This window comes from Bowdeniella massiliensis (assembly GCF_023634005.1).
Classification (GTDB): domain Bacteria; phylum Actinomycetota; class Actinomycetes; order Actinomycetales; family Actinomycetaceae; genus Bowdeniella; species Bowdeniella massiliensis.
Map to the genome: position 1 here is coordinate 1 of NZ_JALIQR010000011.1, position 57,671 is coordinate 57,671.

At 65.7% G+C, this 57,671-nt stretch carries 44 protein-coding genes, 1 tRNA gene and 2 pseudogenes (1 of these 47 running past the window's edge); 22 read left to right on the plus strand and 25 right to left on the minus strand.

The annotated features are described in order from the left end of the window. Positions 1 to 123 precede the first annotated feature (123 nt). Positions 124 to 995, minus strand: a pseudogene (locus tag MUN85_RS08530) (IS3 family transposase); the annotation flags it as partial. A 13-nt stretch (positions 996 to 1,008) separates the two neighbouring features. Then, positions 1,009 to 2,163 carry a hypothetical protein gene (locus MUN85_RS08535; protein ID WP_250506323.1) on the minus strand — a complete coding sequence of 385 codons (1,155 nt, stop codon included), beginning with the start codon at positions 2,161 to 2,163 and terminating at the stop codon, positions 1,009 to 1,011. A gap of 242 nt (positions 2,164 to 2,405) precedes the next feature. Between MUN85_RS08535 and MUN85_RS08540 the strand changes: the two genes are divergently transcribed. From MUN85_RS08540 to MUN85_RS08555, 4 genes are all read left to right on the plus strand, one after another. After that, positions 2,406 to 3,311 carry an ABC transporter ATP-binding protein gene (locus tag MUN85_RS08540; protein ID WP_250506324.1) on the plus strand — a complete coding sequence of 302 codons (906 nt, stop codon included), beginning with the start codon at positions 2,406 to 2,408 and terminating at the stop codon, positions 3,309 to 3,311. 45 nt (positions 3,312 to 3,356) lie between these two features. Further along, positions 3,357 to 4,166 carry an ABC transporter permease gene (locus MUN85_RS08545; protein ID WP_250506325.1) on the plus strand — a complete coding sequence of 270 codons (810 nt, stop codon included), beginning with the start codon at positions 3,357 to 3,359 and terminating at the stop codon, positions 4,164 to 4,166. A gap of 127 nt (positions 4,167 to 4,293) precedes the next feature. Next, the gene (locus tag MUN85_RS12935) at positions 4,294 to 5,460 is read left to right on the plus strand and encodes a sensor histidine kinase (protein ID WP_250506326.1); all 1,167 of its coding nucleotides are present in this window, start codon (positions 4,294 to 4,296) and stop codon (positions 5,458 to 5,460) included. Continuing rightward, positions 5,457 to 6,077, plus strand: a complete 621-nt coding sequence (locus MUN85_RS08555) for a response regulator transcription factor (protein ID WP_250506327.1) — start codon at positions 5,457 to 5,459, stop codon at positions 6,075 to 6,077. Before MUN85_RS12935 ends, MUN85_RS08555 begins: the two co-directional genes overlap by 4 nt. A gap of 72 nt (positions 6,078 to 6,149) precedes the next feature. On the opposite strand, the gene MUN85_RS08560 is transcribed toward MUN85_RS08555, so the two are convergent. The 5 genes from MUN85_RS08560 to MUN85_RS08580 form a co-directional block, all read right to left on the minus strand. Continuing rightward, positions 6,150 to 6,887: a DUF1287 domain-containing protein gene (locus MUN85_RS08560; RefSeq protein ID WP_250506328.1), complete on the minus strand. Its 738-nt coding sequence runs from the start codon at positions 6,885 to 6,887 to the stop codon at positions 6,150 to 6,152. A gap of 10 nt (positions 6,888 to 6,897) precedes the next feature. After that, positions 6,898 to 7,479 carry a GNAT family N-acetyltransferase gene (locus tag MUN85_RS12940; RefSeq protein ID WP_250506329.1) on the minus strand — a complete coding sequence of 194 codons (582 nt, stop codon included), beginning with the start codon at positions 7,477 to 7,479 and terminating at the stop codon, positions 6,898 to 6,900. A gap of 177 nt (positions 7,480 to 7,656) precedes the next feature. Then, a tRNA-Met gene (locus MUN85_RS08570) sits at positions 7,657 to 7,733 on the minus strand. Between the two features lie 70 nt (positions 7,734 to 7,803). Beyond that, entirely contained in the window at positions 7,804 to 9,042 is a 1,239-nt protein-coding gene (locus tag MUN85_RS08575; protein ID WP_250506330.1) for a TIGR04053 family radical SAM/SPASM domain-containing protein, read from the minus strand. An 82-nt stretch (positions 9,043 to 9,124) separates the two neighbouring features. Continuing rightward, positions 9,125 to 12,415 (minus strand): UPF0182 family membrane protein, encoded by a 3,291-nt coding sequence (locus MUN85_RS08580; RefSeq protein WP_250506331.1) that lies wholly within the window; start codon positions 12,413 to 12,415, stop codon positions 9,125 to 9,127. Positions 12,416 to 12,564: 149 nt separating this feature from the next. On the opposite strand from MUN85_RS08580, the gene MUN85_RS08585 reads away from it, so the two are divergent. Genes MUN85_RS08585 through MUN85_RS08600 form a run of 4 tightly spaced genes read left to right on the plus strand, consistent with a single transcriptional unit; the run spans position 12,565 to position 17,561 of the window. Beyond that, the gene (locus tag MUN85_RS08585) at positions 12,565 to 13,239 is read left to right on the plus strand and encodes a helix-turn-helix transcriptional regulator (RefSeq protein ID WP_250506332.1); all 675 of its coding nucleotides are present in this window, start codon (positions 12,565 to 12,567) and stop codon (positions 13,237 to 13,239) included. Positions 13,240 to 13,258: 19 nt separating this feature from the next. Next, positions 13,259 to 14,359 carry a DUF8744 domain-containing protein gene (locus tag MUN85_RS08590; RefSeq protein WP_250506333.1) on the plus strand — a complete coding sequence of 367 codons (1,101 nt, stop codon included), beginning with the start codon at positions 13,259 to 13,261 and terminating at the stop codon, positions 14,357 to 14,359. After that, positions 14,356 to 17,001, plus strand: coding sequence for a multicopper oxidase domain-containing protein (locus MUN85_RS08595; RefSeq protein WP_250506334.1), 2,646 nt, complete (start codon positions 14,356 to 14,358; stop codon positions 16,999 to 17,001). Before MUN85_RS08590 ends, MUN85_RS08595 begins: the two co-directional genes overlap by 4 nt. Before the next feature lie 14 nt (positions 17,002 to 17,015). Continuing rightward, positions 17,016 to 17,561 (plus strand): PPA1309 family protein, encoded by a 546-nt coding sequence (locus tag MUN85_RS08600; protein ID WP_250506335.1) that lies wholly within the window; start codon positions 17,016 to 17,018, stop codon positions 17,559 to 17,561. Here the strand turns inward: MUN85_RS08600 and MUN85_RS08605 are convergent. Beyond that, positions 17,558 to 18,754, minus strand: a complete 1,197-nt coding sequence (locus tag MUN85_RS08605; RefSeq protein WP_250506336.1) for a YlbL family protein — start codon at positions 18,752 to 18,754, stop codon at positions 17,558 to 17,560. The two genes, MUN85_RS08600 and MUN85_RS08605, sit on opposite strands and share 4 nt — an antisense overlap. Before the next feature lie 130 nt (positions 18,755 to 18,884). On the opposite strand from MUN85_RS08605, the gene MUN85_RS08610 reads away from it, so the two are divergent. Both MUN85_RS08610 and MUN85_RS08615 read left to right on the plus strand, forming a co-directional pair. Then, on the plus strand, positions 18,885 to 20,348 hold the full coding sequence (locus MUN85_RS08610; protein ID WP_250506337.1) for a zinc-dependent metalloprotease: 1,464 nt from the start codon (positions 18,885 to 18,887) through the stop codon (positions 20,346 to 20,348). Between the two features lie 90 nt (positions 20,349 to 20,438). Next, complete coding sequence (locus MUN85_RS08615; protein WP_250506338.1) at positions 20,439 to 21,269, plus strand: hypothetical protein; 831 nt, start codon at positions 20,439 to 20,441, stop codon at positions 21,267 to 21,269. On the opposite strand, the gene MUN85_RS08620 is transcribed toward MUN85_RS08615, so the two are convergent. From MUN85_RS08620 to MUN85_RS08660, 9 genes are all read right to left on the minus strand, one after another. Beyond that, a complete protein-coding gene (locus MUN85_RS08620) occupies positions 21,266 to 21,562 on the minus strand; it encodes a WhiB family transcriptional regulator (RefSeq protein WP_284501064.1) in 297 nt (98 codons plus the stop codon). The two genes, MUN85_RS08615 and MUN85_RS08620, sit on opposite strands and share 4 nt — an antisense overlap. 309 nt (positions 21,563 to 21,871) lie before the next feature. Next, positions 21,872 to 23,533, minus strand: coding sequence for an AbgT family transporter (locus tag MUN85_RS08625; RefSeq protein WP_250506339.1), 1,662 nt, complete (start codon positions 23,531 to 23,533; stop codon positions 21,872 to 21,874). Beyond that, positions 23,530 to 24,897, minus strand: a complete 1,368-nt coding sequence (locus MUN85_RS08630) for a M20 family metallopeptidase (protein ID WP_250506340.1) — start codon at positions 24,895 to 24,897, stop codon at positions 23,530 to 23,532. Before MUN85_RS08630 ends, MUN85_RS08625 begins: the two co-directional genes overlap by 4 nt. A gap of 55 nt (positions 24,898 to 24,952) precedes the next feature. Beyond that, positions 24,953 to 26,935 (minus strand): ATP-dependent helicase, encoded by a 1,983-nt coding sequence (locus MUN85_RS08635; RefSeq protein ID WP_250506341.1) that lies wholly within the window; start codon positions 26,933 to 26,935, stop codon positions 24,953 to 24,955. 94 nt (positions 26,936 to 27,029) lie between these two features. Then, positions 27,030 to 27,866 (minus strand): NAD(+) diphosphatase, encoded by an 837-nt coding sequence (gene nudC / locus MUN85_RS08640; protein ID WP_250506342.1) that lies wholly within the window; start codon positions 27,864 to 27,866, stop codon positions 27,030 to 27,032. Then, on the minus strand, positions 27,863 to 28,951 hold the full coding sequence (gene mnmA / locus MUN85_RS08645) for a tRNA 2-thiouridine(34) synthase MnmA (RefSeq protein ID WP_250506343.1): 1,089 nt from the start codon (positions 28,949 to 28,951) through the stop codon (positions 27,863 to 27,865). Before mnmA ends, nudC begins: the two co-directional genes overlap by 4 nt. Then, entirely contained in the window at positions 28,948 to 30,102 is a 1,155-nt protein-coding gene (locus MUN85_RS08650) for a cysteine desulfurase family protein (protein ID WP_250506344.1), read from the minus strand. Before MUN85_RS08650 ends, mnmA begins: the two co-directional genes overlap by 4 nt. Before the next feature lie 8 nt (positions 30,103 to 30,110). Next, positions 30,111 to 31,040 (minus strand): electron transfer flavoprotein subunit alpha/FixB family protein, encoded by a 930-nt coding sequence (locus tag MUN85_RS08655; protein WP_250506345.1) that lies wholly within the window; start codon positions 31,038 to 31,040, stop codon positions 30,111 to 30,113. Then, on the minus strand, positions 31,037 to 31,828 hold the full coding sequence (locus tag MUN85_RS08660; RefSeq protein WP_250506346.1) for an electron transfer flavoprotein subunit beta/FixA family protein: 792 nt from the start codon (positions 31,826 to 31,828) through the stop codon (positions 31,037 to 31,039). Before MUN85_RS08660 ends, MUN85_RS08655 begins: the two co-directional genes overlap by 4 nt. A 123-nt stretch (positions 31,829 to 31,951) precedes the next feature. On the opposite strand from MUN85_RS08660, the gene glgX reads away from it, so the two are divergent. Both glgX and trpS read left to right on the plus strand, forming a co-directional pair. Next, positions 31,952 to 34,177, plus strand: a complete 2,226-nt coding sequence (gene glgX / locus MUN85_RS08665; protein WP_250506347.1) for a glycogen debranching protein GlgX — start codon at positions 31,952 to 31,954, stop codon at positions 34,175 to 34,177. Next, complete coding sequence (trpS, locus tag MUN85_RS08670; RefSeq protein ID WP_250506348.1) at positions 34,174 to 35,277, plus strand: tryptophan--tRNA ligase; 1,104 nt, start codon at positions 34,174 to 34,176, stop codon at positions 35,275 to 35,277. The genes glgX and trpS overlap by 4 nt, the downstream gene beginning before the upstream one ends. A 15-nt stretch (positions 35,278 to 35,292) precedes the next feature. Here trpS and MUN85_RS08675 read toward each other — a convergent pair whose 3' ends face one another. Genes MUN85_RS08675 through MUN85_RS08685 form a run of 3 tightly spaced genes read right to left on the minus strand, consistent with a single transcriptional unit; the run spans position 35,293 to position 38,579 of the window. Beyond that, positions 35,293 to 36,486 (minus strand): MFS transporter, encoded by a 1,194-nt coding sequence (locus MUN85_RS08675; protein ID WP_250506349.1) that lies wholly within the window; start codon positions 36,484 to 36,486, stop codon positions 35,293 to 35,295. After that, entirely contained in the window at positions 36,487 to 37,167 is a 681-nt protein-coding gene (locus MUN85_RS08680; protein WP_250506350.1) for a potassium channel family protein, read from the minus strand. A gap of 14 nt (positions 37,168 to 37,181) precedes the next feature. Further along, positions 37,182 to 38,579: a TrkH family potassium uptake protein gene (locus tag MUN85_RS08685; protein ID WP_250506351.1), complete on the minus strand. Its 1,398-nt coding sequence runs from the start codon at positions 38,577 to 38,579 to the stop codon at positions 37,182 to 37,184. Between the two features lie 66 nt (positions 38,580 to 38,645). Here MUN85_RS08685 and MUN85_RS08690 point away from each other — a divergent pair, with 66 nt between their 5' ends. From MUN85_RS08690 to glgB, 4 genes and pseudogenes are all read left to right on the plus strand, one after another. Next, positions 38,646 to 40,751, plus strand: a complete 2,106-nt coding sequence (locus MUN85_RS08690; protein ID WP_250506352.1) for an alpha-1,4-glucan--maltose-1-phosphate maltosyltransferase — start codon at positions 38,646 to 38,648, stop codon at positions 40,749 to 40,751. 65 nt (positions 40,752 to 40,816) lie between these two features. Next, entirely contained in the window at positions 40,817 to 42,484 is a 1,668-nt protein-coding gene (treS, locus tag MUN85_RS08695; protein WP_250506412.1) for a maltose alpha-D-glucosyltransferase, read from the plus strand. Next, positions 42,481 to 42,768: pseudogene (locus tag MUN85_RS08700) on the plus strand (maltokinase N-terminal cap-like domain-containing protein); the annotation flags it as partial. The gene treS and the pseudogene MUN85_RS08700, both read left to right, overlap by 4 nt. 1,062 nt (positions 42,769 to 43,830) lie before the next feature. Further along, on the plus strand, positions 43,831 to 46,011 hold the full coding sequence (glgB, locus tag MUN85_RS08705) for a 1,4-alpha-glucan branching protein GlgB (protein WP_250506413.1): 2,181 nt from the start codon (positions 43,831 to 43,833) through the stop codon (positions 46,009 to 46,011). Between the two features lie 205 nt (positions 46,012 to 46,216). On the opposite strand, the gene MUN85_RS08710 is transcribed toward glgB, so the two are convergent. From MUN85_RS08710 to MUN85_RS08720, 3 genes are read right to left on the minus strand one after another with little or no spacing between them, the layout of a single operon-like run. Further along, positions 46,217 to 47,143: a tetratricopeptide repeat protein gene (locus MUN85_RS08710; protein WP_250506353.1), complete on the minus strand. Its 927-nt coding sequence runs from the start codon at positions 47,141 to 47,143 to the stop codon at positions 46,217 to 46,219. Between the two features lie 11 nt (positions 47,144 to 47,154). Then, positions 47,155 to 48,153 (minus strand): DUF8094 domain-containing protein, encoded by a 999-nt coding sequence (locus MUN85_RS08715; protein ID WP_250506354.1) that lies wholly within the window; start codon positions 48,151 to 48,153, stop codon positions 47,155 to 47,157. Next, entirely contained in the window at positions 48,150 to 49,361 is a 1,212-nt protein-coding gene (locus tag MUN85_RS08720) for a hypothetical protein (RefSeq protein ID WP_250506355.1), read from the minus strand. The genes MUN85_RS08715 and MUN85_RS08720 overlap by 4 nt, the downstream gene beginning before the upstream one ends. Before the next feature lie 166 nt (positions 49,362 to 49,527). On the opposite strand from MUN85_RS08720, the gene MUN85_RS08725 reads away from it, so the two are divergent. After that, the gene (locus MUN85_RS08725; RefSeq protein ID WP_092561102.1) at positions 49,528 to 50,607 is read left to right on the plus strand and encodes a coiled-coil domain-containing protein; all 1,080 of its coding nucleotides are present in this window, start codon (positions 49,528 to 49,530) and stop codon (positions 50,605 to 50,607) included. Continuing rightward, the gene (locus MUN85_RS08730) at positions 50,604 to 51,008 is read left to right on the plus strand and encodes a hypothetical protein (protein ID WP_092561100.1); all 405 of its coding nucleotides are present in this window, start codon (positions 50,604 to 50,606) and stop codon (positions 51,006 to 51,008) included. Before MUN85_RS08725 ends, MUN85_RS08730 begins: the two co-directional genes overlap by 4 nt. Here MUN85_RS08730 and MUN85_RS08735 read toward each other — a convergent pair. Continuing rightward, positions 51,005 to 51,973: a sugar-binding transcriptional regulator gene (locus MUN85_RS08735; RefSeq protein WP_176780642.1), complete on the minus strand. Its 969-nt coding sequence runs from the start codon at positions 51,971 to 51,973 to the stop codon at positions 51,005 to 51,007. The genes MUN85_RS08730 and MUN85_RS08735 overlap by 4 nt on opposite strands. A gap of 95 nt (positions 51,974 to 52,068) precedes the next feature. Between MUN85_RS08735 and MUN85_RS08740 the strand changes: the two genes are divergently transcribed. The 3 genes from MUN85_RS08740 to glpK all read left to right on the plus strand — a co-directional run bounded on the left by MUN85_RS08740 (position 52,069) and on the right by glpK (position 56,209). Next, the gene (locus MUN85_RS08740; protein ID WP_431603555.1) at positions 52,069 to 53,817 is read left to right on the plus strand and encodes a glycerol-3-phosphate dehydrogenase/oxidase; all 1,749 of its coding nucleotides are present in this window, start codon (positions 52,069 to 52,071) and stop codon (positions 53,815 to 53,817) included. A gap of 68 nt (positions 53,818 to 53,885) precedes the next feature. After that, entirely contained in the window at positions 53,886 to 54,650 is a 765-nt protein-coding gene (locus tag MUN85_RS08745) for an MIP/aquaporin family protein (RefSeq protein WP_250506356.1), read from the plus strand. 38 nt (positions 54,651 to 54,688) lie between these two features. Further along, positions 54,689 to 56,209: a glycerol kinase GlpK gene (gene glpK, locus MUN85_RS08750; protein ID WP_092561094.1), complete on the plus strand. Its 1,521-nt coding sequence runs from the start codon at positions 54,689 to 54,691 to the stop codon at positions 56,207 to 56,209. Here the strand turns inward: glpK and MUN85_RS08755 are convergent. After that, complete coding sequence (locus MUN85_RS08755; protein ID WP_250506357.1) at positions 56,169 to 57,281, minus strand: carbohydrate kinase family protein; 1,113 nt, start codon at positions 57,279 to 57,281, stop codon at positions 56,169 to 56,171. The genes glpK and MUN85_RS08755 overlap by 41 nt on opposite strands. Positions 57,282 to 57,309: 28 nt before the next feature. Between MUN85_RS08755 and MUN85_RS08760 the strand changes: the two genes are divergently transcribed. Beyond that, a protein-coding gene (locus MUN85_RS08760) for a family 4 glycosyl hydrolase (protein ID WP_250506358.1) crosses the window boundary here: on the plus strand, positions 57,310 to 57,671 show its 5' end (the start). The gene runs 1,021 nt beyond the window's last position; the window shows 362 of its 1,383 coding nt (coding positions 1-362); the start codon lies at positions 57,310 to 57,312; the stop codon falls past the right edge of the window.

Genomic DNA, 57,671 nt, shown 5'->3' on the forward strand with positions numbered 1-57,671 from the left:
GCTGGTCGATCAGAATGTGAGTCAGAACCTTTCGGAAGCACTCACGGCACCTGACCGGCTGTTCTGGGTCGATCGCTGTGTGGGTCAAACCATTCAAGAAGACCAGGCACCTCTATTCTTACTGTCGGAATGCACGATGACGCCTGTCGGGTAGCCGCGCTGCATCAGCGCGTTCTCGAGCGCCCTCACTGCAAGTGACGCTTTCATGCGCTTATCGATGGCGTACCCCACGATCCGGTTCGAACACACATCTTTGAACGCACACACGTACAGGCGACCTTCACCCGTCCAATGCTCCGTGATGTCCACCAACCATTTCTGATCGAGCCGTTCAGCAGTGAACTCGCGCTTGAGGAGATCATCACCCACGGGTGCCCCAGCGCGTCGGTATCGGCGCTTGCGCTTGGCAATCACCGACTGGAGGCCAGCGATCTTGCACAGCCGCCACACCCGCCGCTCCGAGACCTGGTAGCCAAGATCATGCAAATCGTCAGCAAGAACCCGATATCCGCCCTCGGGATCTTCCTCGTGTAGGTCACGCAGCAACCCGATCAAATGCCGCTCTTCCACTTCACGAGCCGACATGGGCTGTTTCAACCATTGGTAGTACGCCTGCTCACTGAAGCCGAGCACCCTGCACGCCACTGCGACAGGCACCCGAACCCGGGCGCCTGTCGCAGCCATCTCACGGACGAGAGGGTAAATCATTTTGGGGGCGTGATGTGCACCTGTGAGAGATACGCTGCCGCACGCCTGAGGACCTCGTTTTCCATCTCGAGCTCACGAATTCGTTTGAGCGCTTGGCGCATCTCCCGCTGCTCGTCAGGGTCTTTTGACGGGGTCATCCCATACGACGTGAACCTCGCATCTTGAATCCACGAGGCGAGAGCTGACTTCGAGATACCGAGATCTTTACACACGGTTTTCTGCGTGAGGCCGGACTCCACGAGCGCGACAGCATCTCGCTTGAACTCTTCACTGTACTTCGATGGCATGCTCATCATCCTTTCAGTATCGATCTTCAGATCGAGACAGTCTTGGACTCAAGCAAACCGACAGCAGACCCTGGGCTCCATGACTTCCATTGCCACCAGGGTTGCTCGGGCTCGGGTTCCCACCGCCATTAGCGGATGGGCCGTCACTGTCATCGCCCGAGGGGTCGTTGTCATCGTGCGGGTCCTGGTTGCCGTAGGGGCCGGGGCCATCGAACGGGTCCTGACCGTCGAAGGGGTCTTCGTCGTTGAAGGGGGATTGTTCCGGGTTGGTGGCCTCCCGCCCGGTGTCGTTTCCGGTGAGGTGGGTGAGGTCGTCTGGCTCGGGTGGGTAGTGCCCGGTCATGGTGGTGAACAAGGCATCCAGCAAGCGGGTTTTACGGTCGGCGGCTTTGCGGGTTTTGCTGTGGCGTTGGGCTCTGGCGATGGCTTCGGCCTTCTTCTCCAACGCTGGCATCAAGATGCGCAAATATTCGGCGGGGATGTGGGCGAACAGGTTCGCGCCGAACTCACCGTCCTGAATGAGCGTGATCGCGAGCCCACGATCATCAAAGGACTGCTTCCTACGTTTCGCGGTCGCGGCGTTATTGGCCTTACGTAAGGCTTCGTCGAGCATCTCTAAGGTGGTGCGGCATTTCTTACGGAACTCACCCGGCACCGGAGTCTCCGCCTCCTTCAACAATGCTGCTTCGACGTGGGGGAACTCGGCCTGGCTGTAGTGGGGCCGCATCTTCTCCAACGTCTTAACCGCCGTATACAGGTTCTCTTGCGAGATACGGGAAGCTGCGGCGGCTTTCAATACGTTCGGAAACTCAGCCTGGCTACGTGCGGTACGGATCTCGCTGGTGGCAGCATTCTTCGGGATGCGGCGTTCTTCAGCGATCACGTCCGCCATAGATAAACCATCGATCTCGGCAGCACCCGCCTGATCAGCGGCAGCAATAATCTGCGTCCGCAGTGTGGCCACGGCGTTGTAGGCGCGTTCGATGTTGCGGGCCGCAATCAACTTATGCAGCGCCTCAGGCAGATCAACACCATTTTCCACCGCTGCCGCGAGAATCCCGATCCCGAGATTCAGCAGGTCTTCCGAAACGACAGGCGCGCTACCGGCAGCGGGATGGGTGGTGGGCACATCAAGACCAGCCGCTTCGAACAGTGACTTCAGTTCCATAATGCGCCTCCCTCCAACCAATCAGCGAGTGGATGATCTGTGCCTGCTGCGAGTGCTGCAAGCGACTGACCACGATCAAACCAACACGTCAACACCCGAAAATCGAAGACCCACCAGAACAGGAATGCGAGAGGCATCGGGAGGCAGGCTGTGGAAGACGACGGCCACCCCTGACATACGTCATGGAGAGGTTCGGACGACCGTCATGGGGGTTGAAAGGATCACGGGGCCAGCATGGAGATATGGCAGAAACAGCGCTCACCCTTCGCGGGGTACACAAATCCTTTGGAACGACACATGCCGTGCGCGGCATCGACGTCGAGATTGGCCGCGGCGAGATCGTCGCGCTGCTCGGGCCCAACGGCTCGGGCAAGACGACGTCGCTCGACATGGCGCTTGGCCTCACGCGGCCCGATGAGGGCACGGCTGCGCTCTTTGGGGCGCCACCGGCCGAGGCGATCAACCGCAACCTCGTCGGCGTCATGCTGCAGTCGGGTTCGCTGCTGCGCGACGACCGCGTCGGGCGCATCCTCACGATGCTGGCTCGCATCGCCGGCGTCGCCGATACGGTTCCCGCGCTCGCCAAGCGCACTCGCATCGAGGACCTGCTGGGACGTTACGTCCGGCAGCTTTCGGGCGGCGAATTGCAGCGAGTCCGACTGGCGATCGCGCTCGTCGGGGATCCCGAACTTCTCATCCTGGATGAGCCCACGGCCGGATTGGACCCGGGGGCGCGGCGCGAGTTCTGGGAGCTGATGCGCACTGAGGCCGATACCGGGCGCACCATCGTGTTTGCGACCCACCACCTGAACGAGGCGGAGCTGTTTGCGCCGCGCACGATCGTCATGCACGAGGGGCGCGTCGTCGCGGATGGGCAGACCTCGGAAGTGCGGGCGCTGGCGGCGTCCCAGCACCTGACGGCAGCGCTTGATGCGGAGGACTGGCCGGGGCTGCGGGACGAGCTCGCGGCGGTACTCGGGCAATCGGATGCGATCGACTATGCGCGCGGGCAGCTCACCATCACGGGGCCGGACCTGCGCAAGGCGGCGATCGTCGTCCTATCCCACGAGGCGGCGCGGGCCATCGAGCTGAAGAATTCAACGCTCGATGACTCCTTCGCGCTGTTGACCACGGCTAAGAGCGCCTAGGCGCACCGCAACTACGACAGGAAAGCTGGTTACGACATGAATGCTGTGAGTGAGACGACTACAACGGGAACTGCTGGGCATGCCTCCGTGCTGGCATCGCGTCGGTCGCGAGCCGGGGCTGGGGTGCTCTCGGCCGCGCAGTTCAACCTGCGCTCGGCGCTTTTTAATCCATTCATGCTGGCGTTCTCGCTGGCGCTGCCGGTGGTGATGTACCTCATGTTCGGCGTCGGGCAGGACTACTCGAACGTGGCGCTGGGACACGGGACCTTCAGCGGGCTCATCATGGTGCAGATGGCGTTTTTTGGCGCGATCAATGCGCTGGCGGCGCTCGGGGTAACCGTCGCGATGGAACGGCAGCAGGGCTGGCTGCGGCAGATCGCTCTCACGCCGCTAGGGGCCGGGCGTTACGCGATCTCGAAGGTGCTGGCGGGGATTGCGCTGGCGCTGGCGATCATCGCGGTAACGTATGCCGTCGGCTGGGCGACGGGCGCGCGGCTCGAGTGGTGGGTATGGCTCGCCACGGCGGCGGCATCGCTGGGAGTCTCCCTCGTCGCCTCGTGCATCGGACTTGCGGCGGCGTTCTGGCTACGTTCGGACGCGGCGTATGCGGCGACGTCGGGCATCATCACGCTGTCGGCGTTCATCTCCGGGATCTTCCTGCCGCTTGAGCAGATGGCGCCGATCATGCAGCAGCTTGCGCCGTTCACGCCGCTGTACGGTCTGGCGCGGTTGCCGCTGTCCTTCGTTAACGGAGAGGCGATCACTGCTGGCGTCGCCATCAATGCGGCAATCTACTCTGCGGTATTTGTGGCGCTGGCAGTATGGGGCGCGTCGCGACGCACCGAACGGTCCTAGCGGGCGCGCGGGCGCGGGCGGGCGGGCGCAGGCGCGTGGGGCATAGGCTGAGGAGCACACCGGTGCACGAGGACATGGAGCGGGCAGGACGATGGTAAGCGGAGCATGGCGCTGGATAGTTGAGCGCGTGGGCACGGTACGCCTCGCCGCGCTGGGATGGGCGGCCCCCTACCTCATCTTCGTGCTCTATCCGATCATCGCCCTCGTTCGAGGGTGGGATGGCAGCTGGCGCTCCTATGCGGTCGCGGCGCTGCTCGCCGGGTTCGTCCTCACGTACTGCGTCGTGTGGCTCCTGGCAGATCAGGTCCCGATCTCGCCGAAGGTGCCGGTGGTGGTGCTCGTCGTCGCGGGAGTGTTGGCACTCATCCAGGTGGGGCTGTGGGCGTTGACCGATTCGACGATGATCTTCATGCTCGCCTACCTCATTCCGTTCATCCTGCTCCTGCCCGGGTGGCTCATCGTGCCTTTCATTGGGGCCGTGGGGCTGATCGCGGTCGCGGAGAGCATCACGGCGCCGATCCCGATCGTGTGGAACGGCTACGCGATCATCGCGGTGAACGTCTTCGTGATGCTTTTCGTTCGGATTTCTATCGTCCGCGACCGCGAGGGATGGGTCTCGCGCGAGCGTTCACACGCGCTCGCGCGAGAGCGGCAGCGGCTGCAACTGGCAAGCGACCTGCACGACGTGCTGGGGCAGCAACTCACCGCGATCTCCGTCAAGGCCGAGCTTATGACACGGCTGCTCGGCTCCGGGCAGGTGGGTGACGAGCGGGTCGCGGCGGCCCGCAGCGAGGCGGCCGATGTGGCGGGCCTTGCGCGCCAGGCGCTCACCGATGTGCGTGCCGTCGTCGCGACGACCCGGCAGGCGCGGCTCGATGAGGAGCTCGACCAGGCGCGTGCGCTGCTCACCGCCGCCGGAATCACGCTGGATGTGACCAGCAATGTGGAGCTGGACGATATTGATCCCGCCTCCGTTGTTGGGCGGTTTGCGCCCTACGTGATTCGGGAGGGCTGCGCAAACGTCGTGCATCACGCCCGGGGCGCACGTACCGTGTGGGTGCACATTAGCGAATCCGGTGTCACGGTGAGTGACGACGGGCTGGGTGCAGGGGCTGGGACGGGCGGTGCCGGCAGCGGGCTTACGGGGCTCGCGGAGCGCGTCGGGGAATTTGGGCGCGTCACCTATGGCCCGCGCGATGATGGCTGCGGCTGGCGCGTCGAACTGCGTGGCGCGGCCGCGGGCCAGGAGCACGCTGAGCAAGCTGAGCACGCTGAGAGGGAGGTAGACGCATGATTTCGATCATCGTCGTCGACGATCAGGCCATGCTGCGGGGCGCGCTCGCGACGCTACTGAATCTGGAAGACGATATCTCCGTCGTCGGGCAGGCAGCATCGGGGGCAGAAGCACTCGACCTGCTCGCGCACTTGGCGCGCGGTGGGACGTCCGTGGACGTGGCGTTGCTCGATGTGGAAATGCCCGAGCTCGATGGGATTGGCACCGCGCGGCGCATTTCAGCGGAGTTTCCGGACACGGCTTCGCTCATTGTGACGACGTTTGGGCGGCCGGGCTACGTGCAGCGGGCGCTCAGCGCCGGGGCGCTCGGCTTCATCGTCAAGGACACGCCCGTGGAGCGGCTTGCTGCGGCGATTCGGCAGGTGGCGGCAGGTGAGCGAGTGATCGATCCGCAACTCGCGGTCGATTCGATGACGCGCGGCACCTCGCCGCTGACCGAGCGCGAAACCGACGTACTGCGGGCTGCGCTCGATGGCGCGACGATCGAGGATATTGCTGCGGCGCTGCACCTGTCGACGGGCACGGTTCGCAATCACGTCTCCTCGGCTATGACCAAGACAAAGGCTCGCACGCGTTCCGAGGCCGCGCACATTGCTCGGGAGTCCGGCTGGCTTTGAGCCTTGCGCGCGGGCGCGGGTACGTGTGCGTGTAGGCGGGCGCGGGCGCGCGCGAGGAGTGCTGGCCCGCGGCTAGTGGAGCCAGAGCCGCAGGACGGCAGCTGGCGCGCGGGATGCGTCGAACCGGAAGTGGCCGACAATCTGCCAGGCGCGCAGGTCGTCGTCGTAGAGCTCGCGCTGGCCCCCGTTATGAGCCATCCAAGGCAAGCCCTGTGCATCACGATCCGGGCCGAGGATTCCCGTGTGGGTGAGGCGATCGCCGCCGGGCCCGAGCGTGACAATGTCGCCCGCTTGCCAGTCGGCCGGGTCAAACTCGGCGCCCTCGATCGCCGTCGGGAGGGACAGCGCGTACTTGGTGAGAAAGACATGCAGGTTGGGCACGCGGCGAAAATCGATGAGGGGATCCGGCGCGCTCGCAACGCGCGGGTAGTCGGCGGGGTGGGCGGCGATATCGGCGTTGATCATCGCGGGTAGGTCATAGCCTGCGTCGCGAAAGGCACGCCAGATGAGGTCGGTGCACACACCCGTGGCGGGGTCCGGTCTGCCGCCGTTGCTCGTGAGGTAGGCGCCGTCGTAGCGGGGATGGCGTTCGGCCTCCGCCTGCGCGCCCAGCCAGAAGTCCCAGTAGTCCTCGATGCCGTCGTGATCAGCGTCGGCCGCCGAGGTGGTGCGCTCGATACCGAAATCGGCGTCGGAAAATCGCGTGGTGGCGGGGCTGAGGCGCGGGAGGATGAAGACGAGGCTTACGGCGATAATTGTTGCGGTGAGGGTAGCGGCGATGACTGCGTAGCCGATGCGCCTGCCCCTCATGACGATGAGCTTAGTGCCCGATCGTCGCGAGGGGAACCTTCCCGCTGTGCGCGGGTCCGATCATTTCGAGTTCCATAATGCGCTCGAAGAAGGGGCGACGATTGCCGGTGAAGCGGAAGCCGTGGCGGAAGTACAGCCGCTGCGCGCCGAGGTTGATGGTCAGGACGTGCAGGCGTGGGGTGTGGCAGTGGGCGCTGGCGTAGGCCAGGAGCTTGGAGCCGATGCCGAGGTTTTGGGCGTCGGGGTGCACGTAGAGTTTGGAGATTTCCTCGCCGACGAGCGCGACAATTCCCGCGGGCATGGAATCCACGTCGGCGACCCAGATTCGTCCGCCCTTGGCGAGCAGGTCGGTGAGGATCGATGCTGCTGCATCGCCGGTGAAGGCGGCGACGCGTTCGGGCGGGAAGAATCCGTGCGAGGAGCGCCAGGACGCGGCGTAGCACTGCACGACGTCGGCAAAAGAAAATGGGCAGCGCGTGATGTCGCGGATGCTGACCTCGGCTCGGCTCACCTCGCCACCTCCCGCCGCCGGCGCGCTAATTGTGCACGTGTTGGACGAATCTACGTCGCGCGTGGCGGCGAGCTCGATCACGTCCAGGTGGTGGAATTCTCGTGATCGAGTGTTGTCAGGACGTTTTCTCGAACGCCGAGTCCTTGCGAGCAGACGATTCAGGAGAATTCACGTCGCTGTCCTGTATCCGCGGCGCGCAGACTACGCGCCGGGGTAAGCGAAAGGCCCGGAACCGAGTGGCTCCGGGCCTTAGCGACGTGGTAGCGGGGGCAGGATTTGAACCTACGACCTCCGGGTTATGAGCCCGGCGAGCTACCGAACTGCTCCACCCCGCGTCGTGGTTTCCACCTTATGACGCGACCGTGAACTTTTCAAACCCTGGGTCGGTGTTCCCGCTCACAGGTCCTAGCGGGCTGCGTCGGGCTGATAGCTGCACGTGGGGTCCTCGGCGAGATAGTCGCCGGTCAGGGCGTAGGCCGTCGAGCGCGAGCCGCCACACACGTGGTTGAACTCGCAGATCCCGCAGGCGCCCCCAAACATTGCGGGGGTGCGCAGTTCTTGCATGACCGTGGTGTCGCGGTAAAGCTCGGCGAAGGGGCGGTCTTTGACGTTGCCGACGACGATGGGCAGGAAGCCGGAGGGATAGACGTCTCCTAGGTGGGAGACGAAGGCGAAGCCGGAGCCGGAGTTAATGGCAAGGGGCGGGCGCGGTACGCGCGGTTTCGGCGCGCGCTCCCCCAGCAGTTTCGTGGTTTCGCGGCTCAGCCAGTGGTAAAGCTCGCCGCGCTCGGCGGGCTGGGCGAGCTCGGCGTGCGGGGTACCGGCCGCTTCGGCGGCTTCGCGTTGCAGGGCGACGCGGCGGTATTGCGGGGCTTCGGTCGTCTTAATGGCGATGCGGTCGGAGACGTCGTGCAGCCAGTGCATGACGTCTTCTCGTTCGTCGGGGCTGAGGGCATCGAGCTGGGCGCCGCGGCCCGTGGGGACCAGGAGGAAGAGGTACCACATGACGGCCCCCATCTCGATGGCGTTTTTCAGCATCTGGGGTGCTTCCAGGATGGTCTTCTTGGTGAACGTCGTGTTGATCTGGAGGCGGAATCCGACGTCGGTGATCATGCGGGCGGCCTCGAGCGTCTTGTCGAAGGTGCCGGCAAAGCCGCGGAATGCGTCGTGGGTTTCGGCGGTTGCCCCGTCAAGGGAGACGCTCATGGCGCGCGCACCGGCGGCTTTGAGCCGTTCGAGGCGCTCGCGGGTGAACAGGGGCGTGACCGACGGCGAGATGGAAACGGCGAGCCCGAGCGAGCAGCCGTATTCTGTGAGTTCGACGAGGTCCTCGCGCTCGAAACAGTCGCCGCCGGTAAAGACGACGAGCGGGCGCGGCTTGTCGTAGGCCGCGAGCTGGCGCAGGAGGTCCTTGCCCTGTTCCGTTGTGAGCTGACCGGGTGCGGCGGTCTTTTGGGCTTCGGCCCGGCAGTGCTGGCAGACGAGCTGGCAGGCGCGGGTGACCTCCCAGATGACGATGAAGGGCTTGTCATTCAGGTCGTGGTGGACCTGGCGCACGGTGGGGTGACGACGGCCATGTCGTCGCGGGGCATCATCGCCGTGGGGGTCCGGAATCTCGGCGTGGGGGTGAGCTAGCTGTGTCACCCTTTCATCGTAGGATGCGCGATGCGGCCCCGAATGCGACAAAAGGCCCGACACCACCTGGTGCCGGGCCTTTTATCGACCGTTACTCCCCGCCGGTCTCCTCGGGCGTCGGGGTATCCGTCGCCTCCGGGGCCGGCGCTGCGCCGGTGTCTTCTTGCTCCGCGGCGACCGCGTCCTCGAGCGCCTTTTGCAGCTTGTTCTGGGCGGCGCCGTAGGCCTCCCAGTCGCCGGCCTGCATGGCCGTCGTCGATTCCTGCATGGCTTCGCGGGCGCGGTTCAGGGCCTCGGCGAGTTTCTCGCGAGCGCCCTTCGTCGCGCCGTCATCGCCCGGGGCTTCCCGGTCGCCCGGGTCGACTCCCGCGTCGCCGGCCTTGGCTCCCGAGTCGCCGCCGAAGACCTGGTCGAGGGCTTCATCGAGCGTCGCGGCGTAGCCGATCTCGTCGCCAAAGGCGACGGTGATGCGGTGCAGCAGCGGGAACTTCGTGCCCTGCGCCGATTGGACGTAGATCGGCTGGACGTAGAGCAGGCCATCGCCGACGGGCAGCGTGAGCAGGTTACCGCGGATCACCTGGGAGGCATTTTGTGCCAGCAGGTTGAGTTCCTGGGAGATGCGCGGCGCGGCGTTGAACATGTTTTGCACCTGGCCGGGGCCGGGCACCGTCAGGTCACGCGGCAGCTCGAGCAGCCGGAGCTTGCCGTAGCCTTCGCGCACCTCGCCCGCCGTTGAGCCGGGTTCGGCGTCGACGGCGAGGAAGCCGGTGAGCACCTCGCGGTCGGTTTGACCGCCCGGGGTGAAGGAGGAGGTCAGCGAGAACGTCGCCTCGTCCTGTCCCGGCATCTTCAAGGTGAGGTAGTACGGCGGCTGCGAGATGCGAGCGTTGGACTGCGTCGGGTCATCCGGCGACTTCCAGAAGTCACCGCCGGAGTAGAACGAACGCGCGTCCGTCACGTGATACTTCGTCAGCAGTTCGCGTTGGACCTTGAACAGGTCCTCCGGGTAGCGCAGGTGGCTCATGAGGTCGCCGCTGATCTCGCTCTTCGGCTTGACGGTGTCGGGATAGACGGCCATCCAGGCCTTGAGCACGGGGTCGTCTTCATCCCACGCGTACAGGGTGACGGATCCGTCGTAGGCGTTGACGACGGCCTTGACGGAGTTGCGGATGTAGTTGATCTGCGAGCTCGTCGCAATGATCTGCTGGCCCTGGGTCAGCGAGTCCTCCACGGCCTGCTCGAGCTGGGCGCGCGCCGAGTAGGGGAAGTTATTGGAGGTCGTGTAGCCGTCGACGATCCAGACCAGTTCCTTCGGCGTTTCCGGGTTGTCGTCGCGATCCACGACGGCCGGATAGGAGCGGCCATCCAGCGTCAGGTAGGGCGCGACCTTGGCGACGCGTTCGCGCGGTGCCCGGTCGTAGAGAATCTGCGATTCGCTCGTGACGCGCTCGGAGAACAGGATGTCCCACGAGCCGAACTTGATGGCGAACAGCAGCTTGTTCCACAGGTTGCCGATCGAGGGGCCGCCGTCGCCCTGGTAGGTCGTGTTGACCTGGCCGTTGGGGGCGTTGTCGTCGGGGTAGTCGAGCTCCCAGGGCTCGGTGCCTTCGGGGGCTCCGACGATGGAGTACAGCGGGGAGGATTCCCCGAAGTAGACGCGCGGCTCGTAATCGCCGAGCACACCCGTGGAGGGGATGCCCTGCTGCATGAAGGAGGGGCGACCATCGGAGGCCGTCGTGTTGCCCTTGGCTGCGACGACGCCGAAGCCGTGGGTGTAGACGGTGTGGTCGTTCACCCAGGTGCGCTGGGAGGCGTCGAGGCCATCTTGCTGCAGTTCGCGCACGCCGATGACGGTGTCGTGCTTGACGCCGTCGATCTCGTAGCGGTCGACGCTGAGCTGCGGCGGGAAGTTGTAGTACTGCCGGTTTTGCTGCAGCTGCCTAAACGTCGGCGAGACGACGTTCGGATCGAGCAACCGGATCGAGGCGGTCGACTCGGAGTCTTCCCGCAGCTGGCCGGCCTCAGCCGTCGTCTTGGCGGCGTAGGTCTGGGTATCGACGTCCTGCAAGCCGTAGGCGTTCAGAGTCGCGTCGATGTTGTTTTGGATATAGGTCGATTCGATTTCCTGCGCGTTCGGGGTCACGCGGAACTTCTCGACGAGGTAGGGATAGCCCATCCCGAGGACGAGCGCGGAGACCACCATGAGCGCAACGCCCACGGCCGGCAGCTTCCACGAGCCACGGTAGGCGGTGATGACGAACAGCACGACGACGACGAGCGCGATCGCGGCCAGGATCGCCTTGGCGGGCAGGACCGCGTGCACGTCGGTGTAGCCCGCCCCGAGGAAGCGCGGGTTTTGCTTCAGCAGCAGCGAGTAGCGATCGAGCCAGTAGTTCACGCCGATCAGGAGCACGACGAAGGCGCCGGCGAGGGAGGCGTGGATGCGGGCCGACTTGTCCATATGGACCTTCGGTTGGGTCTTCACGCCGCCGTAGATGTAGCTGACGACGAGGCCTGCGATCGTCGAGAAGATCGCGAGCATCAGCAGGAAGGAAACGATCGAGCGGATGAAGGGCAGGGAGAAGACAAAGAAGGAGTTGTCCATCCCGAAGATCGGGTCCTCGGAGTTAAACGGCGCGCGGTTCCACCACAGCAGGAACGTCTGCCACTGCGCGGCGAGCGAGGAGCCCGTGAACAGGCCCATGATGAGGGGCACGACGACGAACAGGAACTTGCGCATCGGGTCGATCGCTTGGCGGTAGCGTTCCATCGACTGCGCCGCGGCGCCGGAATCGGCCTTGGGGCGCGAACGATAAGCCCACTGCATCGTGAAGAACAGCACGAGCGCTGTCAGGACGAAGCCGATGAGGAACATGACGGCGCGGGCGATCCACGTCGTCCAGAAGACGGAGGAGAATCCGATCTGGTTGAACCACAGGATGTCGGTATAAAAACCTGCCGCGGCCCACAGGGTGAAGCCGATGGCGCCAAGGATCAGCAGCGTGATGAGCAGCGGGCTGGGTTTGCCGCCGCTGAAGAGCGATTTGCCTGGGCCCGAGGGACGGCCGGGGCGGCCAAAGGGCGAGCCTGCGGGGCCGCGTCCACCGCCGCCACCGCTGCCTCCACCGGGGCCGGCGGGGCCGGAAGGGCCGCCCGGGCGGCGTGGATCGGTGGGGCCGCCCATGCCGAACATGCCGAAGGGGCCTACGGGCCGGTCTGGTCCCTTGGAATCACCGTCGGGGGCGCCAAAGACCGCGCCGAAAAGTCCGCCGGGACCGAAGAACGGGTCACCGCCTTGCGCTTTGCCGCCCTCACCGCCGGCTTTCTCGTCGTCGGGGCGGCCGTCCTCGTCTTCCGGTCGCTTCGAATCGTCCGAGTTCACAATCACTCCATCTATGGGGTTTCGTCTCCATCAAGCCTATAGGTCGCGCTGGGCGGCGGTCACCTTCGTTCCTCCCGCAGCGGACGCGACCGTGATAAAATCTCCGGTTGTCTCCGGATTATTTTCGTCGCAGGAACAGGGGTCGAGACATGGCCATTTCGCAGCACGGACCGCGCCCTACCGCTCAGACGCTTGCGGCGATCGGTTCGCTGACCAAGCAGCAGCGGCGGCTTTTTGACGAGATCCTTGCTCACCCCTATCCGCTGTCGATCGCCGAGATGGCGCAGGCACTCGTCGCCCACCCCAATACCGTGCGCGAGCACCTGGCACGGCTCGAGGAGCTAGGGCTCGTCGATTTTGAGACGGAGGCCGTCGGCGGGCGGGGGCGGCCGAAGAAGGTCTACCGCGCGCGCTCCTCCTCCATCGAGGGGCCCGCGCAGCACCTGGTAGGGCTGATCGTTGCGGCGCTGCGCACTCTGGATCCGGCCGAGGCGGATGCCATCGCCTACGACTGGGGCATGCGCTGGGGCCAGGACATCATGCAGGCCGAGGGTGCGGACCTGTCCGAGGGCTCGTTGGCGGCGATCGGGCAGCTCATGGTGGAGATGGGGTTTGCGCCGGAAGTGGCCGAGCCGGGGCGCTCCCTTGAGCTGCGGCAGTGTCCGCTGCTGTCGGCCGGCACCGACGTGCCGCCCGGGCTGTGTTCGATCCACCGCGGCATGATCGACACCATTGTTGCGGCCTCGGGCGAGAATGCCGCGGCGCGACTCGTGCCCTTTGCCACACCGCGTTCCTGCCTCGTGGAGGTGTCCGAACGGGAGTGAGTTTAGTACGGTTAATTCCGTGACTAATACTCGGCAGCTCCCGACGGCGTGGCGTTGGCCCATTCTGCTTATCGGTGGCGCCTGCCTGCTCGTGGGGCTCAACTGGGCGCTCAACCTGGTGGCGGCATGGGCGCCCGTCGTCTCCGATGCGCCGGCCGCGCGGCACGGCCAGATCATGGTCATGGGGTTCATCGGAACTCTCATCTGCTTGGAGCGCGTCGTCGCGCTTCGCTCGCGCGCCCTCATCATCGCGCCGCTCGCACTCGCGGCGGGCGGCCTGGCGCTGCTAGCGAGCAATCCGCTGGTCGGCCAGCTGCTGCAGATCGTTGGCATGGCGGGGCTCGTCGTCGTGTATCTGCGCCTTGTCCGCCGCGGACTGTCGATCGCGCTCGCGATCCAGCTCCTTGGCGCGGTAGGCGGGCTGGCGGCCGTCGTGCTGTGGGCGGTTGGGGCCCAGACCTGGGCCGTCGCGCCGTGGCTCGCCGCGTTCCTCGTCCTCACGATCGTTGGCGAGCGGGTGGAACTCGCGCGCATTTCGCTATCGCAGGGCGCCGAACGCGGCGCCTACGTGCTGTCAGCGGCGCTCCTTGTCGCGGCGATGGGGACGCTCGCGGGCGTGCCCGCGGAGGTCGTGGCGCTCGTCTTGCTCGCCCTTGCGGGCTGGCTCGCGATCTTCGACGTCTCGCGTCGCACCATTACCGGCGCCGGCCTTCCGCGGTTTGCCGCGGCGAACATGCTTGCGGCAACCGCCTGGCTTGCGATCGGCTCAATGGCGTGGCTGCTCGGCGGTTCGCTTGCAGCCTCGCGCGTGTATGACACGGTCATACACTCGATCACGCTCGGCTTCACGATCTCGATGATCATCGCGCACGCACCCATTATTTTGCCCGCCGTGCTCAAACGGCCGCTGCCCTACCGCCCGCTCGCATGGGCCGCCACCATCACGCTCAACGTCGGGCTCGCGGTGCGGATCGTCGCCGATATTCGCGGAGCGGGCCAGGCCTGGCAGCTTGGCGGGATCATCACCGTCGTCGCCGTCCTGACGTTCGTAGCCACCTCCGTGGCGACATCACTGCGAGCCTCAACTGCTCGCCCCACCGTTGAAGGATCCACCCCATGAGTCCGATTTCTCGCGCCACCTGGCACCAGAGCGTGGGCGCCGTCGTCATCGTATGGATGCTCGTTGCCGCGGCCGTCGTCACGGCACACCGATTCATCCCCGAGGCGACGTGGCTCATGGTCCACACGTTCACACTCGGGGTGGCCACCAACGCGCTGTTTATTTGGACAAACCACTTCACGACCTCGATCTTGCGTTCGCGCCCGCCGCGCAGCCGCCGCGGCGAAGCCCTCGTGCTAGCCGCACTCAACGTCGGGATCATCGCCACGGGCGCCGGCATGGTGGCCGGCCACACGGCGCTGACGGGGATCGGCGCGGGCATCCTGTCACTTGCGGTCCTCGCTCACGCCGTGCGCCTGGGCCGCCAGCTCGCGAGCGCCTTGCCCGCCCGCTTCACCTTCGCGGTGCGAGCCTACGTCATGGCGGCAGCGCTCTTCGTGCCCGGGATTATTGCGGGTTTCGCGCTCTCGCTGCCCGATCTTTCGGCTAGCATGTCCGCGGCGCTGCGCGGCGCGCACCTGTCGTTTAACGTGCTCGGGTGGATCGGGTTGCCGATCATCGGCACGCTGCTGACGCTGTGGCCGACCATCCTTCGCACGCGGCTGCCCGAGAGCGCCGAACGCGCCGCGCGCCGATACCTGCCGTGGCTCGCGGTCACCGTCGTGGGCGCGGCTGGTGGAGCGCTCGCTCTCCCCCTCATCGCCGGGACCGCACTTCCCAGCGGGTTGTTGGTCGGGCTCGGGGTTCTAGCGTTTGTCGCGGTGGCGCTCGCGATCCTCGTGCCGCTTGCCAGGGATACCCGCCCCCCACTGGAAACGACCTTTCCTGCCTTGTCGGTAGCGGCCGGAGCGTTGTGGCTACTTGCGAGCCTCGTCGTTTTTGGCCTGTCCCTCATCGCGGGCGAGGCAATCGTCGTGCTCTCCAGCCTCGGTAGCTACGTGCTGCCGATCCTGGCCGGCGGCGTCGTGCAGATTGTCCTTGGCTCGCTCGGCTATTTGCTGCCCGTCGTCGCCGGCGGCGGCCCCACCGCGGTGCGGGTGCGCAATGTGCGGGCGAACGCCGGCGGTGCGTTGCGCGTCGCCCTGCTCAATCTCGCGCTCGCTATCTACGTGCTGGGCAGTGTCTCGCTCGTCATCGTCGCGGCGTCGGTGACTGCCCTGGCGGCGGCGCTCGCCACCGTCTATTGCCTCATCAGTGCTCTGCTGCCCGTCACGGCCGCCCAGGCTGAGGCGGCACCGCCGCCGGAGATTCGCCGCGATGGCACGCGGGCTCCGAAACCCGGGGCGCTGAAGCCGACGCTCGCCGCGCTCATGGCGACAAGCCTCATCGTCGTGACAGCGGCGGCGGCCGACCCGGCCGGTGCGGGGTTGCGTATTGCGCAGCAGGCAACCTCCCCCACCGCGGCGGCCGTCGCGACGACGGGCGAGAAGACGGAGGTGACGATCGATATCAAGACCATGCGTTTCGTGCCCGACCTCGTCGAGGTTCCCGCTGGCAATCGCCTCGTGATCAACCTGGAAAACTCCGATGACCAGGCGCACGACCTCGTCCTGGCGAGCGGCGCGGCAACCGAGCGCATCTCCCCCGGTGCGACCGCGACCCTGGACGCAGGCGTGATCACCGAGGACGTCGAGGGCTGGTGCTCGATCGCAGGTCACCGCCAGATGGGCATGGTCTTCCACATTAAGGTCGCCGGATCGGCTGATGCGGCGCCGAGCACCGAGCATGACCATTCGGCGCACGCGCCGGCGCCGAGCGCGGACTTCGACCTTGCCGGCCAGATGGATCCGGCCCGCTATCGCGACCCGGTTCTCGCGCCGCTGCCGCCCGCCTCCGGGCCCGTCACGCACAACCTCACCTTCGACGTCACCGAGGAGACCATCGAAGTCGCTCCCGGGCTAACACAGAACATCTGGCTGTTTAACGCTCAAATGCCAGGCCCGACGCTGCACGGGCGGGTGGGCGATACCTTCGTCATCACGCTGGTGAATAAGGGCATGATGGGCCATTCGATCGATTTCCACGCCGGGGCGCTCGCCCCCGATGAACCGATGCGCACGATCGAGCCCGGCGAGTCGCTCGTCTACACGTTTACCGCGACGCGCTCCGGAATCTGGATGTATCACTGCTCGACGGCACCGATGAGCCTGCATATCGCGAACGGCATGTATGGCGCCGTCGTCATCGAACCGCCGGACCTGCCCGCCGTCGACCACTCCTTCGTGCTCGTGCAGGGCGAGTCCTACTACGGGCCCGACGGGCAGATCGCCGACGCCGCCAAGATCGCAAGCGGCCAGCACGATACGACCCATTTCAATGGCTATCCCAACCAGTACGTGGCGCATCCGCTGCAGGTAACGGTCGGGCAGCGGGTACGGTTCTGGGTGCTCGACGCCGGAGTGGCGGTGCCGCTGTCCTTCCACATCGTCGGCGGCCAATTCGACACGGTCTTTAAGGAGGGCGCCTACCTCCTGCAGCCGGGTAACGAGCTCTCGGGCGGCTCCCAGGCGCTCGGACTCATGGCCGCCGAGGGCGGGTTCGTCGAGCTCGAGTTCCCCGAGGCCGGCACCTACACCTTCGTCAACCACATCATGGTGGAGGCCGAGCGCGGGGCTAAGGGGCAGGTCGTCGTGACGAAATGAGTGACAATAGGACCATGACGACACCTCCCGCCGACCGTACGCCGCGCCAATGGGCCCTCGCCCGCGCGGTTTCCGATATCGACGACCACGTGGCGAAGCTGCCGTGGGATGGTCCCGTGCATCTCTTCGCGCTGATCCGCACGGCCGAGGCCCTGGCCAGTGACGAGCAGTTTGCTGCCGAGTTGCCGGGCTCGATCAAGGTCGAGGCGGAGGACGATCCCGAGCATCTGACGAGCGTGGAGCAGGATCAGCTGCCGGAGGTTGACGAGCTCGAGGATCTCCTCGCGCGCATTGCGTGGCCGGAAGCGGTGGCGGGCGCGGCCATCGTCGTCGAGCGCATCGTGTTACCGCCCGAAGCGGAGGCGGGGCTCGGCCCGGAAGCGGATGCGAGCGCCTACCTCAATCACCCGCAGCGCGAGGACGTACGCATGGTGGTGGGGATATTGCGCAGCGGCGAGACGTGGTCAGTGCTGCGGATGCGCCACCACGAAGCGGACGTCATGGGCGGCGAGAACCTCGTTCCGGGGCTGGCCGAGGCCCTGCTCGCGACGTTCGACTAGCTCGCGGCCTCACACGTCGCGAGCTTGGAGGTATCCCCCGCCGCGATCGACTTCACCGCGGCTAGGGCGTCGTCCAGGCGCTGAACCTTGATACCCTGCAAGCCGTCTGGCACATGTCCGATAGTCTCGGCGCAGTTCGCCTCGGGAATGAGGAAATAGCTCGCGCCGTCTCGCTTAGCGCCCCACATTTTCTGCCGGATACCGCCGATGGGGCCGACCGCCCCGTCGAGCGAGATCGTGCCCGTGCCCGCGACCGATGCGTCCCCGGTGAGCGGCCCAGGCGTCATCATGTCGATGATGCCGAGCGCAAACATGAGGCCCGCCGAGGGCCCGCCGATGCGGTCGCCGACCCCAAAGTCGATGTCGAGCTTCTCCTTGGGGTGGGCATACAGCGCCAGGCCTAACAGCGAGCCTTCTCGCTGCGGCGTACCGTCGGGATTGACCGGCGGATCCATCGTCGTGATGGCAAGGTCGACGGGTTTGCCGTCTCGCTCCACCGTGACCTTGACGTTAGTGCCGGGGGCGATCGTGGACATGAGGCCAATGACGTCGCGGTAGGAGCTGGCATCCAAAACCTCGTGGCCCGGGGCCGCAACGGTTTTCACGATATCTCCCACCTTGGCCTGTTCGGCCGCGCTGGAGCCTTCGGCGAAGCCCGCTACTTCGAGGTTGACGGGAACTTTGCGTCCCATGGACTCGAGCGCCGCGATAGAGGCGTTTTCCTGGGAGGAGTTCATCTGAGCTGCGGAAATTTCGCGGTTCTCCTCAGCGGTTTGGCCCTCGGGGAAGAGCAACTCACGCGGCATGACGCCAAGTTTGGAGTTAAAGACCCCGAAGGTCAGTGGCATCGCGAGGATGGAATCGCCAGGAAGGCCTGAGACGGAGACTGTCGTCATTCGCAGCGGGCCACCGACCTGCTGCTCATCGGGCACGGTGATGAGCTTGTGGCCGCGGTAGTCCCCGAGCACATCAACCGTCGGGCCGGGATGCTCAATCACATACGGCAAGGGAGCGATGGCGCTGAAGGTCAGCAGCAAAACAGTCGCCATACCCGCCAGGAATGAGCGCCGTTGCCGCACAGCGCTGACGCGTGCGGCCTCGTTCGTGGCGCGCGCGGGATCGGGCATCCCGAAGAACGCGCCCAGGTTCGCTATCAGTGGCCGCTTCGACGTGGACCGCTTAATCAGTGGCATATCACCATCGCACCACCGCGGGGCCGTGATTGCAAACGTCGACCACGTGCCCGATTTCGCTGTGAGAGGTGCGGGGCGCGAAGCCAGTGCCCGGCGCTCTATCCTGGAAGCTACGACCTAAGGAGCTGCCATGAGCGAGGACATGACCCCGGAAAACTCGGGAGCTAACGGTGAGAACTGGATGGAGTTTTTGCGCTCTTTTCTAGGCGAGCAGGGAGCCGAAGACGCAATCCGCGCGATGCGTGAAGCGGGTTTGGATCCGAGCGCCATGGGACAGGCCGCCGGGATTCCGATGGACCCGCATCAGGTGCAGCTCATGGTCAATCAGATACACGCGATGATGGCCGCGGGCGGCGACACCCCGATCAACGCGGACATGGCTCGCGATGTTGCTCGGCAGGTCGCTCGTGGGAAGGGCGACCCGTCCGTCATGGCGAACCAGGAGGCGCAGTATCGCCAGGCGCTGCAAGTCGCCGACCTCTGGCTCGACTCCGTGACCGATTTCTCGCCCTGCCGGGGCTCGCGCGATGTTCTTTCACGCGCCCAGTGGGTGGAAAACACGCGCGAGACGCTGATCGATGTCGCGACCCCTGTCGCCACCCATATGGTCGATGCCCTGATTGAAACGCTGACCGCCCAGATTGGCGATGCCCAGCTTCCCGAGGGCTTGAACATTCCTGGGCTCAGCGGCGATGAGAATTTCGGTGGGATCGCGACCGGGATGATGACGAAAATGTCGTCGACAATCTTTGGCGCTCAGCTCGGGCAAGCCATTGGAACGCTCGGCAGTGAGGTCTTTGGCTACTGCGATATTGGTCTGCCCCTCACTCCGGAACCGCGGCTCGGCCTCATTCCAGTCAATATCGAGGCCTTCGCTGAGGACCTTGATGTCCCCTTCGACGAGGTTGTTCAGTTCCTTGCCGTACGAGAGGCTGCCGCCGGCCGGTTGTATTCGAATGTGCCGTGGCTGGCCTCCCACGTGCGCGCCATCCTGCGCACCTATGCCGAGGGCATCGAAATCGACATGGACGCAATGACGAGCGCAATCCAGTCGGTCGATCCCACGAACCCGGAGCAGATTCGCGAAGCGATGAGCTCCGGTGTCTTCGCCTTGCATTCCACCGAGGAGCAAAAGGCGGCGTTGGAGCGGCTGGAGACGGCGCTCGCGGTCGTCGAGGGCTGGGTCGATGTCGTGACCGAGCAGGCAACGCGCGCTCACCTGCCCAACACCTCGGCGCTGCAGGAGATGCTGCGGCGCCGCCGCGCGACGGGCGGACCCGCCGAGCATGTCTTTGCCACGCTCGTTGGCCTGGAGCTGCGTCCGGCCCGCCTGCGCGATGCCGCGAAGCTGTTTTCAACCGTGGAACGAGAGCGCGGAGCGGCCGCCCGCGACGAACTGTGGCGGCATCCCGATGTCATGCCCACACCGCCGGATCTTGATGAACCCGAAACGTTCTTGGCTCGCCGGGAAGCAGAATCGACATCGGAATCCGATATCGACGCCGGGCTCGCGGCGCTGCTCGATGGCACGCTGCCCTACCACGATGAGGCCAGCGCCCACGACGATGACGAGAAACGCGGCGAAGGCAACTAGCGCGTTATCCACAGGTTTTGCTGACCCCTACCGCTTCCGGCCTGCCGGGGTTGTACTGGAGGGGTGAGAAAACCGAAATGTTCCGTCCTCATGTGGCGCTCATTGACCGACCTACAAATCGGTGATGCTGACGGGCTCAAAGAACCCTACGTCGTCACCGATGTGGCACCGCGCGTCGTGAGCGCAATTGAGCAGTGGGCCGAAACCGGCGCTGCGCCGGCGAAGTCCCTGACACCGGAGGACATCGAACAATTCGAGGCCATCGTTCAGGGGCTCACCGCGACGGAGCATATGCGCACGCGCCCCAAACGCGCCCCGTACGGCGTGCTGGCCCTTGACGCTCACCCGTTAACGGCCGCCATCATCGATATCCTCCTCGACGGAGGCGTCCCGATCACGCTCGATTCGGTGCCCTCGCCCGTGTGCTCTGCTCAGCAACTGGCCGAGGTCCGATATCAGGCCGCGCGCCGGATCCGTCCCGGGCAGCCCGTGTCCCGGCAGATCGCGCTCCTCACGAGCGCGTACGTCGCGGATCCCGCTCGGATCGCACCGCTCATGCGCGAAGATCAGCCGTTTGTCGTCGTGAGTATTGGGGACTACTCGGTTGAGATCTCCCCCGTCGTGATTCCCGGTGTGACGCCCTGTCCCACGTGTCAGGAAGCGCACCGAACTGCCATCGATGAGGCGCGCCCGATCTTGGCGAGCCAGCTGCGAACCAAGCCCGTGCCACCACTGAGCCCGGCCTTGACATCGCTGGCAGCAGCCCTCGCGGTCCAGACGATCGCGGCGTTCGGTTACGGCACAACAGATGTACCCCCACGCGCGGTCGTCTTGGATACGACGACGCTGCGCGCGGGGGTACGGTCGTGGCGGTTTCATCCGGGCTGTCCGTGTCGGTACCCGGCTCCGCTCATTAACTAGGCGCTTGCCCGCTCGTCCTTGCGGGGACGGCCGCGGCCACGTTTGTGTTCGACGATGACGCCGTCCACGAGGATCTTTCCTCCCCACACGCCCCACGGCTCGCCACGCTCGAGCGCCTCCGACAGGCACAGTGCGCGCAGCGGACACTGCTCACACACCTGCTGCGCGGCACGCAATTGGGGCATCTGCTCGGCGAAGAAGAGTTCCGGTGACTGAGTGCATGGCGGCTCAATCGGGGCCGTGGATACGCTCGCCGAGAACGCACCCGGTAAATAACTGATTTCGCTGATCATCACGTCGAGGGTCACTTTCACACAACATCGAGGAGGCGCAGCGCGCCAAAGGACTGGTTAAAGGGGTCGGCAAAATGCTCAGACCCCATAGGGCTTTCGGTAAGCGAGCAGGTGGTGACCTGCAGCGCGTGATCTACCGGAAGCGGATCCCTACGGAGGTCAGCGCATTAGAGATGATCAGATTGAACATGTCGGCATTCCCTCCTTCCTTGACGTGAGTGACCATCGTGGTGGCGATAGCCGTGGACGAGTCTTACTCTAAGCCGCCCAAAATTTCGATGTCCAGTTATTTACCGGGCAATTTTTTCGCTAGTTCGGCAGCATGATTCCGTTGCCCGGACCAAGCGGCAGATCCAGGAAGAACCAGACCGCGAGCAGGGAGGCCCACGCCACCCAGAACGGGATGACGAAGGGCAGCATCCGTGCCATCACGGACCCGAAGCCCACCTCGGGCTCGTAGCGACGCATCATCGCCAGCAGGACGATCATGTACGGGTTCAGAGGCGTGATGATCTGGGTGGCCGAGTCACCCACCCGGAAGGCTGCCTGGACGAAGGCCGGTTCATAGCCGAGCAGGGCAAACATCGGAACAAAGACCGCCGCCATGAGAGTCCACATCGAGGACCCGGAGATGATCAGCAGGTTGAGGATCGAGGCGAGAACGATGAAGGCGAGGATCGCCGGGAACCCTGTCAGGCCGATGTTCTCGAGGAACTCCGCCCCCTTGACCGCGGTCAACTGGCCAATACCGGTCCAGTTAAACAGGGCGATGAACTGCCCCAGGATGAAGGCCAGGACCAAGAAGCCGAGGACGTCTTTGAGTGCCTGCATCATGAATCCGACGAGGTCGGACATCGACTTGATGACTCCCACGACCTTGCCGTAGACGACTCCCATGAGCATGAAATAGGCAAAGACGATGAAAACGATCGACTTGAGCAGCGGGGAGGCGGGCAGGAAGCCGCCCTCCTCATTGCGCCACGGCGAAGCGGGAATGAGCACCGAAACGAGGATAACGACGGTGAGGATGCCGCCCGCAATGAGGGCCGCACGCAGGCCGGAGCGCTCCGCGTCACTGATCTCGAGGCTGACCTCTTCGCCTTCGTGTAGTTCGGGTTGCTTGTCACGACGGACCGGGTCGGCGTGGGCCTCACCGGTGCGCTTGGCACTCGCGGGTTCCTCGGCGCCGGCCTTGTCCTTGACCGGAATGATGTAGTCGCGCGAGATCCCCAGCCGATTGATCCGGGGCTCCACGACCTTGTCGATGATGAAGCCAGCAATGATTGACAGAACGATCGAGGAGACGATGTTGAAGTAGTAGTTCGAGACCGGGTTGACGGGCGCGAACTCGAAGTTTGGCAGCGCCTCCATCACCTTCGTCGTGATGCCAGCAAATAGGGCATCGAGCGAGGTGGGAACGACGGAGGTGGAGTAGCCGGCGCCGGCGGCAGCAAAACCGCCGATGAGGCCCGCAACTGGGTGGCGCCCGACCGCCTTGAAGACGAGCGCCGCAAGCGGCGGAATGACGACGAAGGCGGAGTCAGCCATGATGGAGCCGACCACGCCGACGAACCCGACGACATAGGGCAGCAGCCACTTGGGGGCGGCGCCAAAGATCTTGCGAACGGAGACGGCAAGGAAGCCGGTCTTTTCCGCGACGCCGACGGCCAGGAGAATCGGCAGAACGGTGACAAGCGGCGGGAAGCCTATGTAGTTCTCCCCCATCGTCGTCGTGAGCCAGCTGAGGCCCTCGCCGGTAAAGAGGCCGCGGATCACCGTTTCTTCTTCGGCGCCCGGTACCTGAACGCGCAGGTTCATGAAGGCGAAGATCGTCGACAGGACGCCGGTGATGAGGAAGAGGCCGAGGAAGAGGGTGAAGGGTTCGGGCAGCTTATTGCCGAGCCGCTCGACGGTGGCGAGGAAGCGGTCGAAGACGGATTGGCGCTGCTTGGGTTGTGCTGGTGCGGTCATGAGGGGTCCTTCGCATCGAAGTATGAGGGGACGTCTACGGCTCCGCCGGCGGCCTCGAATTCTTCGGCGACGGCTTGGGCAAGCTCGTCGTCGGACAGGAAATCGAGCGCGGTTGCGGCGAGCGCGAAGCTGGCATCGCTGATAGCGGTTTCGGCGGCTGGGGAGGCCGCTGCTTGCGCAAACTCCGCGGTGTGGAGCGCGACGGAATCGTCGGAGATTTTGACGAGGGGGTGGATGCCCGGGACGCGGTAGGAAACGTTGCCGAAATCGGTCGAGGCAGCGATGGTCTCGGGAAGCACGCCCCCGGGCAGGATGCGCCGGCCGCGATCGACCATCGCGGCGGCAAAGCGTGCTTCAAGTTCTTTGTTGCTGCGCACGGGCAGCGAGGGTGGGTGTTCGTCCCAGTCGATGTCTACGCGGCAGCCGGTCATGAGGGCGGCGCCGCGGCAGACGTTTTCTACGCGCTGGGAAAGGTCTCGCAGCGTGTCGGGGTACTTGGAGCGGACATACATCTTCAGCTGTGCTCGCTCCACGATGATGGAGGCGCGGTCGCCGCCCTCGGACATCATCGTGTGGACGCGGTCCACGGGCAGCATTTGTTGGCGTAGGAGCCCGATGCCCTGGTAGGCGAGGCTCGCGGCGTCGAGCGCGTTGACGCCCATGAAGGGTTGGGCCGAGGCGTGGGCGGGCTGGCCGTGGAAGGTGACGTTCAGGGTGCGACGCCCGAGCCAGACCTGGTCGGTGACGTCGTAACCGTAGGGGTGGATCATGATCGCGGCGTCGAGCCCCTCAAAGGCGCCGCCGCGCGCCATGTACTCCTTGCCGGTGTGGCCTTCCTCGGCGGGGGTGCCGAGCCAGCGCACCCGGCCGGGGATGGCCTCGGGGTGGCGCTGCCGCAGTTGCGCCAGGGCCAGGAAGGCCCCCACTCCGCTGGCGGCGATGACGTTGTGGCCGCAGGCGTGCCCGATTCCGGGCAGGGCGTCATACTCCGACAGGATCGCTACTCGGCGACTGCTCGCGTCCGGTGCATCTCCGGGCAGATCCGCGACCGCAGCGGTTTCAACCCCGAAGACGTCGGCTTTAGCGTCGATGCCGTGCTCGTTCAGCAAGCTCACGAGGGCGGCGACGGAGCGGTGCTCGTCAAAGGCAGTTTCGGGGTGGTCGTGCAGATCCTTGGCAAGCGCGATGAGCTGCGGGGCGAGTTCCTCGACGATGGTGGCAAGCTCGGCACGGAGTTCGGCGCGCGCGCCGTCAAACTCGGATTCGGGGGGTCTTGCGTGTTGTCGGTCTTTTTCGAGCTGCGCGCCGACGTGATCGAAGTAGCCCGAATAGGGAGGTCGAATGTGAGTGCTGTCACAAGCCATGCGCTGCACGCTATCAGGCATGTGATGGAAAAGCTAGAGGAGTATCGCCTCGTGGCTAGTTATCCGCAATGAGGGCAAGGATTTCGCCCCCGTAGCGGTCGAGTTTGGTAGCCCCGATTCCGCGCAATAGCGCGAGTTGGCGCAGCGTTCGTGGTTGAGCTTGCGCGATTGCGATGAGGGTCGCATCGTGCAGAATCGTGAAGGCGGGCTTGGAGATCTCCTTCGCGGTCTCGGCGCGCCAAGCACGCAGTAATTCGAAGAGCGCTTGCGCGTCGTCATCGAGTTCCGCGAGGGGATCGATGGCGGCCTTCTTGCGCCGCGAGGTTTTCGAGGCGCTTTTCTCGGCCTCTGGCCAGATACCGGTAAGGAAGCGCGAGACGTTACGGGACGAGCGCCCTCCGGTACGCGAGGAGGAGTATGACAGGCGCAGGTGCTCGCGCGCCCGGGTGACTCCTACGTACAGAAGGCGTTTTTCTTCTTCGATGGCTTCGGGCGTGTTGGCCATCGAGATCGGCATGAGGCCCTCGGAAAGACCCGCGAGGAAGACCGCGTCCCACTCCAGGCCCTTGGAGGAGTGGATGGAGGCGAGGGTGACGCCCTCGACGGCGGGGGCGTGCTGGTTGGCGGCGCGGTCGTGCAGTTCCTCGACGAAATCGGCGAGCGAGGCGCCGCGGGTGGCGTGCATATCGTCGGCGAGGACGACGAGGGCGTTCAGCGCGTCCCAGCGTTCGCGCATGGCGCCGGCCTGCTCGGGTGCGGCATTCGACCACCCGAGGTTGGACAGGATTGCGCGCACCGCGCGTGGCATGTCCGCTTCCTCGCTCGTATTCATGGCGCCGCGCAACATGACGAGTGCGCGCCGAATATCGGCGCGGGCAAAAAACCGCTCACCGCCGCGGATCTGGTAGCCGATGCCGGCGGTGGCTAGCGCTGTTTCGAAGGCTTGGGACTGGGCGTTGGTGCGATAGAGAATCGCGATCTCGGACAGCGCTACACCCGTGTCATTCAATTCGGTGATGGCTCGGGCGATCGCCTCGGCTTCGGCAGCGTCGTCATCGTAGCCAGTGAAATGCACCGGCACCGAGGACGGCCGTTGGGCCTGCAGGTAGACGGCGCCTTCGGGCAGGCGGCCCGTCTTGGTGCGCAGCAGTCGGTTAGCGATATCAACGACCTGCGGGGTCGAGCGGTAATCGCGCACGAGCTGAATCTTCGCGGCGCCAGGAAACGTACGGGAAAAGCCGGTAAGGAAGCCGGGAGATGCGCCGGCGAAGGAGTAGATCGTCTGAGAAACATCGCCGACGACGCACAGATCATCGCGTTCCCCCAGCCAGAGCTCAAGCAGGCGCTGCTGCAGCGGGGAGACGTCTTGGTACTCGTCGACGACGAAGTAGCGGTACTGCCGACGCACTTCCTCGGCGATCTCGGGTTTCTCGACGAGCAGGCCCACGAGGATCAGCAAGATATCTTCAAAATCGATGACGCCGCGCTCGGATTTGGCATCCTCGTAGGCATTCATGAGGGAGGCGATCGTCGTCGGATCCACATCGGCGATACCGGCGCGTCCAGCGGCGGTGGCGCGCTGCGGGTAATCGTCGGGCGCAATCATCTGCACCTTGGCCCACTTGATCTCGGCATTCAGATCGAACAGCAGCGCGCGGTCGGTTTCGATTCCGAGGCGGCCTGCGGCCTCGGCGACGAGGCCAAGAGTCTTTTCTTCTACCTTCGGCAGGGGGCCACCCACGACTTTGGGCCAGAAGTAGCCGAGTTGGCGCAGCGCCGCGGCATGGAAGGTGCGGGCCTGGACGCCGACGACGCCGAGTTCGCGCAGCCGCGAGCGCATCTCGCCCGCGGCGCGAGCGGTGAAGGTCACGGCAAGGACTGATGTGGGTTGGTAAACACCGGTCCTCACGCCGTGAGCGATGCGGTAGGTAATGGCGCGGGTCTTACCGGTACCGGCACCGGCGAGCACGCACAGGGGCCCGCGCAGGTGTTCGGCTACCTGGCGTTGATCTGGGTCGAGAGCGTCGAGGAGGGACATCGCTGCCATTGTCTCAGGTGGGTACTGACATTGGGCGATGCGCACAGGAGCGAGCTTGAAACTCGCGACCAATCCCCCACGGACTCGATTCGCGCTAGGCAGGTGATTCGAGCCAGTCGGAAACGAGGCTCCGTGCCACCGAGATGCCTGAGGGAAGTTGCAGGGTTCCGGCGGCGATGCGGGCGGCGACGTCCTCGCGGCTGAGGAACGCGGCTTCCACGATTTCCTCGCCGTCGATGACGGGCTCGGGCGTGCCAGAGGTGCGGGCGGTGAAGGCGCACATGAGGGAGCGTGGGAACGGCCAGGGCTGGGAGCCGCGGTAGGTCACATCGTGCACGTGGACACCGGCTTCTTCGAAAACTTCGCGGGCGACCGCGGCTTCGAGCGATTCGCCGGGCTCAACGTAGCCTGCGAGGACGGACGCTCGAGGGTAGGCGAAGTGCGCGGCGCGGGCGAGCAGAAGGCGGTCGGCCTCGTCGGTGACGGCGACGATGATGCAGGGGTCGGTGCGCGGGTAGCGTTCGGCGCCACAGTTGGTGCAGCGAAAGACCCAGCCGGATTGGATGAGGGCTGCCGGTGCGCCGCACGCGACACAGTGGGAGTCGGCTTGCCACTGGCGCAGCGCGACGGCAACGGCGGCGTAGGCGGCGTCGGCCGCGGATAGGTCGAGCCCAATCTCGCGCAGCCCCTGATCAGCGCTAGTGGAATCAGTGAGCACGAGTGCGGCGCCGTCGTAGCGCCCGAGGTAGGCCAGTGGGAGGCGGCCCGCCAGCGGCGCGATCAGCGGTCTTTCCAGCTGGCCGCGACGCGAGACGGCTATTGCGAGTGTGGTCGGATCGGCCGCGAGCGTGGGTAGTAGGTAATCGGCCATGCGGGCGGGCGTATCAAGATCGATCATCGCCCGCACGAGCGGCATCGGCAGGGTACTCATTCCACTCGCCTGGCGCCGCTGATCGTGGCTTGGCCGAGGACGCGCGTGCCGCGGTAGACGACGAGGGACTGGCCGGGCGCGATCCCACGCAACTGCTCACCGAGCTCGACGCTCAGGGTATCCCCATCGCGGGAGATCGTGGCGGGGATGTCGCGGCCGTGGGCCCGCACCTGGATCGTAATATCGCCGGATTCACCGTCGTCATCGGGTGCGAGCCAGACGATATCGCGGCCGGTGATCGCGCTAACTGATAGGGCTTCCTTCGGCCCCACAGTAACGGTGTTCGCGGCGGTGTTGACTTCCAGGACGTAGCGCGGCCGGCCGTCGACGGCGGGCACGGTCAGGCCAAGGCCGCGACGCTGGCCAACAGTGTAGGAGTAGGCACCGCGATGCTCGCCGATCTCCTTGCCGCTCGCATCGAGGATGGCGCCCGGGCGCGAACCGAGGCGGCGGCGTAGGAAGCCGGAGGTATCGCCGTCGGCGACGAAGCAAATATCGTAGGAGTCCGGCTTGGCGGACACGCGCAGTCCGCGGGCTTCGGCCTCGGCTCGGACCTCGTCCTTACTTGCGACATCGCCGAGGGGGAACAGCGAGCGCGTCAGGCGCTCCTGGCCCATGACGGCAAGGACGTAGGACTGGTCCTTGAAGCGGTCGACGGCGCGGTGCAATTCGGGCGTGGGGGTGAGCCCGGGAATCAGCTGGGCGTAGTGCCCGGTCGCGACGGCATCAAAACCGAGAGCACTGCCGCGGTCCGCGAGCGCCGCGAACTTGATGTGCTCGTTGCAGCGCACGCACGGATTGGGGGTGCGTCCGGCCTCGTATTCGGCTAGGAAATCGGCGACCACGAAGTCCTCAAACTCGTCCGACAGGTCCCACACGTAGTAGGGAATGCCGAGGTGGGCGGCGGCTCGTTGCGCATCGGAGGCGTCCTCGATGGAGCAGCAGCCGCGCGAGCCCGTGCGGTGCTGGGCGCGCGACTTGCTGAGGGCCATATGGACGCCGACGACGTCATGGCCGGCATCGACGGCGCGGGCGGCGGCGACGGCGGAGTCCACTCCCCCGGACAGTGCGGCAAGGACCTTCATGCGCCACCTCCGGCGGCTCGGGCCTGGGCGATGATGCCCGGCAGTTCGGTGATCGCGTGGGCGACCTCCTCCTCGGTGGTGTCCCAGCCGAGCGAGAGGCGCAGCGGCGCGATTCGATCCTCGTCGCGGTAGCCGAGCGCGCGCACGACGTGGGACAGGGACTGGACGCCGGCGTGGCAGGCTGAGGAAGAGGCGGTGGCGATGCCGGCCATATCGGCGAGCAGCAGGAGCGCCTCGGGGTTCGCGTCCGTCACGATGAGGTGCGTGAAGCCGGGCAGCTGCTCGCTGCCCTCGCCGGTGAGGCGGACTCCGGGCAGCGCGCTAAGGGCTGCGCGCAGCCGCTCGGTATAGGCAGCGAGCCGCTCGTGCTGGGAATCGAGGTCCTCGATCGCGGCGCCGAGCGCGGCCGCAAGGGCGCACGCGCCGGCCACATCGAGGGTGCCGGAGCGGATGCCGCGTTCTTGGCCGCCGCCGGGGCGAATGTCGTGGATAGGCGTATCGGTGCGGGCGAGCAGGACACCGGTACCGACGGGGGAGCCGATCTTGTGGCCGGTGAGGCTGAGTGCCGCGAGGCCGGAGTCGTGAAAGTTCACGGGGACGCGCCCGACGGCCTGGACGGCGTCGGAATGCACAAGGGCCCCGGCTGTGTGGGCGCGCTCGACGACCTCGGATAGGGGCTGGATGACGCCGGTCTCGTTGTTGGCCCACATGACCGAGACGAGGCCGACGCCGCTTGTTAACGCCTCATCCAATTCGGCGAGGTCGAGCCGGCCCGCCGCGTCGGTCCCGATCTCGTGCAGCCGGTAGTCGTGCAGCTTGGCGGCGCGCCGTGCGCTCAGCCGGATCGCGTCGTGCTCGATCGCGGAGATCACCGTGTCCGCGCGCTGGCCACGCTCGATGAGTGCCTCGGGAATCCCGCTGATCGCGATGGCGTCGGCCTCGGATCCGCCCGAAGTGAAGACGACTTCGCTGGTGCGGGCGCCAAGGAGTTCGGCGATGCGCTCGCGGGCTTCTTCCAGCCGCGCCCGAGCGGCCCGCCCAGCGGTGTGCAGCGAGGACGGATTGCCCGTGCCGGTCAGCTCCCGGGCGTAGGCCTCGGCGGCGACCGGCCGGATTCGGCTGGTCGCCGCGTGGTCGAGGTAGGCGCGCACTGCGCTAATTAACCCTTCAGGGCCGCGATGAGCTGCGGCACGACGTCGTTGAGGTCGCCGACGATTCCGAAGTCCGCGATCTCGAAAATCGGCGCCTCCGAATCGGTATTGACGGCGATGATGATCTCGCTGTTTTGCATCCCGACGGTGTGGTGGATCGCGCCGGAGACGCCCAGCCCAAGATAAATGCGCGGGCGGATGACGACGCCGGTCTGGCCGATCTGCGCGGTGTGTTCGATCCACCCCTCGTCGGTGGCAACGCGGGTGGCGCCAACGGCAGCCCCGAGCTGGTCGGCGAGTTCGCGCACGAGGGTGAAATCGCCCTCGACGCCGCGTCCCGCGACGACGACGATATCGGCGCCCTCCAGCGGGATGCCGTCGCCGACGTCCTGCGGGGTGCGGGAGACCACCTCGGTGGCAGCCGCAGCCGGCGGCAGCTCGACGTCCAGGTCCACGAGGGTGGCGCTGCCGGCAGCGGGCAGGTCGACGCCCTGATCGAGGCTGCCTGGGGCGAGCGCAATGACGCCGACGCCGCGCGTGAGCGCGCACGTCGTCGCCCACGTCCCGGCGAGGACGGTGCGATCGGCAAGAATCTGGTCGCCCTCGCGGCGCAGGTTGGCCGCATCGGTCACGACGGCCGAATCCAGCACCGAGGCCGCGTAGCCCGCGATCTCCTTACCTGCGAACGACGCGTCAATGAGCACGAGATCGATCGAAGCCTCAGCGCGGGTGGCCGCTGCGATCGCGGCGGCCGCGCCCGGCGCCGTCGTGAAATCGCCCACCCCGGTGGGACGGAACACGGTAGCAACGGGCAGCGCGTCGGCCGCGAACTCGCCGGTTAGGTCGAGCGCCGCAACCTCACCGAGGGGCGCCGCGGCGGCGGCGAGCTCGGTGGCAAGCGGAAGATCGGGGGTGCGCAGCACAATAAGCGTGGTCATTTCATCACCTTGGCCAGGTAGTGGGCGAGCTGTTGTCCGGCGTCCCCGGTATCCGTGATGACGGTGCCGGCTTCGCGGGCGGGCTTCTCGGCGGCCTCGCGTACCGCGGTGCCGGCCCCCTGTCGGCCGAGCAGTGCGCCGGAATCGGCCTCGACGGCGTCCGCGAGTCCGAGCTCGGCGAGGTCAATTTCTTCCACCTGCTTCTTGCGCGCGGCCATCATCGCCTTGAAGGCGGGAATGCGCGGTTCGTTGACCTGGTCGGTCACGGAGACGACGGCGGGCAGCTGGGCGCACAGCGTCTCATCGGTCCGATCGACGGTGCGCGTGATCGTGGCAGCGCCGTCGGCTACCGAGAGCTCGGCGGCGACGGAAAGGACCGGCCAGTTGAGGTCGGCGGCGAGAGCTGCGGGCACGACGCCCATGTCGCCATCGGCCGCGGACATTCCGGCCAGCACCAAATCGACATCGCCGATGCGGCGCACGGCGGCGGCGAGCACCCGTGCGGTGCCGAGCGCATCGGTGCCCGCGAGCTCCTCATCGCAGACGTGCAGGCCGGAATCGGCGCCCATCTGCAGGGCCCGGCGCACCGCGTCGACGGCATCCTCGGGTCCCATCGTCACGGCGATCACTTCGCCGCCCGCCTCCTCGACGAGTGCGACGGCGGCCTCGACGGCGTTTTCGTCGACCTCGTTGAGCACATCGTCTTCGCCGCGCACGAGCAGGCCATCGTCAATTCGTCGCTCCGACTGCACGTCGGGAACGTGTTTGACAAGTACAACTACCTTCATGCCTTCTACTGTGCCACGCGCGCCAAGGGGCGGCCAATGTCCGTTTTTAAAGCGGACCATTCTCACAGTCCCTGCAACGGCGCGCATGGCGATATGTCACCTACCGAGGGGGATAATGGCAGCGTGTCACTTCCGCTTCGCGCGTCAGTCAAACGCGTCAATCAGCCCGCCTCCGACCGTGGCCGCCTCGGCGTGCACCGCGTCGCCGGTGGCGTCGACGTCGCCGTGTATGCTCCCCGCGCCACGGGGATCGAGGTGTGCTTCTTTCGGCACGACGGCGACCAGGAAATTGAAGAACCCTGGCTGCTGGAGGGCCCCGTGCACGGCGTGTGGCACGGCCACGTCCCAGGCATCCTGCCCGGCACCGCCTACGGGTTTCGCGCCCACGGACGCTGGGATGTCGCAACTGCCCAGCGCTTCAACCCCGACCGCCTGCTGCTCGATCCCTATGCCCGCGCCGTGTGCGGCGCCGTCACGCTCGATGACGCGCTCTACGATCATGTGCGCGGCGAGGATGGCACTCCCCTGCTGCCGCTAACGCCCAGCCCGAAGGACACGATCGGCTATGCGCGCCGCGGCGTCGTCATCGACACTCAGTTCTCGGCGGCGCATTCGCGTCCGCGGGTGCCGTGGCGCCAGACGGTAATCTACGAAGGCCACGTCAAGGGCCTGACCCAACTGCATCCCGATGTGCCCGAGCACCTACGCGGCACCTACGCGGGCCTCGCCCACCCGGCCTTCATCGCCCACCTCAAGCGCCTTGGCGTCACCTCCCTGGAGCTGCTGCCCATCCACGCGATGATGCCCGAGCCCTTCCTCGCGGACAAGGGCCTGACGAACTACTGGGGCTATAACACCCTCGGCTTTTTCGCGCCCGAACCCTCCTATGCCACGGAGCATGCCCAGCGCCGCGGCGCGCAGGCCGTCGTCGAGGAAGTCACCGGCATGGTCGAGCTGCTGCATCAGGCCGGCATCGAAGTGATTCTCGACGTCGTCTATAACCACACGTGCGAGGCCGGCTATGAGGGCATGAGCCTGTCGATGCGCGGGCTCGATGCCGCCGGCTACTACCTGCACAATCCCGACGGCACCTGCCTGGATTACACCGGCTGTGGCAACACACTGGACTTCCGCCGCACGCGCGTCGTCCAGCTCGCCTTGGACTCGCTGCGCTACTGGGTCCAGGACATCGGCGTCGACGGTTTCCGCTTCGACCTCGCCGTCACGCTCGGCCGCCACCGCGAGCACTTCACCGACCACCACCCGTTCTTGTCCGCGCTCGCCACGGATCCCGTCTTGCGCGATACCAAGCTCATCACCGAGCCATGGGACATGGGACCGCACGGCTGGCGCACCGGCCAGTTCCCCTCCCCACTTGCCGATTGGAACGACCGCTACCGCGACACAATGCGCACCTACTGGCTCGCCGACGCGGCCCGCCAGGCCCACGGCCATGCGCCAAGCGCCCTGACCGATTTCGGTAACCGCATTTCCGGCTCGGCGGACCTGTTCTCCTCCGGCGAGGTCCCCGGCGGCCGCGGCCCCCTCGGCTCGATCAACTTCATCACCGCCCACGACGGTTTCACGATGGCCGACCTCGTGTCCTATAACCACAAGCACAACGAGGCCAACGGGGAAGACAACCGCGACGGGACGAATAAGAACCTGTCGTGGAATCACGGCATGGAAGGTTTCCAGGCCGACGACGATATCGCCGCCGCGATCATCCCCGCCCGCCAGCAGTCGATCCGCAACATGCTCGGCACCCTCGTCGTCTCGGCCGGTGTCCCGATGATCACCGCCGGCGATGAGTTCGGCCGCAGCCAGCAGGGCAATAACAACGCCTACTGCCAGGACAACGAGATCTCCTGGCTGAACTGGGAGCTGGCCGACTGGCAGGACGATCTCGCGGAAACGACCGCCTACCTGCTGCGACTGCGCCGGGAGAATCCGGCGCTTCGGCCCATCCGGTTCGCCTCGGGCCGGCCCGCGCGCGGTGACAGCGTGCCGGACCTCGCCTGGTTCTCGGCCGATGCCACTCCGCGGCAGGCGGCCCAATGGCACGACCCGTATAACCGCGCCCTGCAAATGCTGCGCTCGGGCAAGGGCACGGGACGCGATGCGCTCGTCGTCTTTAATGGCTCCCTGAGCGATGTCACGGTGAGCCTCGCGGCGGGACGTACGATAGAAAACGGTGGCGGCGCCACGCGCGTCCTCGGGTGGCGACTGAAATGGGATTCATCCTGGTCACGCCCGACGACCGATGAGCACGCCCTGTATAACGCCACCGATCAGGTGAGCCTCGAGCCCCTGTCCATGCAGATCTACCTCTCGGAAAGGACACCATGACCACCGCCACGGACGCCGACCTCGCCGCGACGACCTCGGAGGCCTCTCTCGCCCGCACCCGTGCCCGCTCCCTTGAGATCGAGGCCGAGATCGACAAGGACGCCTCCCGTTTCCGCGTCCTGACGGGCGACCGCCCGACGGGCGCCCTCCACCTCGGCCACTACCTCGGTACGCTGAAAAACCGCGTCATCTTGCAGGATAAGGGCGTCGAGACGTGGGTGCTCGTGGCGGACTACCAGGTCATCACCGACCGCGACGGCGTCGGCCCCATTCGCGAGCGCGTCATTGGGCTGCTCGCGGACTACCTCGCCGCCGGCATCGACCCGGAGCGCTCCACCATCTTTAACCACTCGGCGGTCCCGGCCCTCAACCAGCTCATGCTGCCCTTCCTCTCGCTTGTCACCGAGTCCGAGTTGCACCGTAACCCGACGGTGAAGGCCGAACTCGAGGCGACGGGCGGGCGCGCGATGAGCGGCCTGCTGCTCACCTACCCCGTCCACCAGGCGGCCGACATCCTGTTCTGCAAGGCCAATATCGTGCCCGTCGGCAAGGACCAGGTCCCGCACCTGGAGCAGGCCCGCGTCATTGCCCAGCGCTTCGACAAACGCTACGGCCGCGTCGATAAGAAGCGTCCCGTCTTCCGTCGCCCCGAAGCCCTGCTATCGGAGGCCCAGGCTGTCCTTGGCACCGACGGGACGAAGATGAGCAAGTCGCGCGGCAACACGATCGAGCTCGGAATGGACGCCGATACCACCGCGAAGATCCTGAAAAAGGCGGTCACCGATTCCGACCGCCACATCACCTATGACCCGGTGGGCCGCCCTGAGGTCGCGAACCTCCTCCTCATCGCCTCCCTGTGTTCGGGGGAAGCCCCCGAGGCGATCGCCGAGCGGATCGGCGACGGCGGCGGTGGCGCGCTGAAGGCCGAGGTCACGGCCGCGGTCAACGATCACCTGGCACCGATCCGCGCGCGCCGCCTGGAGCTCATGAACGACGAGGCCTACCTCCTTGACGTCCTGAAGGCCGGCAACGAACGCGCAAACGAGGTCGCTGATCACACGCTCGCGGAAGCGCGCGAAGCGATGAAAATGGTCTACTGATCGCGCCCGCGCCGCTCACAGCGTGCGCGGCGCGACCCGGAGGGTACGCACCTCGCGCACGAAAAGCGGCGCGAGCATCGCAACAACGGTGATGATCCCCGCGAGCATCGCAAACGTGCGGGCCCCGATGGCGCCGGCGATGGGAACGGCAAGGAGTTGCGCGGTCGGGATCGCGATGAACGACCCGCTCACGTCATAGGAGCTGACCCGGGAAAGAACGTCGCCCGCAATATGCTGCTGCATCGAGGTATCCCACGCGACGCCCATGACGCCGGAGCCGAGGCCTGATACGAAGCCGAGCCCCACGAGCACCGCGATCGGCACGTCTAGGCCCAACCCCATCATTGGCGCCGCGAGCAGACATGCCGCCGACATGCCGAAGGCGAGCAGATGGCGGATTCTTACGTAGTACATCGCCCAGGAACCCACGAGCACCCCCGCTGCGCTCGCTCCCAGGACGAGCCCCCAGCCGGGCGCCCCAAAACTCTCCTCAGCGATGACAGGACCCATGACCATGATGATCGCGGCGTAAAAGAAGTTCATGACGGCAAAGGCGAGCGTGACGGTCCACACCCAACGCCGAGCGGCAAACTCACGGAACCCTTCACGCAGTGAAGCGATGAGGGAGGATGCGGGCGCGAGCGTCTCATTGCTCAGCCGGATCCGCGTGAAGCACAGCGCCGCCGCCAGCATCATCACGCCATCGAGCGCGACGGCCCAGTATCCTCCGAAGACCGCCACGATCACCCCGCCGAGTGGCGGGCCGACCATCCGCGTCAGCGACTTCGTCATCGCGAGGGAGGAATTCGCCCGCTGCAATTGCTCTCGGGCGACGAGCTGCGGCACGATCCCGGTCAGTGCCGGGCGCGTCGCCGCCGAAAGGCAGCCGGCAAGGAAACTCAGGGCGACGAGCAGCCATACCTGGTGCGGCGCGAATGCCAAGACGGCGGCGATGGCGAGCAGCACCGCGGCCGAACCGCAATGCGTCGTCAGTAAGAGCCGCGTTCGAGAAAACCGATCACCGAGGACCCCGCCGAGGAGCGTGACGATGATGAGCGGCAGCGAATTCGCGGCCAGGACGAAGGCCATCGCCTGCGCATCGCCGCCCGTCAGCTGCAAGACCGCGAACGACAGCGCGACGGGCGAGGCAGCCGAGCCGATGAAACTCACTGTCCGACCGGCGAAGAACCACCGGAAGCCCGAACCCATCTATGCTCCGGCGCGCAGCTTGGCCAGGGCGGCAGCGGGCCCGACGAGCAGCACGGTGTCGCCGTCATGAATGAATGTGCCAGCATGCGCGGTCACCCAGGAGCCATCCTCATCGCGCACGGCGATCACCGTGATACCGGCGGTGCGCCGCAGGTTGGTCTCCCCGAGCTCCCGTCCCACCAGATCCTTCGGCGCCCGCGTGGACACGAGCGCAAACCCGTAGCCGAGCTCGATGTAGTCCAGGAAGGACTGCGCGACGACGTGGGCGGCGCGCCGCCCCATATCGGACTCGGGATAAAAGACGTGCCGGATGCCCATCTGCTCCAAGATCCTGCCTTGCTCCGGGCTGGAGGCCTTCGCCCACACCTCGATGCCGCCAATCTTGAGCAGTACCGAGGCGGTAAGAATCGAGGCGGCGAGATTACCGCCGATGGCGACGACGGCGGTGGTGAACTCCGGCACCGAGAGCTGGCGCAGCGCCTCCTCGCTCGTGCCATCGGCGCACACCACGTGCGTCAACGCGGCGGAGGCCTGTTGGACGACCTCCGGATTCGCATCGATCCCGAGGACTTCGGTGCCGGTCTTTTCCAGCTCCTCGGCCATGGCGGATCCAAAACGTCCCAATCCAATCACGACGACGGAGGAACCCGTGGGGGCATGGCGGGTGATAGAGGTGAACATCAACTGCCTACTTTCTAGCCGATGAGCGGCCGATCCTTAGGATATTCATAGAGTTTTTTGCGTCGTGATAGCGCGAGCGCCGCCGCGACGGTGACCGGCCCGAGTCGGCCAATGAACATCAGCACGATGAGGAGCAGTTGCGCGCTGCCGGGTAGCGACGGGGTGATTCCGGTTGACAACCCGACGGTGGCAAATGCGCTAATAGCCTCGAATAGCGCGCGATCAAGATTAGCGGGCGTCAGGGCCATCAGCCCCATCGTCACGATGAGGACCGCGAGCGCCGAGAGCGCCGCGACGGTCAGCGCCTGGCGGTGCACCGAGCGTGAGAGCCGGCGCCCGAGCGCGTTGACGGCCCGTTCGCCTCGAATTTCGGTGACGACGATGAACGCGATGACGAGCGCCGTCGTGACTTTGATTCCGCCCGCCGTACCAGCCGGTCCGCCCCCGACGAACATGAGGAGATCGGTCACAAGCCATGTCACGTCGTATTGCCCGGCGATGTCGACGGAGTTGAAACCGGCGGTGCGTGGGGAGACCGAGGAAAACCATGCCATGAGGAGTTTGGTGCCTACCGGGTGCGTACCGAGCGTTGCGGGATTGCGCCATTCCATCACGGCCATCGCTAGCCAGCCGCCGCCGAGCAACAGGGTAGTGCCCACGAGGACGATTCGGGTATTGAGTGAGTAGCGGTGCGGCGAGCGGAAGCGTCGGCGCAGCTCGACAAGGACGGGAAAGCCAAGTCCGCCGGTGATGATGAGGGCGGAGATGGGAAGGATGATGGCGGGATCGGCGGCGTAGCTGATGAGCGAATCGGTAAAGGGCGCAAAGCCCGCGTTATTGAACGCCGAGATCGCTAAGAAGACGGCATGAAACACGGCGGTGGTCGGCTCCTGGCCGATGAGCAGAAACCGAGTAGCCATGACCGCGGCGGCAATCAACTCCGCGAGCACGGCCAGGATCGCGATTCGCACGATCACCGAGCGCACATCCCCCAGGTGAAGCTCTCCCGTGGCAGCGGCCGTCAACGTGCGCTGGTGCAGTCCCAGGCGGCGCGCGATGACAATGGCGACGAGCGCCGCGATCGTCATCGTGCCAAGGCCGCCGATCTGCATGAGCACTAGGAGGACCGCCTGGCCAAAACCGCTCCAATACGTCGCGGTATCAACGACGATCAGACCCGTCACGCTCGTCGCGCTCGTCGCGGTAAACAGCGCGACCGACAACGGCGCGCCCTGGCCAAAGCTCGGGCCGAAGCTGGGCGGATCGTAGGGGGCAATGCCGCTGAAGCTCTCCCAGCCGGGGGCGCCAGTACGAGCCACGGGCAGCATGAGCAGCAGGGTGCCGGTCAGTATCGTTGCCAGGAACGCGCCCACAATGAACTGGCCGGGCCGCGCGGCTCTCACAAGACTCACGGACCAAATCTACTCGCATGGTGCACACCCGCTGCATTGGGTGCGAGGTCTCGCTACCGTGGAGGTGTGAGCAAGAAGAAGTCGCGTCAGTCAGCCGTCCCCGTCGAACCCCACCGCGCCGCCGCACCCGAGGTCCCCGTCGGGCACGTCGATCGCGACCCGGCCCCGGATCCCAAACCCGAACCGGCGCCCTACCAAATCATCGGGCGCATCCCGGTCACCGAGGTCCAACCGGTAGTGGAGGGTGGGCGCTGGCCCGCCAAGGCAGCGGTCGGTGAACCGTTTCCCATTTCGGCGACGGTGTTTCGCGACGGCCACGATGCCTATGGAGCTACCGCCGTGTTGTTGCGGCCTGACGGCAGCGAACACTCCCGAACCGCGATGCGGGAAGTCGAAAAGGGCCTAGACCGCTACGAGGGCTGGCTGCAGCCCGATGAACCGGGCGACTGGAGCTTCTTCGTCGAAGGGTTCTCCGACCCGTACGCGACGTGGGTGCACGACGCCAGCATCAAAATCGGCGCCGGCGTCGACGCCGAGCTCATGTGCGCCGAGGGCGCGATCCTCTTTGAGCGGGCCGCGAACCGGCCGCTGCCGCCCGAGGCGATCGAAACCCTCGGGCGCGCCGTCGCCGTGCTGCGCGATGCCACCGATCCCGCCGTCGCGCTCCAGGCAGCCACCTCGCCCGAGGTCACCGAGGTCTTTGCCGCGCATCCACTGCGCGATTTCGTCTCCCCTTCTGCCACCTACCCGCTCGTCGTCCACCGCAAGCTCGCGATGTGCGGCGCCTGGTACGAAATGTTCCCGCGCTCCGAGGGCGCCTACTTCGACGAAAAGCTCGGGCACTGGGTCTCCGGCACGTTCGAGACGGCCTCCAAGCGCCTGCCCGCCGTCGCCGATATGGGCTTCGACGTCATCTACCTCACCCCCATCCACCCCATCGGCACCACCAACCGCAAGGGCCGCAACAACACCCTCGTCGCCAAGGACGGGGATCCGGGCTCGCCCTATGGCATTGGCGCCGCCGACGGCGGCCACGACGCGATCCACGCTGAGCTTGGCACCTTCGACGAGTTTGACGCCTTCGTCGCCCGCGCCCGCGAACTCAACCTCGAGGTAGCGCTCGACATCGCGCTGCAGTGCTCCCCGGACCACCCCTGGGTGAGCGAACATCCCGAATGGTTTACCAGGCGCGCCGACGGCTCCATCGCCTACGCCGAGAATCCGCCGAAGAAATACCAGGACATCTACCCCCTGAACTTCGATAACGACCCCGAGGGCATCTACGTCGCAATCCGCGACATGCTCCAGGTCTGGATCGACCACGGCGTCACGCTCTTTCGCGTCGACAACCCGCACACGAAACCCCTGAACTTCTGGCAGCGCCTGCTCGCGCACTTCCACAAGGTGCACCCCGAAGTCGTTTTCCTTGCCGAGGCCTTCACGCGCCCGGCCATGATGCGCACCCTCGGGGCGATCGGGTTCCACCAGTCCTATACCTATTTCACCTGGCGCCACACCAAGGAGGAGCTGGCCGCATACTTTACCGAGGTCGCGCGCGAAACCTCGGCGATGTTCCGCCCGAGCTTCTGGCCCACCACCCACGACATCCTCACCCCCTACATGACGGAGGGCGGCGCCGCGGCCTTTGCGATCCGGGCCGTGCTCGCCGCCACCGGCGCCCCCACGTGGGGCATCTACTCCGGTTACGAATTTATTGAGTCGACGCCCCGGCCTGGCTTCGAGGAACAGATCGATAACGAGAAGTACGAATTCAAACCGCGCAACTGGGGCGCTCCCGAGGCCGAGGGGATGACCACCCTCATCACGATGCTCAACGGGATTCGCCGCGCCCACCCCGCCCTGCAGCAGCTGCACGACATCACGATCCACCCGACGACCGATGAGCAGACCCTGTGTTTCTCCAAGCGCATGCCGGCCCGCTTCACGCCCGATGGCCGCGACGATGTGGTGATCGTCGTCGTCAATCTTGATCCCCACAATGCGCGCGAGTCGCTCATCCACCTCGATATGGCCGCGCTCGGGCTCGATTCACCATTACTCGAGGTTCATGATGAAATGTCAGGACAGGACTTTGTCTGGGGGCCGGTCCCCTTCGTCCGGCTCGACCCGCGCACCCAGTGCGCCCACATTGTGAAGGTGACACCACGTTGAGGCACTCTCTGCATCCCGAAACCACCGCCCGCCGCTCCTCCCACGTCGCGCACGCCTTTGGGGACGTGCATCGGCCGGGCTTAAGCGATGATCCCGAGTGGTTCCGCACCGCCGTGTTCTACGAGGTGTTGCTGCGCGGTTTCGCGGATTCCGACGGCGACGGCGTCGGCGATATTCGCGGGCTGATCGACCGCCTCGACTACCTGCAGTGGCTCGGCGTCGACTGCCTGTGGATCCCGCCGTTTTATCCCTCCCCCATGGCCGACGGCGGCTACGACGTCTCCGATTACACGAACATCGACACCACCTACGGTTCGATGGCCGACTTCGAGGAGTTCATGAACGAGGCCCACGCCCGCGGCCTGCGCGTCATCATCGACCTCGTCATGAACCACACCTCCGATCAGCACCCGTGGTTCCAGGCCTCTCGTTCCAACCCAGACGGGCCCTACGGCGATTTCTACGTCTGGCGCGACACGAATACGGAATACGCCGACGCTCGAGTCATCTTCGTCGACACCGAAACCTCCAACTGGACCTTCGACCCGGTGCGCAAGCAGTACTTCTGGCACCGCTTCTTCTCCCACCAGCCGGACCTGAACTTCGAAAACCCCGCCGTGCACGAGGCGATGTTCGACGTCGTGCGGTTCTGGGCCGCCACCGGGGTTGATGGCTTCCGGCTCGACGCCGTGCCCTACCTGTATGAAGAAGAGGGCACGAACTGCGAGAATCTGCCAAAGACGCACGAGTTTTTGGCCGACGTGCGCGAGATGCTCGACCGTGAATTCCCGGGCCGCATCCTGCTGGCCGAAGCCAACCAGTGGCCCCAAGACGTCGTCGAATACTACGGCACCGACGAGCGCCCCGAATGCCACATGTGCTTCCACTTCCCCGTCATGCCGCGCATCTACTATGCGCTGCGTGAGCAGCGCTCCGGCGCAATTCGCCAGATCCTCGCCGACACCCCGGCGCTTCCCGCCGGCGGCCAGTGGGGCACGTTCTTGCGCAATCACGACGAACTCACCTTGGAGATGGTGACGACGGAAGAGCGCGCCGCGATGTACGGCTGGTATGCGGAAGACCCGCGGATGCGCGCGAACGTCGGCATCCGCCGGCGCCTGGCGCCCCTGCTGCGCAATTCGCGCGCAGAGATCGAGCTGGCCAACGCGCTGCTTTTGTCGCTGCCGGGCTCCCCGTGCCTGTACTACGGCGACGAGATCGGGATGGGTGACAATATTTGGCTGCCCGACCGCGACTCGGTGCGCACCCCCATGCAGTGGACGCCGGACCGCAACGCGGGCTTTTCCACCGCGGACCCGGGCAAGCTCTACCTGCCCGTCATCCAGTCGCTCGTCCACCACTACTCGGGTATCAACGTCGAGGCACAGTTGGCGACTCCGACCTCGCTGCTGCACTGGATGCGCGGCATGCTCGAGATTCGGCGCGCCCACCCCGTCTTCGGCAATGGCGATTTCACCATGCTGGACGCTAACCACCGAGCGGTGCTGTCCTACACCCGCTCGAACGCCGACGAGACGATCCTGTGCATCGCGAACCTCGCGAACACCTCGCGCGCGGCAACAATCAACCTGCCGGAGCACGCCAATTTCGTCGTCACCGACGTTTTTGGCGGCGCGCGCTTCCCCGATGTCTCCGCCGACGGCGAGCTCGCCCTGACCCTGGCCGCCCGCGACTTTTTCTGGCTGGCACTCACCCCGCCGGAGGCGTCATGAACCCGGACCTCTTCACCTCCTACCTCGCGGGGCGACGCTGGTTCATGGGCAAGGACCATACGCCGCGCCTCGCGCTAGCCGAGACCGATATTCGCCTCGCTTCTACCAGCGACGTCGATTTCGCCGTCATCGTCCTCGCCGACCTTGCCTCCCCCACAACGACGCACTACCAGCTCCCGATCGCTATTCGGCGCCGCCCGCTACCGGCCCTCGAGGACGCGCTCATCGCCGAGATCCTCGACGATCCGACCGCGACCAACCCCGCGCCGCGCTACCTGTATGACGCGGTCTATGACCCTGACTTCGCCCCCGCGCTCATGGCTGCCCTCATCGGCGCGCCGAGCGCTGCCGTGCGCGAATCTCGCGTCGTTTCCGCCGAACAATCCAACACCTCGCTCATCATCACGTTGGAGGACGACGAGCGGGTTATCGTCAAGATTTTCCGGGTCGTGACCGCGGGCGAAAACCCCGACGTCGTTGTCACCGGCGCGCTCGGCGCCGCACGCTGTGAAAGCGTGCCCACTCCCAAGGGCTACCTCGCGGGCGGCTGGCAGACGATTGCGCCCGATGGCTCGCCAGGCCCGCGCGCCACCGGCCACCTGGCCGTCGCCCAGGAGTTTCTGCCAGGCGTCACCGACGCGTGGAGCCAGGCGCTGGAGTCGATCGCGGCCGGGCAGGATTTCGCCGCCGAATCTCTCGGCCGCGCCTGCGCGGACGTGCACCGCGTCCTTGGCGAGGTCATGCCCACGAAGAGCGCGACGCCCGAAATCCGCGAGCAAATCGCGGCCACCTGGCGCGAGCGGTACGAGGCCGCCTGTCAGGCCGTCCCCGAGCTCGCGGCGCACGCCGATGAGGTCGAGGCACTGTTCGCGGCCGCAGCCGCCCGGCCCTGGCCACGACTGCAGCGTGTCCATGGCGACCTGCACCTCGGCCAGGTACTCAAGGCCCCCGAGCGCGGCTGGATGCTGCTCGATTTCGAGGGTGAGCCCCTGCGCCCCCTCGCCGAACGCTCCGAGCTGGACCTGCCGCTGCGCGATGTCGCCGGCATGCTGCGCTCCTTCGACTACGCGGCCGCCTCCGCCGATGCCCCCGCCGAGCAGTGGCGGCAAAGCGCGCGCGAGGCCTTCCTTTCCGGATACCGCGCAGCCGACGTACCGGACCCTTCCGACTACCCCGAACTGCTCGCGGCCCTCGAACTCGATAAGGCCCTGTACGAGGCCCGCTACGAGGCCCAGAACCGGCCCGACTGGCTGGCGATCCCGCTCGCGGGAATCAAGCAGCTGCTGGCCGCCGCCGCATCGTTCAACACCGCGACAGATTCCGACAAAAGGTGGGAAACTAACATCATGAACGCCGAGCCCGCACCCGTCGCGCACGACTACCTTTCCGCGGTTGCGCGCGGCCTGCACCACGATCCGCACTCCATCCTGGGCGCCCACGAACACGATGGCGCCATCACCATCCGCACGCTGCGCCATCTGGCCTCCGCGGTGGAGATCGTGACGGCCGACGGCAGTTACCCGGCGCGCCACGAACACGACGGCATCTGGGTCGCGGTCCTACCCGGGCCCGACGTGCCGGACTACCGGGTGCGCGTGAGCTACGGCAACGAAACGCACACGTTCGATGACCCCTACCGCTTCTGGCCCACCTTCGGCGAACTCGACGGCCACCTGCTGGCCGCGGGCCGCCACGAGGACCTCTGGCGGGTCCTTGGCGCACATGTGCGTCACTTCCCCTCCGTCCTCGGCGACGTCTCCGGCGTCTCCTTTACCGTCTGGGCCCCCTCGGCGCGCGCCGTGCGTGTCAAGGGCGATATGAACAACTGGGACGGCACCCAGCACGCGATGCGCTCCCTCGGCTCCTCGGGCGTCTGGGAACTGTTCATTCCCGGCGCGAGCGCCGGCCAGTGCTACAAGTTCGAGATCTGGTCCGCCGACGGCGGCTGGCACGAAAAGGCCGACCCGATGGCGCGCGGCACCCAAATCCCGCCCGCTACCGCCTCCGTCGTCGTCGATTCTTCCTACGAGTGGGGCGATCAGGACTGGTTGGCCAAGCGCAGCGAATCCGACCCGCACACCGGGCCGATGTCGATTTACGAAGTGCACTTGGGGTCCTGGCGGGCGGGCCTGTCCTACCGGGCGCTGGCACACGAACTCGTCGAATACGTCTCCTCGCTCGGCTTTACGCATGTCGAATTCATGCCCGTCGCCGAGCACCCCTTTGGCGGCTCCTGGGGCTACCAGGTCACGAGCTATTACGCGCCCACCTCGCGCTTCGGCTCCCCCGATGACTTCAAGTACCTCATCGACCAACTCCACCAGGCCGGCATTGGCGTCATCATGGACTGGGTGCCCGCCCACTTCCCGAAGGACTCCTGGGCGCTCGCCCGCTTCGATGGAACGCCGCTGTATGAGGATCCGAACCCGCTGCGCGGCGAACACCCCGACTGGGGCACGCTCGTCTTCAACTTCGGGCGCAACGAGGTCCGCAACTTCCTCGTCGCCAACGCCCTGTACTGGCTCGAAGAATTCCATATCGACGGGCTGCGCGTCGACGCGGTGGCTTCCATGCTCTACCTGGACTATTCGCGCAACGACGGGCAGTGGCAGCCCAATATCTACGGTGGGCGCGAAAACCTTGAGGCCATCCAGTTCCTGCAGGAAACCAACGCCACCGCCTACCGGCGCAACCCCGGCATCGTCATGATTGCCGAAGAGTCCACCGCATGGCCGGGCGTGACCGCCCCCACGGACGCCGGTGGGCTCGGCTTCGGCCTGAAATGGAACATGGGCTGGATGAACGACACGCTGCGATACCTCGCCGAGGCCCCGATCAACCGGCGCTACCACCACGGCATGCTGACGTTCTCGCTCGTGTATGCGTTCTCCGAGCAGTTCATCCTTCCGATCAGCCACGACGAAGTCGTACACGGCAAGGGCTCCCTGAAGCGCAAAATGCCCGGCGACTGGTGGCAGCAGCTTGCCGGCGTGCGCGTCGCCCTTGCCTACCAGTGGTCCCACCCAGGCAAGCAGCTGCTGTTCATGGGCCAGGAATTCGCCCAAGACGCCGAATGGAACGAAGCCCAGTCCCTGGATTGGTGGCTGCTCGATAACCCCACCCACGCCGGTGTCGCCGAACTCGTTCGCACGATGAACGAACTGTACGTCCAATACCCGGCGCTGTACTCGGAGGATTTCTCCCACCGCGGCTTTGAGTGGATCCAGGCCGACGACGCGGACCATAACGTGTTGAGCTTCCTGCGGCGCTCTTCCGATGGCGAGGACGTGGTGGTGTGCGTCATCAACTTTGCCGGCTCGCCGCACGAGAATTACCGCATCGGCCTGCCGCAAGGCGGGGACTGGCTCGAATTGCTCAACACCGATTCTGAGCTGTACGGCGGCTCCGGCGTGGGCAATCTCGGCCGCGTCTCGGCCGAAGATATCCCCTGGGATGGCCGTGAGCACTCCGTGCGCCTGCGGATTCCGCCCCTCGGCGCCCTGTGGCTCGCGCCCGCGAAGGACTAGTCGTCCTGGGCGATGTCCCCCTCGGACACATCACCATCGTCGCGGCTTACATCGAACACGACGAATGCCGCGCGTGCTAACTCTTCACCGAGCTGGCGCGCGCCCGAGACGTACACGGAGTCGGCATAGACCCATCGCGCGAGCACAAAAGCGCGATAGCACCACGACCGCCAGCGGTTCGTACGTCGAGGCCATGCCGGGTTCGTTAGTACAACGCGGCCGCGAGCTGACGACGGTAGCCACTCACGCGAGGATCGCCCGCGAGCAGGTCGAAGAATGTTACGAGCCGGACGCGCGCCGCTTCTTTGTCGTCCCCAGAACTTTGGCGTACCACGTTGAGCAGCCGGGTGAGGGCGTCATCAATCGCGCCGCCGGCGAATTCGATATCGGCTGCCTGCAGCTGGGTGTCAATACCGCCGGCGGGAGCCGAGCTATCGCCCGCAGCGGCAATGATGGCCTGCGGGTCGGAGAGCTCGCCGCAGCGCTGCATGAGCTCCACCTGCGCGAGCGCTAATTTCGCCTCCGCGTCCGCCGGAGCCTCCTTCAGAGCCTTAGTAAAGGCCGCGTGGGCGGCATCCAAGTCGCCGCGGTCGATGGCATCGATCCCCTCTTGATGCAGAGGCGGTACCTCCGGCTCCGCCGCCACCTCGTCGGACTGGCCGGCGCTGGCATCGGGCGGCAGCGTGCCCGTGACGCCCTGCTGCGCCGCGATGGAGAACATCTCGTCGAACAGTGCGCGCAGCTGACTTTCGGGGTGGGCGCCTTGGAACAGTTGGAAGGGTTGTCCCCCAATGAGGACAAACACCGTTGGAACCGACTGCACCTGGAAGGCCTGCATGAGCTGCGGGTTCGCATCGACGTCGATTTTGGCCAACTGCATTCGGCCGCCGTAGCTGCGGGTGAGCTTTTCTAGGATCGGTCCCAGCTGCTTGCACGGCTGGCACCACGTCGCCCATAGATCCAGCACCACCGGTACCGTGCGCGAGCGCTCCATGAGCTCCTGCAGGTGCTGTTCGCCCGCGTCGACAATCCAGCCCTCGCCCACAGTTGCGCCAGTTGCGGCCTGCTGCTGGGGCTGCTGGGGCGCGAGCGCCCCCAAATCGACGATGCCTGACGTATTCGGTAGCGACACGCTGTCTCCTTCTATTCCCCGCGCTTGGCACTCATGAGCGTCTGCTCGCCCCCAAGCGGCCGGGTAGCCGCGTCGGCGGCATCGGCTGCCGGAACGTAAAGCGCGATCATTACCTGATAGCTCGCCTTCAACTGGTCCTCAACCGGATCCTCCCCCGCGAGCGCCGCGAGGTCATCCGAGACGGTCAGCGTCGAGCGGGCGACTGTCTTTTTCAACGTCAAGACGGTGGGGATTGTTCCCACGACGACGGCTCCCCCGTCAGCCGTACGGAAGGCGACGGGCTCGGATGTGGGCGAGCCCGCCTTCCAGCTGGCTTCACCAACTTCGGCCAATGACTCCGTTAGCGCGGTGACGGTTTCGGTGATCTGCGTGCGCAGCGGGTCATTGCCTAGCGACTTAGCTTCCTCGCTATCCGGCTCATTGATCGCCCTAGCGTAGGCGGCGACGGCCGCGCTTGGTGTTTGCTTCAGGCTCGAATCATCGGGCGCAAGGAACTCAGTTCCGGTCGCCGCGGCCGGCAGGTCAGGGAACGTTACGCCCGGGAAGAGCCTGGCCCAATGGTCAACGTGGTAGTTCTGGCGCGCATCGGCCTGGGTCATCGTGAGCAGGACGGGGCTCGTTTGTCCTTCCGGCACCTGAGTGATGACAGCGGCGTAGCGCGGGAACGAATCAGTGATAGCCGGCAGTGTCACCTGCGGCGTGAAACTCAGCGGGGTGGGAGCCTTGGCGCCGTCGGTTTTCGTCGCGAGTGTGTAGGCGGCCGTGCGGGCCGCGAGGGCGTCACCAGCGAAGCGAGCACTGAGTTTTTCGCCGTCCTTGGCCGCATCACCTTCCGCGAGGACTTTTTCGGCGTCCTTCAGCGCCGTGGTGAAGCGCTCTTCCGTCAGCGCCGGACCGTCATAGGTGGCGCCGGGGCTCACCTCTGGCACGGGCGTGCTCGCGCACGACGCCAGGGAAACAGCTAGCAGGCCCGCGAGTACGGGGCTCACAATGGTCTTGATCGATTTCATGCTCGTGTGTCCTCGCCTTCGTTCGCGGGGAAATCCCACTCGTCGCGCCACGTGCGGTCATCCGATTCCGGCCACAGCTCTTCATCGGCTTCCGGCCATAGACCCTCGGCATCCGTGCTGCTGAGCGCGGAGGCGGCTGGCTCTTCGTCGCTCTGCCCCGATACTGCGGGAACGACAAGGGCGCCGAGTGCGCCGGCGGTAGCCGCAGCCTTCTCTTCGCGCTCAGAGTCTTCTTCCAGCGAGATCTGCGCCGCACCCTCAGGGGCGTATTTGTTTTCTTCCGTGGCGCTTTCGCGAATCTCGTCCGCTCCAGGAGCGAACGGGATCACCATGGCGCCGCCAGCCATCGCGGTTTCGGTAAGCCGCGAGATGTTCTGCTCCAGCAGCGGTTCCTCGATGACGGGGATTTCGTGGGAGGTGACAACGGTAACGTTCTTGCGGCCTTCGCGCCGCGCGGCCTGCAGGGCATCGCGTTCGCGTTCGCGCTCCCGCTCCCGGATCTCACGCCGCGTCAAACCTTCGGTTTCCTGCGACGTCAGCGGCGGCAGGTAGATCACTTCAGTTTCGCCGTCATCGGGACGCGGCGCGCGCAGCCGACGGACGCGGTTCCGGGCCCACAGGGCCGCTACCGCGGCAAGGGCCAGCGCCACGAGACCACCGATGATAAGGGGCCACATCAAGGGGGTAGCGACATCACGAGACCACTTTAGGGTCAGGGCCGGCGCAGGTTTTGTGCCGTCGGTTGTCGCGAGGAAGCCCAGCGAGTGATCCGGGTCATCGATCGTCCACGTCAGGGTGTTTTCCGCTGTCCGCACCTCAGTAAAGAGGTCAACGCTCGCGGGATTGGGCAGCGTCACTGGCTCCTCACCCTCAGCGGGCGCGGCCTCCTCAGTCTTGATCGACATCGTGTCCCAGTCGCTTAGCCCCTGGAGTTCGCGATATGCGGCACCCTTCACGAACGCCTGGATATCGGCCATGGGAGCCAGCGCCAAGACAATGGGATCGCCATCTGAGCTCGCTGTGACCTCGACGGTGTCGTTGACTTGTGGCAGGACCCCGGGCCCGGCGATCAGAGCCGGTTCGGAGGACGCTGGCACGTCAATGGCGACGGTGTCCGATTCTTTGAATATGGTTCCGGCGAGAATCCCGGCAATGATGGCCAGCACTCCCAGCGACGCCAGGATGATAGGAACGATGCGTCGTGTCACTCGGATGTCCTTTGTCGTGGGCAAGTACGCCTAGAAGGGTAGACCATATTGTCTCGCACTGTCGCCTAAGATGCGCGATTTTGCTGTCCAACGTGCGTGATGACACGTCGGTGAGCCCCGCGGGTAGCATAAAGACAGAAGTCGCTTGGCAGAAGGGGAGCCACCCATGACCACCTCACCAACACCGCCCGTATTCCCGGTCGTTCGCCGCGGATACGACAAGGCGCCCGTTGACCAGTACCTGGCTGATCTACAGGCACAGGTCAGCGAGGTGAGAACCGAGGTGGGAGAACTCGATCGCCGCAATATGGCGCTGGCATCGGAATTGGCGGCCGCCCGCGCTGAGCTGGCCGAACGTAAGAAGCCCACATATTCGGGCCTCGGTTCGCGCGTCGCGCGGCTCCTGTCGGAAGCCGAAACCCAATCCGAAGAGCTGGTTCGCTCCGCGGCCGAACAGGCCGAGGCGCGACTGGCGCGAGCCAGGGCCCAGGCCGACGCCCTTGAATCGCGGGCATCCTCCGAGGCGGCCGCAGCCCTACAAGCGGCCAGGCAGGAAGCTGCCGACCTCACCGCCTCAGCTCAGGCGAGTGCGAAAGCCACCGTTGACGATGCCCAGGCGCGCGCCGAGCAGGAACGCAAGCTCACGACTCGCAAGCTGGAACAGGAGCGCGCCCAGGTGCGCCAGGAGCTGTCCCAACAGCGCGCCGACGTTGAGGCCGAGCTCGCGTCCCTAAAGTCAGAGACCGCCACCGACCTTGCCCGCCAGCGCGCCGAGCTCGATACCGAACTGCAGGCCGAACGCGACCGACTCACCGCCGAACTCGCCGCGATTCGAACCGAGGCCATTAACGAGATCGAAACTCGCCAGCACGAAGCCGAATCCGCCCATCGCGAACAGCTCGCTTTGTGGCGCTCAGAAGAAACTGAGGCGCGGCGCGAAATCGATGAGCTGCTCAAAGAAGCCGCCCAGCGCGTGAAGGACGCGATGGACCAGGCCGAACAGATCCTTCGTGAGGCGACGACGGAAGCCGACTCGCGCCGGGCCGAAGCACGCGAGGCCGCGAGCGCCATTATTAAGGACGCCGAAGCCGAAGCGACGCGGCTGCGCGAAGACGGCCGAATCCGCGGTGAAGAAGATCTTGCCCGCGCGCGCACCGAGATTGGCGAACTCACGCGTCGCCGCGAAGAAGTCGCGGACTACCTAAACGAGATCCGCCAGGTCCTCTCCCCCGTCGAGAAGCAATGACCTCCTGGTCCGAACAACGTCGCGAGGCGGCCCGTATCCACGCGGACCGCCTCGCCGCGACCAAGGCACGCGAGAGCCAGCGCGCCCGCGAGCTGATCCAGGATTTTCTCTCCCGCGCCCGCGAAGCCGGGCGGGCCGCCGAGCCGCTACGGGTGAGCGACTATTCGGGGCGCGGCAGCGCGCGAACGGGCCTTACCGGCTGGTACCTCAAGAGTGATCGTAGCGTCGGGATTGATACCGACGGCAATTTCTACGTCCTTACCGCTCGGCTGAATCTCGCCGATCGGATGCGCGGTTATCGGCCACAACCAAGCGATCCGCCCCTCGTCGTCGGGGCTGGCGGCCGCGATGGCGAGAGTCTGGACCTGGCCGACGCCCTCGCCAACCTCTTGCGCCCCTAGTTTGTGCCGCGCGCCAACGACAGCACGAGACGGGCCGTTCGCTCGTCGATGACGAGGTCGGTCGCCGCATTCGCCCGCAACGCCGCGAGCGCCGGCACAGCCTTCGCCTCGCCAGCGACGATGCACAGCCGACGCGGGATCATTTGCAGCTGCTCCGGGTTCGGGCCCGTCGCACGTTTGTTCAGCTCGATGTCGAGGTAGCTGCCATCGCGACGCAATAACACGGTGCACACATCCCCGACGACGCCCTCGCGCAGGATCGACAACCGGTCGGCATCCGAATCGAAATATCCCGCCCGATAGACGTGCGAGCCCGCCCGCCCACTGATCGCGCCGACGCCGAAAACCGCGAGATCACACGTCGCCTGCGCCGCAAGCACGCGCCGCACGCTGCGTTCGCGCCACATCGCCTCGCGCGTTTCGGCATAGTCAAAGAACGCCGGAACGGGAAAGAACATCGCATCGGCGCTGAAGGCGGCCGCGAGCTGCGAGACAATCGAGGCCGCGTACGGGATTCCCGACGTCGAGGAGTTCGCAGCCCCATTGAGCTGGACGATATGGACATCGTCGGTAGGTTGCGGCTGCAGAAATTTGACGACGGCAGATAGCGTCGTCCCCCACGCCACGCCAATCGTGGTGCCCGGCGTGACGGCCTCTTGGAGGCGTTCGGCCGCCAATTTGGCCACCGCATCGAGCAGCACATGGTCTGGACGCGATGCCCGCACCGGCACGACGTCGGCCCGTACTCCGAACTCTTCGCCGAGCTGACGCGATAGGCGCGAGGCCACCGAGGTGAGCGGCGAGAGCGAGATTCGCACGATCCCGGTTTCCCGAGCCGTTTTCAGCATCCGCGAGACGGTGGAACGCGAGACCCCTAACTCGCCGGCGATCGTCGCCATTTTCTCGTCCTGGACGTAATACATCTGCGCAACTCGGTAAAGATCCTCGCGACAGTTGTCCACCATGTCGTCAAGTCTATGCACACATGTGCAGGAAGTTGCCGCTGTTTCATCAAGCCAGGACCATGAAACATAACGACACTACTGAAACTCAACGACGAATGGAGCAGCCCGTGTCTTCCTCCCGCTTGACCGCCGAGACCCGCACCGCATCGCTTGATGCCATGGCCGCGGACGAACTAGACATCCTCGTGATCGGCGGCGGCGTTACCGGCGCTGGCATCGCACTTGACGCCGCAACCCGCGGGCTCAAGGTCGGCATCGTCGAAGCCCAGGACTGGTCGGCGGGCACGAGCTCGCGATCCTCCAAACTGGTGCACGGCGGCCTGCGCTACCTGTACAACCTCGATTTCAAACTCGTTGCCGAAGCCCTCAAGGAGCGGGGCCTCCTCCTTTCCAGCCTCGCCCCGCACCTCGTGCACGCCCAGCCCTTCCTCTGGCCGCTCAAAACCCCCGTCATTGAACGCGCCTACTCTGCTGTCGGCGTCGGCATGTACGACGCCCTCGCCCTGCTCGGATCCGGCGGGCACAAGACGGTGCCGATGCAGCGCCACCTGTCGAAGAAGGGCGCACTGGAACAATTTCCCGACGTAAAAGACGGCGCTCTGATCGGCGCCATCAAGTTCTACGATGCCCGAGTCGATGACGCCCGCCTCGTCCTAACCCTGGTGCGCACCGCCACCAAATACGGCGCGCACGCCGCCTCCCGCGCCCAGGTCACCGCCATGACGACCGATGGTTCGGGCCGCGTCACTGGCGCCGTCATCAAGGACCTGGAAACCGGCAAGGACTACACGGTCAAGGCGCGCGAAACGATCGCCGCCACTGGCGTGTGGACCCAGGAAACCCAGGACATGTCCGGCGGCACCGGCGGCCTGAAAGTCCTTGCCTCCAAGGGCATCCACATCGTCGTTCCCAAAGACCGCATCAAGGGCGATACGGGATTGTTCCTGCGCACCGAAAAGTCCGTGCTGTTCATCATCCCGTGGCCCGACTACTGGGTCATCGGCACGACGGACACCCCCTGGCACGAGGACATCCAGCACCCCGTCGCCACCAAACGCGATATCGAATACGTCCTCGATCACGCCAACGACGTGCTGGCCTCCAACCTCACCGAGGACGACATTATCGGCACGTTTGCGGGCCTGCGTCCCCTGCTGCAGCCCGGCACGATGGATGAATCAAAGTCGACGAAGGTCTCGCGCGAACACACGGTGACCCGTCCCGCCGACGGCCTCACCGCAATCGCGGGCGGCAAGCTCACGACGTACCGAGTCATGGCTGAAGACGCCGTCGATTTCGCCCTCGGCGACAAGGCCAAGGCCCGCCCCTCCATTACGGAGCACACCCCGCTGATCGGAGCCGAAGGCTTCGACGCCTATGAACGTCTCGCCCCCCGCCTCGCCGAAGAATACGGCTGGGACAAGGCGCGAGCGCAGCACCTGCTGCACCGCTACGGGTCCGCCCTCGATGAGCTCACCGCACTCATCGACGAGCATCCGGAACTCAACGTCCCCACGACCTCGGCCCCGAGGTACCTCAAGGCCGAGGTCGTCTACGCGGTGACGCACGAAGGCGCACTCCACCTGGAGGACATCCTCCGCCACCGGGTCCGCCTGAACTTCGAAACGCGGGACCGAGGCGTCAGCTCGCTCGACGAATTCGCCGACCTCGTCGCCCCCTTGCTGGGGTGGGACGAGGACCAGATTGAACTCGAGAAGTCCAACTACCGGCAGGCGATGGCGGCCGAAGATGCCGCCGAACTTGCCACGACGGACGCCGAAGCCAGCGTCGCCCGCAATGATGCCAGCGAACTGCGGCCGCTCGCTCCCATCAGCAAGAAATAGGTGATGGGGGCGTTGCCCCGCACCGACCGCCCCGGCACCGCAGCCGGGGCGTACCGAAAGGCCCATGTATGGAAACCACCCTCGGCACGATTTTTCTCTCAGAGCTCCTCGGCACCGCCACCCTGATCTTGCTGGGTGTCGGCGTCGTCGCCAATACGTTGCTCCCCAAAACCAAGGGGCATGGCACGGGCTGGCTGCTCATCAACTGGGGATGGGGACTCGGTGTGTTTGCCGGTGTCCTCGTCGCCTTCAAGTCCGGCGCCCACCTCAACCCCGCGGTCACCATCGGGATTCTGGCCTCCGGCGCCTCCGAATACGTCCCCGGCATCCCCACGAACTTCGCCGCCACCGCGATCTACATGATGGCGCAGGTCCTTGGCGCCATGATCGGCGCGGTCCTAGCGTGGATGACGTACAAGAAGCACTACGACGAGGACTGCGATCCATCGCTGAAACTCGGAACGTTTGCGACGGCCCCCGAAATCCGTAACCCGCTGTGGAATACCGTCTCGGAAATCATCGGCACCTTCGTGCTCGTCTTCGTCGTCTTGTCGATTGCTCCTGCGGGTGAGGCCTCCGGACTCGCCAAGGTCGATCTCGGCTGGCTTGGCGCACTCGGCGTTGGTCTGCTCGTGCTTTCCATTGGTGCCTCCCTCGGCGGCCCGACGGGATACGCAATCAACCCGGCTCGTGACCTCGGCCCCCGCATCGTCCACCAGCTCTTGCCGATCCCCGGCAAGCGCGACTCGGACTGGGGCTACTCCTGGGTGCCGATCGTTGGCCCCATGATCGGCGGTGTCATTGCCGGTCTCGTCGCGCCCATAGTCTTCTAACCTAGAATCCACGCCACAACGACGTGAAAGGAAAACCGATGACGGAAAAGAAATACGTCCTCGCAATCGACCAAGGCACCACCTCTTCGCGTGCCATCATCTTTGACCACTCCGGCCAGATTGTCTCTGTCGGCCAATACGAACACGAGCAGATCTTCCCGCGCGCGGGCTGGGTCGAGCACAACCCGGCAGAAATTTGGGACAACGTCCGCGAAGCCGTCGCCACTGCCCTGTCCAAGGCGCAAACCAACCGCGACGAAATCGCCGCCGTCGGTATCACCAACCAGCGGGAAACGACCGTCGTGTGGGACAAGAACACGGGCGAACCGGTCTACAACGCCATCGTCTGGCAGGACACGCGCACCGACAAGATCGTCAAGGAACTTGCCGGCGACGAGGGCGCGGAGAAGTACAAGGAGATCTGCGGTCTGCCGCTTGCTACCTACTTCGCTGGCCCCAAGGTCAAGTGGATCCTCGATAACGTCGAGGGCGCGAAGGAGAAGGCCGAAGCCGGCGATCTGCTCTTTGGCACCACGGACACCTGGGTGCTGTGGAACATGACGGGCGGTACCGAGGGCGGGGTGCACATCACCGACGTCACGAACGCCTCGCGCACCATGTTGATGGACCTGAAAACCCTCGACTGGGACGAGAATATTGCCTCCGACATGGGCATCCCCATGTCGATGCTGCCCGAAATCAAGTCCTCCTCCGAGGTCTACGGCAAGGGCCGTCGCCAAGGACTGCTCACCGACGTGCCGATCGCGGGCATCCTCGGCGACCAGCAGGCCGCGACCTTCGGCCAGGCGTGTTTCGAAGTCGGCATGGCCAAGAACACCTACGGCACCGGCAACTTCATGCTCATGAACACCGGCACCGACATCGTGCACTCCGAAAACGGCCTCCTCACCACCGTGTGCTACAAGATTGGCGACAACGACGCCATCTACGCACTCGAAGGTTCGATCGCCGTCACCGGTTCACTCATCCAGTGGCTGCGCGACAACCTCGGCATCATCACCTCCGCTCCCGAAGTGGAAGAACTCGCTAAGACGGTAGAGGACAACGGCGGCGCTTACTTCGTGCCGGCCTTCTCGGGCCTGTTTGCGCCCTACTGGAAGTCCGATGCGCGCGGCGCGCTCGTCGGCCTGACCCGCTACGTCAACAAGGGCCACATCGCGCGGGCGGCACTGGAAGCCACGGCATTCCAGACCCGCGAGGTCCAAGAGGCGATGGCGCAGGACTCCGACGTCGAGCTCACCGAATTGAAGGTCGACGGCGGCATGATCGAAAACGAGCTGCTCATGCAGTTCCAGGCCGACATTTTGGGCGTCGACGTCGTACGTCCCAAGATCGCGGAGACCACCGCCCTCGGCGCGGCCTACGCGGCCGGCATCGCCGTCGGATTCTGGGAAGGTGAACAGGACGTCATCGACAACTGGGCCGAGGATCGCCGCTGGAGCCCGAAGATGGACGAGGACGAAGCCGAGCGCACCTACCGGCTGTGGAAGAAGGCGGTCACGAAGACCTTCGACTGGGTCGACGACGACGTGAAGTAAACCGCATCCCGGACCGCCGGGCCGAGTTCGATCCGACATCGGACAGCCGCGCAATCGTGGCATCGGCCCGGCGGACCTGTGCGCACTGAGTTTTCGGCAACAGTTCGGGCAAGAAAGCGTAACGCTCGGCGACCTCGGAGCCGAACTGCCCACGCTCGCGGCAGGCATTCCAATCCACGAGGTCGCCCCAGCCCGGCGCGGCAAGGGAGCCGCCGAACTGTTGGACCGCGAGCGAAGAAACCAAGGTCGCAAAGGCGAGCTGTTCCCCAAGCGGCCTGCCCGCGAGGTTCGCCGCCATCAACCCCGAGATAAAAACGTCGCCCGCACCCGTCGGGTCAATCGCATCCACCGCGAGCGCCGGCGCGCTCGCCTCCTCGCCCGTCGAGGAATCGACCGCGATCGCCCCCTTGGAACCACACGTGACGACGGCGAGCGGGACCCGCTCGGCCAGCGCCCGCGCCGCCAGCAGCGGCTCACTCGTGCCGGTATAGGCCATCGCCTCAACCTCGTTGGGCGTGAACGCATAGCAGGAGGACAGCGGCGCGAGCAGCCCCGGGTCCCACTCCTCCTCCGGGTCCCAACCAACGTCGGCAAAAATCTTCGCCCCGCGATTAGCCGCCACCCGCCACCACAGCTCCCCCGCCCGCTCGGGCGTGAGATCCATCGCGACGGCGGCGGTGTGCGGCACCGGACCAATCAGCTCGTCGGTCGTGACATCGAGCGGATGCCCGTGCGTGATCATCGTGCGATCGCCCGCACACGCATAACTGACGGTGACGTTGGTGTGCAGGCCGGGCGTGATCCGCGAGCGCGACAGGTCGATGCGTTCCTCGGTCAAAATCTTCGCGCACCACTGGCCGTACGCATCATCGCCAAAACTCGTCGCGAGCGCCGAGGTGAGCCCCAGCCGCGCACAGGCGACGGCGAGGTTCGCAATCCCGCCCGGCAGCGTACCCATCCCCTCGGCCCACACCTCCGTGCCCACGCGCGGCGGATGCGGCAGCCCGGTGAACACGATGTCGAGGAACAGCGGACCCGTCAGGAGCACGTCAAAGTGCGGCGAAGCCTTCACCCGACCAGGCTACCGTTAGCCTGGAAGCATGACGCACCTAGCCATCATCGGCGGCGGGGGCTTTCGCGTCCCCCTCATCGTCCACGCGCTCACCACCTCCCACCGCACCCTTCGCCTCTCGCGGCTGACGTTGATCGATGTCGACGACGATCGCCTTGCCGCCATGCGGGCCATCGTCACCGATCAATTGCGCTCCAGTCCCCACCTCGATCTCGAGCTCACGACGACGAATGACCTCGCCGCGGGGCTCATCGGAGCCGACGTCATTTTTGTAGCGGTGCGTCCCGGCGGCGTCGAGGGCCGCGTCATCGACGAACTGACCGCCCTTGAGCACGACTTCCTCGGCCAGGAAACGGTCGGCGTCGCGGGCATGGCCTACGCGCTACGGAC

Bases quoted from the DNA above. Each gene is read 5' to 3' on its own strand.
- MUN85_RS08535 (WP_250506323.1), bottom strand. From the start codon at position 2,163: ATGGAACTGAAGTCACTGTTCGAAGCGGCTGGTCTTGATGTGCCCACC.
- MUN85_RS08540 (WP_250506324.1), top strand. From the start codon at position 2,406: ATGGCAGAAACAGCGCTCACCCTTCGCGGGGTACACAAATCCTTTGGA.
- MUN85_RS08555 (WP_250506327.1), top strand. From the start codon at position 5,457: ATGATTTCGATCATCGTCGTCGACGATCAGGCCATGCTGCGGGGCGCG.
- MUN85_RS08560 (WP_250506328.1), bottom strand. From the start codon at position 6,887: ATGAGGGGCAGGCGCATCGGCTACGCAGTCATCGCCGCTACCCTCACC.
- MUN85_RS08585 (WP_250506332.1), top strand. From the start codon at position 12,565: ATGGCCATTTCGCAGCACGGACCGCGCCCTACCGCTCAGACGCTTGCG.
- MUN85_RS08595 (WP_250506334.1), top strand. From the start codon at position 14,356: ATGAGTCCGATTTCTCGCGCCACCTGGCACCAGAGCGTGGGCGCCGTC.
- MUN85_RS08600 (WP_250506335.1), top strand. From the start codon at position 17,016: ATGACGACACCTCCCGCCGACCGTACGCCGCGCCAATGGGCCCTCGCC.
- MUN85_RS08605 (WP_250506336.1), bottom strand. From the start codon at position 18,754: ATGCCACTGATTAAGCGGTCCACGTCGAAGCGGCCACTGATAGCGAAC.
- MUN85_RS08610 (WP_250506337.1), top strand. From the start codon at position 18,885: ATGAGCGAGGACATGACCCCGGAAAACTCGGGAGCTAACGGTGAGAAC.
- MUN85_RS08615 (WP_250506338.1), top strand. From the start codon at position 20,439: ATGTGGCGCTCATTGACCGACCTACAAATCGGTGATGCTGACGGGCTC.
- MUN85_RS08620 (WP_284501064.1), bottom strand. From the start codon at position 21,562: ATGATCAGCGAAATCAGTTATTTACCGGGTGCGTTCTCGGCGAGCGTA.
- MUN85_RS08625 (WP_250506339.1), bottom strand. From the start codon at position 23,533: ATGACCGCACCAGCACAACCCAAGCAGCGCCAATCCGTCTTCGACCGC.
- MUN85_RS08630 (WP_250506340.1), bottom strand. From the start codon at position 24,897: ATGGCTTGTGACAGCACTCACATTCGACCTCCCTATTCGGGCTACTTC.
- MUN85_RS08635 (WP_250506341.1), bottom strand. From the start codon at position 26,935: ATGTCCCTCCTCGACGCTCTCGACCCAGATCAACGCCAGGTAGCCGAA.
- nudC (WP_250506342.1), bottom strand. From the start codon at position 27,866: ATGAGTACCCTGCCGATGCCGCTCGTGCGGGCGATGATCGATCTTGAT.
- mnmA (WP_250506343.1), bottom strand. From the start codon at position 28,951: ATGAAGGTCCTTGCCGCACTGTCCGGGGGAGTGGACTCCGCCGTCGCC.
- MUN85_RS08655 (WP_250506345.1), bottom strand. From the start codon at position 31,040: ATGACCACGCTTATTGTGCTGCGCACCCCCGATCTTCCGCTTGCCACC.
- MUN85_RS08660 (WP_250506346.1), bottom strand. From the start codon at position 31,828: ATGAAGGTAGTTGTACTTGTCAAACACGTTCCCGACGTGCAGTCGGAG.
- trpS (WP_250506348.1), top strand. From the start codon at position 34,174: ATGACCACCGCCACGGACGCCGACCTCGCCGCGACGACCTCGGAGGCC.
- MUN85_RS08675 (WP_250506349.1), bottom strand. From the start codon at position 36,486: ATGGGTTCGGGCTTCCGGTGGTTCTTCGCCGGTCGGACAGTGAGTTTC.
- MUN85_RS08680 (WP_250506350.1), bottom strand. From the start codon at position 37,167: ATGTTCACCTCTATCACCCGCCATGCCCCCACGGGTTCCTCCGTCGTC.
- glgB (WP_250506413.1), top strand. From the start codon at position 43,831: ATGAACGCCGAGCCCGCACCCGTCGCGCACGACTACCTTTCCGCGGTT.
- MUN85_RS08715 (WP_250506354.1), bottom strand. From the start codon at position 48,153: ATGAAATCGATCAAGACCATTGTGAGCCCCGTACTCGCGGGCCTGCTA.
- MUN85_RS08725 (WP_092561102.1), top strand. From the start codon at position 49,528: ATGACCACCTCACCAACACCGCCCGTATTCCCGGTCGTTCGCCGCGGA.
- MUN85_RS08730 (WP_092561100.1), top strand. From the start codon at position 50,604: ATGACCTCCTGGTCCGAACAACGTCGCGAGGCGGCCCGTATCCACGCG.
- MUN85_RS08735 (WP_176780642.1), bottom strand. From the start codon at position 51,973: ATGGTGGACAACTGTCGCGAGGATCTTTACCGAGTTGCGCAGATGTAT.
- MUN85_RS08740 (WP_431603555.1), top strand. From the start codon at position 52,069: ATGGAGCAGCCCGTGTCTTCCTCCCGCTTGACCGCCGAGACCCGCACC.
- MUN85_RS08745 (WP_250506356.1), top strand. From the start codon at position 53,886: ATGGAAACCACCCTCGGCACGATTTTTCTCTCAGAGCTCCTCGGCACC.
- glpK (WP_092561094.1), top strand. From the start codon at position 54,689: ATGACGGAAAAGAAATACGTCCTCGCAATCGACCAAGGCACCACCTCT.